The following is a 56,622-nucleotide window of genomic DNA, read 5'->3' as shown; positions in this document are numbered from 1 at the left end:
ATCGTGGGTGATGATACTACGCCTTACTGGCAGGGGGAAAGTAGCTCATTGCGGACTTGTTAAATGTCTTCATTACTTACTTTATATATAAATCCTATGTTTATTTTTATTGTTGTTTTAGATGATACTTAGAATCGTGTTTAAAAAAAGAGTTTGCTGCTGGTTAGGGTTTTTAGAGAGAATAGGGTGTTTTTAGGGATTTGAAAATACTAGAAGGATAAAATTTAAAATTTTCTATGAAAAGTAAAATAAATTAAATTTTATTCACACATTCTTTAAAGACTTTTCCACGCTCTGCGTAAGAGTTGAACTGATCTAAACTTGCACAAGCGGGACTTAAAAGAGCTACTTCATTGACTCTTAAGTGATTTGAAATTTCATTTACAGCTTTAGATAAAACTTCACATTTATAGGCTTTCAAATTCGCTTTTTTTGCATAATCAAGCATTTTTTCGGTACTAATACCTATAGCATAGAGTTCTATATCAAATCCTTTCATAAAATCAAATAAATTGCTAAGATCTACACCCTTATCATCTCCCCCTATGATAAGATGGATTTTTTTATCTTTATAGCGACTAAGCGCAGCCATTACTGCGCTTTCATTTGTGGCTTTAGTGTCATTTACCCAAAGCCTATTTTGACTGTCTTTAATCTCTTCGAGTTTATTTTTTTCCATTACAAAGCTATTTAAAGGCTCATAGCTTAAAGTATCAAGTAGAATTTTTTCTATAGCTAAAGCCATGATAGCATCGAGTAAAAAAGGACTTTTAAAGGAAATTTTTTCCGTATCAATGCCAAATTTAACAGCTAGATCTTTTTCATCTTCATAGCTTATTTTATGAGCTTTTGTTGGAGTATTTGCATAAATTTTAGGCAGTATTGTTACATCACATTCATTCATTCTTTTTAAAACGCTTAGCTTATCTTGAACATAATTATCAAAACTTCCATGCCAAGAAAGATGATCAGGACTTATGGGTAAAAGTGCATAAATTTCAGGTTTAGCTTTATGAGTGTAGTGTAGGGTAAAAGATGAAGTTTCAAGTATCCAAAGTTTTTCATAAGGATTAAGCTCTGCTAAAGGAGTTCCAACATTTCCACCCATAACAGCACCAATATGTGATAATAAATGTGTAGCCATTTGAGTAGTGGTTGTTTTTCCATTAGTTCCACTTATCCAAACGGATTTTGGCATGACATCGTAAAAAAAGTCATATTCACTTTGTAAATTTTTTGCTTCTTGAATGAGTTTGTGGTTTGGTGGAAAACCTGGACTAGGAATTTCAATGTCGCTTAAATTATCATTAAAATCATTAGGATTTAAAAGTAAATTTCCTAGTGTATCTTTTTTTGTTTCTGTAAAATGATCATCATAAATATCAAAAGGTCCAAATTTATCTACTAAATTTTCAGCAATAGCACGTGTGGTTTTTCCGTATCCAAAAAGTGAAATTTTCATTATCTTAGCTTTATTGATGCAAGTGCAAGTAAATTTGAAAGTAAGGCTATCATCCAAAAACGCACTATAATTTTATTTTCCACCCAGCCAACTTTTTCAAAATGATGATGAATAGGCGCCATTTTAAATACTCTTTTATTAAAAATTTTAAAACTTCCAACTTGTAAAATTACAGAAACAGTTTCAAGAACAAAAACAAAACCTATGAGTAAAAGTAAAATTTCATTTTTGCTAATAACGGCTAAAAATCCTATAAAGCCACCTAAAGCTAAACTTCCACTATCTCCCATAAAAACTTGTGCAGGATAACAGTTGTACCATAAAAATCCCATTAAAGCACCAATTAGCGCTGCACAAATAATCACTACTTCACCAAGTCCTTGAATTTTTGGCAAAAGTAGATATTCACTATAATTTAAATTTCCACTCAAATATAAGAATATCCCTAAAGTAGATAGAGAAAAAATGCTTGGAACTGTAGCTAAGCCATCAAGTCCATCGGTTAAATTTACAGCATTAGAGCTAGAAATTAAAACCAAAATCCAAAAAGCAATGGCAAAAATTTCCATATTAAAAAGAGGGTGTTTATAAAAAGGTATAAAAAGTTCCGTGCTAAGCTCTGAACTAAAATATAAAGGTAAGATGCAGATAAGTCCAGCGATGATTTGTGCTAAAAGCTTCATTCTTGGACTAAGTCCTGAATGATTATCTTTTTTTAGAACTTTGCCTAAATCATCTATGAGTCCTGTCAAACAAAAAAGTATCAAACAAAGTAAAGCACTTATAGCAAAAATATTATCAAATTTGATACAAAATAAACTTGCGATTACTGCAGAACTGATGAAAATAATCCCACCCATGGTTGGAGTATGACATTTGGTTTTATGAGTTTCTGGGGCGTATTTGTAAATAGGTTGACTAGCATTTTTAGCCTTTGCCCAAATAATAAATTTAGGCATTAAAAATAAAGACAAACATAAAGCTATAAAAAATGCAAATCCTGCACGCACACTAATATAAGTAAAAAAAGCATAATGACTTAAATCTGAAAGATAATACAAAACCTAGCCTTCTTTTTGGTTTTTAAAAGTTTAATTTTAGTAAAATCTAACCAAAAAAATTCTTATAAAAGAGAGAAAAATGAAGCAAAAATGCGTTTTAATTATTACAGATGGAATAGGGTATAATAAGAATAGTAAGTTTAATGCTTTTGAAGCAGCTAAAAAACCAAGTTATGAAAAGCTTTTTAAGGAAGTTCCAAATTCTTTACTAAAAACGAGTGGTTTGGCTGTAGGTTTGCCAGAAGGACAAATGGGAAATAGTGAAGTAGGGCATATGTGTATAGGAAGTGGGCGTATTATTTATCAAAATTTAGTGCGTATTAATAAAGCCATTGAAAACAAAGAACTTGAAAAAAATGAGAATTTGCAAAAACTTTTAGCAAAATGTAAAAGAGTGCATATTATAGGGCTTTATAGTGATGGTGGAGTGCATTCTATGGATACACATTTTAAAGCCATGCTTGAAATTTGTGCGAAAAATGGCAATGAAGTTTTTGCTCACGCAATCACTGATGGGCGTGATGTAAGTCCAAAAAGTGGCTTAAATTTCATAAAAGATTTAAAAGAATTTTGTGAAAATCTAGGTGTGCATTTTGCTACACTTTGTGGGCGTTTTTATGCTATGGATAGAGATAAGCGTTGGGATAGGGTGAAAGAATATTATGAGTGTTTATTGGGTAAGGCTTATAAGGTGCCAAATTTATTAGAATACCTACAAAAATCTTACGACGAAAATATTACTGATGAGTTTATCAAAGCAGTGCAAAATGAGAATTATAAGGGTATGAGAGAAGAAGATGGCATTATCTTTATCAATTTTAGAAATGATAGAATGAAACAACTCGTTGAAGTGTTAAATTCTAAGGATTTTAAAGAGTTTGAGTGTGAAAAAGTCTTTAAAAATTTACTTACTATGAGTGTTTATGATGATAAATTTAAACTCCCTGTGCTTTTTGAAAAAGAAAAAATTGAAAATACTTTAGCACAAGTGATTTCTAAAGCAGGGCTTAGTCAGCTTCATACCGCAGAAACCGAAAAATATGCCCATGTAACTTTCTTTTTTAATGGCGGAAAAGAAGAGCTTTTGGAAAATGAAACAAGGGTTTTAATCCCAAGCCCAAAGGTAAAAACTTATGATGAAAAACCCCAAATGAGTGCTTTTGAAGTGTGTAATGCAGTGAAAAAAGGTATAGAAAAGGGCGAAGATTTTATAGTGGTAAATTTTGCAAATGGAGATATGGTGGGACATACAGGCGATTTTAATGCTGCTATAAAGGCTGTTGAGGCGGTGGATACTTGTTTGGGCGAGATTGTAGAATGTGCAAAAAAGTATGATTATGCTTTTATCATTACAAGCGATCATGGAAATTGCGAAGCTATGCAAGATGAAAAAGGAAATTTGCTTACCAATCACACTACTTTTGATGTTTTTGTTTTTGTGCAAGCAAGGGGAGTTTCAAAGATTAAAGTCAATATGGGGCTGAGTAATATAGCTGCAAGCGTGCTTAAAATTTTAGACTTAGAAATTCCAAAAGAAATGAATGAGGCTTTGTTTTAGTTTGTTTGCCTTTTTTATGAGAAATTTGTTAAGATTGCAATTTTTAAAATTAAACTTATTAAGGATAGATAATGAAATTTAGCGGAAAAAATGTTTTAATTACTGGAGCAAGTAAGGGAATAGGTGCTTCTATCGCAAAAACTTTGGCAGGTTTTGGGCTTAAAGTTTGGATCAATTATCGTTCAAAACCTGAACTTGCAGATGCTTTAAAAGATGAAATTATTGCAAGTGGTGGTGTTGCTGCTGTGATTAAATTTGATGCAAGCAAAGAAGATGAGTTTGAAAACGGCGTAAAAACTATAGTTGAGAGTGATGGAGAGTTAAGTTATCTTGTAAATAACGCAGGCGTTACAAATGATAAACTTGCTTTAAGAATGAAATTAGAGGACTTTAGTGGCGTTGTGGATACGAATTTAAGCTCAGCTTTTTTAGGTTGTAGAGAAGCTTTAAAAACCATGAGTAAAAAACGCTTTGGTGCTGTTGTAAATATCGCTTCTATTGTCGGAGAAATGGGTAATGCTGGGCAAGTAAATTATTCTGCTAGTAAGGGTGGAATGATAGCTATGACTAAATCTTTTGCTAAAGAAGGAGCAAGTAGAAATTTACGCTTTAATTGCGTAACTCCAGGTTTCATAAAAAGCGATATGACTGAAGTTTTAAGCAATGAAATCAAACAAACCTATCAAGATAATATCCCTTTAAAACGCTTTGCAGAACCTGAAGAAGTAGCTAATTGTGTAGCATTTTTACTTAGTGATTATGCCTCTTATGTGACAGGCGATGTGCTTAAGATCAATGGCGGTTTATATATGTAAGGAAAAATGATGGATTTAAAAGAAATAGCGCAATTTTTAGATGATAATGCACCGGCATTTTTAGCCACTTTAGGAACTTGTGGAAATCCTAGAGTGCGTCCTATGCAAAGTCCATTGCTTGTGGGAGATAAAATTTATTTTTGCACAGCAAATACAAAAGGACTTTTTAAGCATATAAAAAATTATAATGGTATTGAATTTTGTTCTTGTGCAAAAGATGGGACTTTTTTAAGACTTAGAGCTAATGCGGTTTTTGAACCAAATTTAGAAGTTAAAAAAATGATGTTTGAAAAATATCCTTATCTTGTAAATCTTTATGAAACTCCGCAAAATCCAAAATTTGAAGTTTTTTATCTTGATCGTTTAAGCGCTAGAATGCAATTTATGAATCGAGAATTTAAGCTTTTTAAGGCTTAATGATTTGATAATTTTATTAACTATATATTAATTAAGATAAATATTATCTTAATTAATATTAACTTTTTGTTATTTTTTAAGGTGTAATCATTCCGTTTAATTTGCAAGGAATAGATTATGATATATTGCAAAAATTTTTTAATATTTATTTTATTATATTCATCTATTTTCTTTTTGATTGCTTAATTTTATACTTTTTTATATTTACTAAATTATAAATTTATTTTTAATCCATTTTATATTGAAAGGAGAGCTTGTTTTTGGATTTTTGGCATGTGGTTGTGTAAGATTGATTTACATTAAAAATTATTATTAATGGTGGAACTCTTATTACAGAAGCGGTGCGCGATGAAGAGGGATATCTTTTAAATAATCGTGGTGAGCGTTTTATGAAAAATTACCATGAAAAATGGAGCTTGCACTGCGAGATGTGGTTGCGCGTGTTATAGAAACAGAAATCGCGAATGTAGAGGTTATGGCGAGGGACTTGGAGCTTATGTTTTGTGCGATGTATGCCACTTAGGAAAAGAAAAAATTTTAAAAGATTTACCAACAATTCGTCACACTGCAATGCTTTTTGAAAATATTGATTTAGTGGATACCCCTGTACCTATCCGTCCAACGGCGCATTATTCTATGGGTGGAATTGAAGTGGCTAAATTTGAAGATATGAGTACTAAAATTGCTGGAATTTATGTAGGTGGAGAAGCTTCTTGCATTTCTATACATGGAGCTAATAGACTAGGGGAAATTCTTTAGCCGATGCAGTTGTAACTAGGGCATTTAGCAGGCATTGGTGTGACAAATTATGCCAAAGATGCAAGTTTTGAAAAAAAGGGGTAAAAACTCATGAACTTGCTCAAAAATGGCAGGCTAGATTTAAAAAAATTACAAACAATGGTGGAAATGGTCAAGAAATGTATTAATTGCGAGAAGAGCTAGGAAGTCAAAATCGGGATAATATGGGGATTTTTAGAGCTCAAGAAAAACTCGATCTTCTAGCAAAAAATTTAGAAGATATGCAAGCAAGATATGAAAAAATTCGTATTCCAAATCCTAATGAAGTGATGAATGCTGCTTTTACAGATTATATAGAGCTTGGCAATTTGATTTTACTTTCTCGCTGTGCTTGTTTAGCAGCTAGAAATAGACTTGAAAGTCGTGGTGCTCATACTAGAGAAGATTATCCAAAGCTAGATGATAAAAATTTCTTAAAACATAGCATTGTAAATTTAGAAAATGATGAATTAAAACTTAGTTATAAAGATGTCGTGGCAACTGAGTTTTCTCTTGATGGAAGGAGAGTGCAATGAAAATCATTATAGATCGTTTTAATGACAAGGAAAAATATGAACAAAGTTATGATATTGATGATAAGGATATACAGGGAAAAACTCTGCTCTCTTTTGCTTTTTATCAAAAAAAACAAAAGATATTACTTTAAATTTTACTGTTTCTTGTCAATCTGCAATTTGTGGGGCTTGTGCAGTGCGTGTGAATGGCATTCTTATCTTGCTTGTGATACTAAAATGCAAGATTTGTTAAAAGAATATGATAATCCTTCAAGTATACGCATTTCTCCGCTTGGAAATTTTAGAGTAATTTCTGATTTAATTGTGGATTGGGAGCCTTCTATAGAAAATTGAAGAAAAATTCGTCCTGCCATGGTGGCAAAAAATGAATTTTCAGCGGAAAAGGGTTGTAAACAAAGTCAAGAAGAATTTGATCGTATTAGCAAGCAATGGGATTGTATTTTATGTGGTAGCTGTGCTTCAGAGTGTAATAAATTAGAAGCAGATAGTAGCGATTATATGCAACCTTTTGTTTTTACTCATGCTTGGCGTGCAGCGGCAGACTCTCGAGGTAAGGATCCTATGTTGCATGTAAAACCCAGCGTAATGAATGGACTTTGGCTTTGTGTTTATTGTCGAGAGTGCGCTGATCGTTGTCCAAAGGGTATAAGTTCAGTAAGTGATATAGCAAATTTAAGAGTGATGGCGATTAAAAAAGGTTTAAATGAAGGCTTAAGGCCTGATCATGCTGAAGCTTTTTATAAAGATTTAGTTGAAGGTTCAGGACGCTTGAATGAAATTTATCTTGCTTTGCGTTCTGAGGGTGTTATAGGTTCTATGGGCAAAACAGATATAGCTTTTAAACTTATGCGCGCAGGAAAAATGAACCCTATGTATGTTTTTGGCGAGGATGAAATAGAAGGGCATAAAGATTTGGTTAAAATAATAAAGGCGGCACAAGAGGCTGTTGTTAAGGAGTAAAATATGCAAAAAGAATACGCTTTTTTCCAGGTTGTGTTTTATCTCAAGCTACAAAAGAATCTAAAATTTCACTTGAAGCTATTGCACCTATTTTGGGTTGGAAGTTGAATGAAGTTAAAGGATGGAGTTGTTGCGGGGCTTCTCAAGCGCAGTGTGTTGATCCTATTGCGACTTTGGTAGCTAATGCAAGAAATATTGCTTTAGTGGAAGAGATGAAAATGCCAATGCTTACAACTTGTAGTACTTGTATGCTAACTTTAACTAAAGCAAAAAATACTCTTGATAAGGGTGCAAAAGAACGCATCAATACTTTTTTAGCACAAGGTGGAATGAAATATCAAGGTTCAACGCCTATTACAAGTCTTTTGTGGGAGCATTATGAGGATTTGGATAATTTAAAAAGTAAGGTAAAAAAGCCGCTTTCAAATTTAAAAGTAGCTTTATTTTATGGTTATCATAGTTTAAGACCTGAAGATGCTTTCGGTAAAAAAGAAAGTTCAACCAATCCAAAAAGTTTTGAAAGTGTAGTAGAAGTTTTAGGGGCTAAAATAGTTCCTTTTGAAAAACGCCTTGATTGTTGTGGTTTTCATGCTTCTTATCCTGCAGAAAAATCTGTGAAAAAAATGTCTAGTCAAATTGTCAATAATGCAAGTAAAAATCAAGCTGATTGTGTTGTAACACCTTGTCCACTTTGTCAAATGCAGCTTGATATCTATCAAGAAAGATTTCAAGATTATACTAATTCTAAAGCAAGATTGCCTATTATTCATTTATCACAATTAGTAGGACTTGCATTAGGACTTTCTAAAGAAACGGTTGGTTTAGATTATAATATTATTGATGCAAGTAAAATTGCATAAAAACATGGGCAAAAAGCCCATGTTTAAAGATTTAATTCCATTCTTAAAGAATGCTCCCAAAAAGCCACTTCCAAGCGTGTTACAGTATGAAAAATTTCGCTGAGTTTTTGGAATTTTTGTGCACTAACACTTGAAGTATAAGAATTAACAAAATCTTCAAATTCTTTAGCTTCATTTTGAAAATTTTCACTTCCATAGGTCAAAATCCATTCTTTGTAAGGATGATCTTTTAAATTTTCATTTTTTAAACGATTTATAATTTCAGCACCTATTTTTGCATAGCCTATAGCGCAAGCACTAAGAGCAACTAACATATCTAAAAAATCTCCATTTTCACCTATGCTTAACATATAACGCGAATAGGCTATATTGACTAAACTTTCATCTTTTGTATCGAGTTCATCTGCATTAATGCCAAGAGATAAAATTGCACGGTGAAGTTCCATTTCTCCTTCAACTATATAATTTTGAAATTTCACAGCAAAACGAAGTTCTTTTGCGGTATTTGAGTTAAGTGCTAACCTTGCGTAGCATTTTGCGTAATTAAGCAAATAAATATAATCTTGCTTGAGATAAAAAAGAAAATTTTCTTGCTTTAGGCTTTTATCTTCTAATTTTTTAACAAAATCATGATGTAGATAAGCATCCCAAATTTTTTGATTTTCTTTGATTAAATTAGAGAAAAGCATCATTTTTCCTTTATGTTTTAATATTTTATTTTCAAGTATAATGAAAAACTATAAATATTTTAAGCTTTTTATAGTAAAATACGCTTTATTTTAATTTTTTGAAGGAGAACAAATGGCAACATTTGATGATGTAAAAGCAGTAGTAGTAGAGCAATTAAGTATTGATGCAGATGCAGTTAAAATGGAATCAAAAATTATTGAAGATTTAGGTGCTGATTCTTTAGATGTTGTAGAGCTTATTATGGCTTTAGAAGAAAAATTTGAAGTAGAAATTCCAGATAGTGATGCTGAAAAATTAATTAAAATTGAAGATGTTGTAAATTATATTGACAATCTAAAAAAATAATTTTTTTTCTTGCAAGGAGCTTATTCTTGAAAAGAGTTGTAGTTACAGGTATTGGTATGATCAATGCCCTTGGTTTAGATAAAGAAAGTTCATTTAAAGCAATTTGCAATGGAGAAAGCGGAGTAAATAAAATTACTCTTTTTGATGCTACGGACTTTCCTGTTCAAATTGCAGCTGAAGTTAAAAATTTTGATCCATTAGAGGTTGTTGATGGCAAAGAAGTAAAAAAAATTGACCGTTTCATACAACTTGGAATTAAAGCAGCAAGAGAAGCAATGCAGGATGCTGGATTTAGTGAAGAATTAGATAAAGAAGAATTTGGCATTGTTTCGGCTTCTGGTATTGGAGGTTTGCCTAACATAGAAAAAAATTCCATTATTTGTTCCGAGCGAGGTCCGCGTAAAATTTCCCCTTTTTTCATACCTTCAGCACTTGTAAATATGTTAGGAGGTTTGATTTCTATAGAGCATGGACTTAAAGGGCCAAATATTTCTTGTGTTACAGCTTGTGCAGCAGGAACTCATGCTATAGGAGAAGCTTATAAAAGTATAGCTTTGGGAAATGCTAAAAAGATGTTAGTCATAGGTGCAGAAGCTGCGATTTGTCCTGTGGGTATAGGTGGTTTTGCTTCAATGAAAGCTTTATCAACTAGAAATGAAGATCCACAGCATGCTTCAAGACCATTTGACAAAGAAAGAGATGGTTTTGTCATGGGAGAAGGTGCTGGAGCTTTAGTTTTTGAGGAATATGAAGAGGCTAAAAAACGCGGTGCTACGATTTATGCTGAATTAATTGGATTTGGAGAAAGTGCAGATGCGCATCATATTACTTCACCAACTTTAGATGGGCCTTTAAGAGCTATGAAAAAAGCTTTAAATATGGCAGGGAATCCAAAGGTAGATTATATCAATGCACATGGAACTTCAACCCCTGTAAATGACAAAAATGAAACAGCAGTAATTAAAGAGCTTTTTGGCAATAATATCCCGCTTATAAGTTCCACCAAAGGACAAACAGGTCATTGCTTGGGTGCTGCAGGTGCAATTGAAGCAGTTGTTAGTGTTATGGCTTTAAGAGATGGGGTAGTTCCACCTACAATCAATCAGCTTGTAAAAGATGATGAATGTGATCTTGATTATATTCCAAATATATCAAGAAAAGTAGATTTAAAAGTGGTGATGAGTAATTCTTTTGGTTTTGGTGGCACAAATGGCTGTGTTGTATTTAAAAAAGTAGATTAATATGGCTTCTTATTTAGATTTTGAAAAAAATATTCAGCAAATTGACGAGGACATTATCAATGCTCAGATTAAAGGAGATACTGAAGCTGTATCAATTTTAAAGAAAAATCTTGAAAAAGAAATTTCTAAAACTTATAAGAATTTAAGTGATTTTCAGCGTTTGCAATTAGCGCGTCATCCAGATCGCCCTTATGCTCTTGACTATATTGAACTTATTTTAAATGACGCTCACGAAATACATGGTGATCGTGCCTTTAGAGATGATCCTGCTATTGTTTGTTTTATGGGTTATTTAGGAGAGAAAAAAATAATTGTAATTGGTGAGCAAAAAGGACGTGGAACAAAAGATAAAATCGCTAGAAATTTTGGGATGCCACATCCTGAAGGATATCGCAAAGCCTTAAGAGTAGCAAGACTTGCAGAGAAATTTCAAATTCCTATTTTATTTTTGATAGATACTCCAGGTGCTTATCCTGGAATAGGTGCTGAAGAAAGAGGACAAAGTGAAGCTATCGCTAGAAATTTATATGAATTAAGTGATTTGAAAATACCGACCATTGCTATAGTTATCGGAGAAGGCGGTAGTGGCGGGGCGTTAGCTATAGGGGTTGCAGATAAACTTGCAATGATGAAAAATTCTGTTTTTTCAGTAATTTCTCCTGAAGGTTGTGCTGCAATACTTTGGAATGATCCTGCAAAAAGTGAAGCTGCAACCAAGGCTATGAAGGTAACGGCTGATGATTTAAAATCTCAAGGTTTAATTGATGATGTTATAGATGAGCCTACAAATGGTGCACATCGCAATAAAGAGGCTGCAGCAGTAGCTATTGCTGATTATGTAAAAAAATCTCTAAATGAACTTGAAAATATTGATGTACGAGAACTTTCTGCAAATCGTATGCAGAACATTTTAAAGCTTGGAGCCTATCAAGAGGCTTAGGCTTTTACTTCGCTTTTTTAAATAATTTTATTATTTATAATTGTTATCAAAATTAAGTTAATTAAAAGTATTCTTTTTTTATACTTCAAAAATGATTTTAAATATCAAAATAATTATTTTTAAAGGAATTAATTTGACTCAAATCAAAAATATAAAATTTAAAAAAAGTTTACTGTGTTTTTTAATTTTATCTGGAGCTTTGTTAAAAGCAGAAGAAAAATATCAACTTAATGATGTTGTGGTTAGTGCTAGTGGTTTTGAACAAGATTTGGTTGATGCACCTGCTAGTATTTCTATCATTACAAAAGAAGAGCTTGAAAAAAAGCCAATTAAGGATATAGGAGAGGCTATAGGAGATATTCCAGGTGTAGATGTGACTATGAATAAAACAGGCACTTATGATTTTAGCATACGAGGTTTTGGTAGTTCTTATACTCTAGTTTTAATTGATGGAAAACGTCAAAGTGTTGCAAATGGGTTTTATGATAATGGTTTTAGTGGCAGTGAGTCAGGATATCTGCCACCTTTGTCTATGATAGAGCGTATTGAGGTTATACGTGGTCCAGCTTCTACACTTTATGGCAGTGATGCTGTAGGCGGTGTGATAAATATTATCACTAAGAAAAATCCTGATAAAATCGAAGCAAATATAGAATTTAATACTCTTTTACAACAGCACTCTAATCACTATGGTAATGCTGGGGGATTTAATGCTTATGTAGCAACTCCTTTGATTGAAGATACATTATCAATTTCTGCAAGGTTGAAGTATTATGATAAGGCAGCTTCTGATTTAAAATGGCCTACACCGGTTTGGAATAATAACAATCAAAGACCTGATAATTATCAAATTGCTAGTCATAGTCCAGGTGCTTTTACTAGTTTAGGTTTTGGTTCTAGGCTTAATTGGATAGTAGATGATAAAAATAATATATATTTTGATATAGAGCGATATATTAATGAAATTTCAGTGAATTCTACAAGTAGTAGGGCTATTAAAAGTGAAAGACAACTTTTTAAGGATAATATTGTTTTAAATCATGATGGTAACTATGATTTTGGTTCAACTAACTCATATTTACAATATGGTAGCACTAAGGATAAGGAGTTGCATAGCCAAATTTGGGTAGGAGAAGGTAAGGTTGTTTTACCTTGGAATTTAGGTCAATACGGTAATTTAGTAAATACCTTTGGTGCAAGGATTGATTATGAGATGTTAAAAAATGATCAAGCAAGCGCAGGTAGTCAAATAAGAGGTAAAAATCTTGATCAAACCACGGTTGCGCTTTATGGGGAAAATGAGTATTTTATAACAGATGATTTGATTTTTACTACAGGTTTACGTTATATTTATAGCGATTTGTTTGATTCTGAATTTACGCCTAGGGTTTATTTGGTTTATCACTTAAATGATAATATAGCCTTGAAAGGAGGTGTTTCAAAAGGCTATAAAACTCCTGCTGCTAAGGAGTTGACAAATGGATATTATAATTATGCCAATGGTAATGCTTATTTTGGAAACCCTGACTTAAAACCAGAGGAAAGTATAAATTATGAATTGGGCGTTGATTTTAGGATATTTGATTTTGCACATTATTCTATCACAGGATTTATTACTGATTTTACAAATCAAATCAGTAGTGAAGATTTAACAGGTATGCAAAATGGTATTAGTTGTAGCAATGGCACTGTTTGTACGCGTCCTATTAATCTTGGAAAAACACAGACTAAAGGTATAGAATTTGCATTTAATACCAAAACTTACAATGGTTTTAGTCTAAATTCAAGTTATACTTTTATGGATAATCGCTACAAAGATGGTCAAAAAAATTGGTTTGGTGGTGATAGAATAGAAAATTTACCAAGACATATAGCAATGTTAAAATTAAACTATGAGCGAGGTAAATTTAGTTCCTATATAAAAACACGAGCAAGACTTGATACTATAGCTAAAGCAAAAGGTGGCGGTAATGGTAGTCTGCCATGGCAAAAATATAAACCTTTTTATATAGTAGATTTAGGGATAAATTATCAAATCAATAAGCAATCTAGCTTAAGTTTTGCAGTGCAAAATCTTTTTGATAAAAATTTCTTCGATCCGCAAGTTACTAAATGGGATGGGGCTAATCCTGCTGGATATGCAAATCGTTATCAAGACTATACAGAAGGAAGGAGTTTTTGGTTGAGTTATAAATATGATTTTTAATTTTTTAAGGCTTTAATTACCTTTATATTTTCAAAAAAGCAAAAATAAAGTACAATGTGAAAAATAAATAAAAGGTTTTATTATGGCGTTTAAAAATTTAAAAGAACTTTCTTTTGAAAAATCAAATTATATTAAGCCTAAGAGATTTGCTTATGAAAGTAATGGTAAGTTTTGTACTTGGGATTTTATAGAATCTAAAGATAGTGTTTCAGTGCTTTTGTATCATAAAGAATTAGAAAGTTTTATTTTTGTACGCCAATTTCGTATACCACTTTGGTATCATCAAATGCATGATAAAGATTATGTAAAAGATGATGATATGGGCTATACTATAGAGCTTTGTTCTGGGCTTGTGGATAAAAAATTATCTTTAGAGGAAATAGCAAAAGAAGAATGTATAGAAGAACTAGGATATGCTCCTAAAAATTTAGAAAAAATAGGAGATTTTTATACAGGGTTTGGTTCAGGTGTAAGCAAGCAAAGCTTTTATTTCGCAGAAGTTGATGAAAAAGATAAAATTTCTTCTGGAGGTGGAGTTGATGATGAAGAGATTGAAGCTGTTTATGTTAAGGTGCAGGATTTTGAAAAAAAATGTAAAAATATGATAAGAACGCCTTTGCTTGATTTTGCTTATATGTGGTTTTTAAAGGAAAAGTGGGGAAAATTAAAGATTATTTAGGTTAAACCTTAAAAAGGTTCAACCTAGGATTTTAATGAACTGACTCATCAAGCATTTCTTTAAATACATTGAAAAGATCAAGCGATGCATTTTCAGCAACTTTGCATTTATTAATTATGCTGTGTTGAGTAATATCTTTGCTAATATCTTCTGTATTTGCTATTGTTATAGCATTATTCATATTTTCATGAACTTTTTCATGTGGCTCGTTAATTTTTAAGAAGCTTTTATTTTGCCCAAATCTTTCTTTTCCTGTGCTAGCAAGCCATTTTCCTAAGCGACAAGATGTATGGTCAGCTAATTGCTTTCCTGATTTGGAAAAAATTTCTTTATAACCATTTAATTTAAAAGCTATATGATCTAGTTTTGCTAAAGATACGAAAGCTTCTGAAGCGATACCAACTGCATTTGAATTAGTAGAATGCGCTTCATTTACCAAGTGGGTAAATTTTTCGGAAAAACTCATAATATGAGCATTAGAATCTATAGAAATTTTTTCAACTTGCTCACTTTGAGTATACATTTCATTTGCATTTTGCTTTAGAAGGTTGATATTCATTTCAACTTCTGTGGTTGCTTTTTGTGTTTTTTCAGCTAGTTTTCTTACTTCATCAGCAACAACAGCAAAACCACGTCCATGTTCACCTGCGCGTGCAGCTTCTATGGCAGCGTTAAGAGCTAAAAGATTGGTTTGATCGGAAACGTCTTTAATTAGATTAATTACATTAGTAATTTCATCTACACTTCTATGCAATGTTCCTGCAACATCTCTTGTTTTATTGGCTGATTCTGTAATATCCCCTAAGGAAGCATTGATAGAATTAGCAATATGGTTAAGTTCATCCATTTCAGCAAGAGAAGTTTTAGAATAGCTAGAGATAACTTCTGCCTTATTTACATTTTCTAACATATCGCCTTGAACAATAGTAATATTTTTTAAAACCCCAGTTAATAAAACATTTAAAAGATCTGTTTTAAGTTTAGACTCTAAAGCCGCTTGTTCTAATGATGTAATTTTATTTTTTAATTCTAAATTTTCCGATTGAAATTTTTCAATTTTATGTGTAAGATTTTTATTTTCTTCTTCAAGTTTTTGAAGATCAGAATGGTTTATTTTACTTCCAAACATTGTTTTGCCTTATTTTTTATAATTGGCTAGATATCGGCTAAGTTCATCTTTTACATGAAGCTTTTCTTTTTTTAAAGTTGAAATTTCCATGCTGCTAAGAGAAGTTCTACCTTCTTCTGCATCTTTAATCATATCATCAAGTTCATTATGACGATCAAATAGTTTATCAAAATGAGCATCTTTACCTTTTAGCTCTGACATTAATTCTCTATATTCATGTAGCATAAACTCTCCTTGTATTAGTGAAATTTAAAATTCATTTAACAAGGTATTTTACACTATTAAAAGATATTTTTAGCTTAAAAAATAATAAAATTAATAATAATTTTTAAATGTGTGTTATATAAGTGATTTATTAAAGTTTATTTTTAAATTGGAAATATTAAAATTGAGGAATAAATCCTCAAAATTATTTAGAATTTTGTTTTTTTAGAGTTCTTAGAGTAGAAGCTGCAATTCTCATTTTTCTCGTGGTGCCATCTTCTAAAGTTACACGAACTGTTCTGAGATTAGGTAAAAAGCGTCTTTTTGTTTTATTATTAGCATGGCTGACATTATTACCCACCATTGGACCCTTGCCTGTGATTTGACATACTCTTGCCATTTTCTTGTCCTTATGAAAATTTTTAAATGGAGATTTTATCAAAATTAAGCTTAAAATATTCCATAATTTATAGTTTTTTTAATATATAAGTCGATAAAATATTATTTATCACATTTATATATAGTTTAAGGTTTTGATCATGTATGTAGCTCCAAGTTTATTGTCTGCAAATTTTTTGAAATTAGAAGAAGAAGTTAAAGCTATTGAAGTTGCAGGTGCGGATCTTTTACATATTGATGTAATGGATGGACACTTTGTTCCAAATTTGACTTTCGGACCTTGCGTGATCGAAAAAATTTCAACTATTAGTAAATTGCCATTAGATGTGCATTTAATGGTTAAAGATGTAAGTAAATTTGTAGATCTTTTTATCTCTTTAAAACCGAAATTTATCTCTTTTCATATGGAAAGCGAAGTTCATCCTATAAGGCTTTGTGAATATATAAGAAGTCAAGGAATCCATCCTGCTATTGTTTTAAATCCACATACTCCTATTGATTCTATTAAACACATGCTAGAATTTGTAGATATGGTGCTTTTAATGAGTGTTAATCCTGGATTTGGTGGGCAAAAATTTTTACCTTTAGTGCATGAAAAAATCAAAGAATTGCGCCAAATGATTGATAAAAAAAATGCTAAAGTTTTTATAGAGGTTGATGGTGGTGTTAATGGTTTAAATGCTAGTGATTTAGAAGAATCTGGAGCTGATATTTTGGTGGCTGGAAGTTATATTTTTTCTTCTAATGATTATAAAACTGCAATTTCATCTTTAAAGCTTGAATTTTGAGTTTACAGCAAATTGATCAGATTATTTCTATATTAAATAAGCAAAGCAAGCCTTATGATTGGGTGATGCAAGAGTTTGCCAAAGTTGAAGAATTAAAAAATTTTGATTTAGATTTAGAAACTTTTGAGCTTTTGGGGTTAGGTTTAACTTTAAATAAAGATAATATTTTTACTCTTAAAACACGCACAACAAAAATTAAAGATGAAATTTTTTGCATAGTGGATATAGAAAGTACTGGTGGGGTGAGCAAGGGGGAAATTTTAGAAATTGGAGCGGTAAAAATTCAAAATTATAAAGAAATTGGACGCTTTCAAAGTTTTGTTAAGGTAAAAGAAATTCCAGAAAATATAACTGAGCTTACGGGTATTACTTATGAGATGGTGGAAAATGCTCCAAGTTTAACAAAGGTTTTAAGTGATTTTAGACTTTTTTTAAAAGACAGTATTTTTGTAGCACATAATGTGCGTTTTGATTATAGTTTTATTTCTAAGGCTTTAAATGAGTGTGGTTTTGGCATTTTGCTTAATCGTCGTATTTGCACTATAGAATTTGCACAATGTTGTATAGAAAGTCCAAAATATAAACTAGAGGTTTTGAAAGAATTTCTGGGCGTGGAAAATACGCATCATAGGGCCTTAGATGATGCTTTGGCAGCTGCTGAAATTTTTAAATATTGCCTTGGAAAACTTCCTTATCATATAAAAACTACAGAAGAACTTATAAGTTTTACAAAGACTGCACGCATAAAGTAAAAATAAATATTTAAAGTGTATAATTAAAACATAAATGACGGGAGCTTGTGTAACAGGCTGAGAGTAAGCTAAAAGCTTAGACCGAACCGGATCTGGATAATGCCAGCGTCGGGAAGATTTATAAATTTTAATACTTTAAAAATTTATACTCACCCTTCATTTATCCAAATTTTTTAAAGGATAAATTTATGAAAACTCAAATGAATTATGCCAAAGAAGGTATTTTTACTAAAGAAATGCAGATTGTCGCGCAAAAAGAAAATTTAAGTAAAGATTTTTTGCTTGAAAATATTGCTTGCGGTAAAATTATTATCCCTGCAAATATTAATCATAAAAGTCTTGATCCAAATGGTATAGGTTTTGGACTGCGTACTAAGGTTAATGTAAATTTAGGAGTTTCAAATGATTGCGTTGATTATAGCGAGGAAATGAAAAAAGTAGAGCTTGCTCATAAATTTGGCATAGAAGCAATTATGGACTTAAGCAATTATGGCAAAACAAGTCGTTTTAGAGACGAGCTTGTTAATGTTTCAAAAGCTATGATAGGAACAGTTCCTGTATATGATGCGGTAGGATTTTTAGAAAAAGATTTAAAACAAATTGGTGCTAAAGACTTTTTAGATGTTGTATATCATCATGCTAAAAGTGGGGTTGATTTTATGACAATTCATGCAGGTATTAATTCTCGCGCAGCGCATATTTTTAAACAAAGTAAAAGACTTACAAATATAGTTTCAAGAGGAGGCTCTGTGCTTTATGCTTGGATGATGATGAAAGATGCCGAAAATCCTTTTTTTGAGTATTATGATGATTTGCTTGACATTTGTTTAAAATACGATGTAACTTTATCTTTGGGCGATGCTTTGCGTCCTGGCTCTACTCACGATGCAAGTGATGGGGCGCAAATTTCAGAGCTTATAGAATTATCGCTTCTTACCCAAAGGGCTTGGGATGTTGGGGTTCAAGTAATGATAGAAGGTCCAGGGCATATGGCTATTAATGAAATAGAGGCAAATATGCAATTAGAAAAGCGTTTATGCAAAGGAGCTCCTTTTTATGTCTTAGGGCCTTTAGTAATAGATATTGGCGCAGGGTATGATCATATTAGTGGTGCTATTGGAGGAGCTGTGGCTGCAGCTAGCGGTGCTGATATGCTGTGCTATGTAACACCTGCTGAACACTTAAGACTTCCAAATTTAGAAGATGTTAGAGAGGGTATAGTTGCGACTAAAATTGCAGCTCATGCAGGAGATATAGCCAAACTTCCAAAAGAAAGAGCAAGGGATGATGAGATGAGTAAGGCTAGACAAGAGATAGATTGGGAGAAAATGTTTAAACTTGCTATTGATGGAGAAAAGGCCAAAAAAATGTTTAATGAGCGTCGCCCTGATGATTTAAACTCATGTTCCATGTGTGGAAAAATGTGTGCAATGAATACTATGAATCAAATTTTAAAAGGCGAGGATGTGAGTTTAGCTTGAATAAACTTTGAGAGTAAGATCTATAGAGATACCTTGCTCTCCTGCTTTAAGATTAAGTGGATAATCAAGCTTGATTAAGTTATTATAGTTTTTTAGAGCATCAATAAAATCATAAAGTCTTCTAGGATTGTTCATTGTCGCTTTAATGGCTAAGCGGTTTTTTAGATATTTTTCTTGTTTTTCGGGCTTAGTTTCTTGAATTTTTACGTTTTGAAAATATTTTTGTAAAAAAATATCAAAATTTCCTATATTAAAATTTTGCTCAAATTGCTCTAAGCTTTTGTTGTTTTCGCTTCTTAGAGTTGATATTTTATCTTCACTAAAGTCAAATTTTGATTTAGCGGCTTTTAAGATAGCAAGTTGTGAGTTTTCTCTAAGATTTGCTTGTTTGTAATTTTTTAATGTCGGTAAAAGTAAAAATAAGATCAAGGCTGTGCAAACGCTTATAAAACTTAACGCGCAAATGATAAGCTTTAATAAATCAATTTCTTCTAGGCTTTTATCTTTCATCTGCAACTCCTGGAATTTGTTTACTAATACTAACAAAACGATACCACCCATTATCTAAGCGATAATAGGTTGTATAGCTTTGATCAAAGATGCTTTTTAAAGGGGTTTCTAAAAGTAGAGTAAACATTTCTCTTGTAGGAGTGACTCCAATAAGTTTTAAGGAATATTCGTCTTGTTCAACACTTTCAAGAGTAATATTATCAGTTTTTACAATAATATCAAATAGATTTCTTAAGCTTTCTTTAATAATTTGATTTTGAGTGTTAAAATTTTTCGCTATTTGGCTTTGATCAAATAAAATTTCATAAAGTATTTCATTTTGCTTAGTTTGATTTTGAAGCACTATAACTTGTTGTTTTTCATCATTGATAGAGCTATTGATTAATGCAATTTTTATTGTATATGTAAAATATACTAGCAAGATAAATAATATACTAAAACCAAAAAGTCCTAGCCAAATTTTATCAAAGAGTGTGAAAATAGGTTTTTTTCTTGGCTGTATGAAGCTATAAGTCATTTAAGCTCCTTTCGCATCAACTCTATCATAAGATCTAAGGTGTTGATTTGTTTCGTTTTTATCTCTAAAAAAGTTTCACTTTCTAAAAAATCAATAGCACTTATGTTAATATCTGATTCGCTATATAATAAAATACCATTGATAAATACCCCAGCATATTTATCATCATTGTAAAATTTTTCAATGCTCGTAATAATATAACGGCAAAGTTCCATATCATTGCTAAATTGATTTAATTCATCAAGATTAAAATTATCATTATTATCCAAAGTTTCAAGATTATTTTCTTGATCAAGTAGATCAAATTTATTATTTAAGGCTTCATTGAAGTTATCTAAGGTAACTTCAGTATCATCGTTGTTGTTTTCAATTTCTTGATTATCTTCTGATGGAAGTTCAAGCTCTAAACCTAATTCTTGCTCAAATATTTTAAAATCACCGTATAAAATAGTATTGCCTTTAGCAACAATAATTGCCAAAAGATGTCCTTGTTTAAATCCATAAAGTAAAATTTGATCATCAGGCTGTTTTTCTTTTTGTATATTGTAGTAAAGAAGGGCAAAAGGGGAATATAAAAAATCTAAACCTCTATATTCTTCAAAAAGCTCGCTATAATATTCCACATGTTCGGTAGCCGTATAAACAAGGGCATTATTAAACAAAATATGCTGTAAGCTGATTTTTCCTATATTAAAGTGCTCACAATCTTGAATATTTGTACTAGGTATTAATCCTTGTTCTTTGGCGTCTAAAAATAAAGCAGTGTGGTAAAATAAGAAATGCTTGCTTAAATTTTTTATGTATTCTAATAAATTTTCACTTTTATCAAAAGTTTTTTCATTGCTACTGATTAGTTTATTTCCTCTGTAAATAGAAGCTTTTACAATATTTTTTTTATCTTCTAAAATAATACTAATAAAAAGTTGTGGAAATATTTTTTTAAGTAAAAATAACATTTCATTCCTTAAATTGATCAGCTAAGCTAATTTTATCAAATTGTTCCATTAGAAATTCTTTAGCTTTTTCTTTATCTAAAGATAAAATATCCAAAGGTTCACTTAGACTATAAGTAATCTTACTAAAAGGTTTTGGCAAGATCATCTTATCCCAACTTTTAAATTCCCAAAAACGATTTGCTTCATAGTTTAAAATTCTTATCTTTAGTTCTTTTTTTTGAGCCAAAATGATAGAACCATCTGAAATACTATGATAAGGCCCACGTGGACCATCGGGCGTGATAACTATATCGTCATTTTGTTCTAAAACTTTAAATGCAGCTCTAAGTGCACTGCTAGCACCCCTTGAAGTGCTTCCTCTTACAGTATCAAGACCGAAAAGCTTGATGATTTTTGCAATTTGTTCTCCATCTTTATGGTGGGAGATCATGACATAGGCTTTTTTATTTTTTTGTCTATAATGTCTAAACGCAAAAGGCATGAGTGCTAATTTTCCATGCCAAAAAAGTATCACACTAGCTTTACGGTCAACTTTTTCACCTTTATAGTGCTTTTTACAGCTTAAAAAAATAAGCCATTGCAAGATGAAAATTATATATGTTAAGCAATGGATTTTAAACGATTTCCCCATATAAAACCATACGCTTTGCATTAGTGATTTTTACTTCTTTAAATTGCCCTAAAAGTTCTTCGCTACCTTCAACTTGAACTAAAAAATTATTATCTGTTCTTCCAGCAATGCTATTGCCTGCTCTTAATTCTTCAAATAAAACTTTAAAAGTTTTATTTTCTTGTTTTTTTACAATTTCATCTAAAATTTCACTATGACGATTTTGTAAGGTGCTAAGTCTTCTTGAAGCTGTTTCTTCATCGATTTGATTAGGCATGGTTGCGGCTTTTGTTAAAGGGCGTTTGGAGTATTTAAAAGAAAAAATTTGTTCAAAACGTACTTTTTCCAAAACATCCATAGTTTCTTCAAAATCTTTTTCACTTTCCCCTGGAAAAGCTACAATAATGTCTGTAGAAATGCTAACATTTGGACAAAGTTCTCTAAGTTTTAAAGCTCTATTTAAATACCATTCTTTAGTATAGCTACGCTTCATAGCTTTTAAAATTTCACTTGAGCCGCTTTGTAAAGGCATATGCATGGATTTGCAAACTTTTGGATTATTGGCAAAAACTTCTAAAAATTTATCATCCATATGCAAAGGATGTGGACTTGTAAAGCGAATGCGTTCCAAATCTTCTATGGTGCTAAGTTCTTCTAAAAGATCTGAAAAGTCCATTTTTTTATGTTCGTTTCTAAATCTTTTGCCGTAGTTATTGACATTTTGTCCTAGCAAAAAAATCTCTTTAGCACCTTTTTCAACAGCTTTTTGAGCTTCTTTGTAGATAATGTTAAAAGGTATGGAAATTTCATCTCCTCTAGTATGTGGCACTATACAATAAGTGCAGTGTTTGTCACAACCTATGGAGATATTAATATAGGATTTATAAATACTATTTCTAAAATCTGCAAAAGCAAATTCACTTTCATCATAGTCTATATCCACGCCCATAAATTTTGGAGTTTTTATAGCTTGAGTGATTTTGGAAATATTTCTTGCTCCTAGAACAAAATCCACATAAGGAGCACGTTTGAAAATTTCATTTCCCAAATGCGATGCAGTACATCCACAAACTCCTATTTTAGCACCTTCTTTTTTAACTTTTTCAAAACTACCTACTTCTGAGAAAAGTTTATGCACAGGTTTTTCACGCACTGAACAGGTATTGATAAGAATAAGATCTGCTTCTTTGATATCTTCTGTTAGTTCGTAATTTTCTTTTTGTGTTAATTCTGCGATCATATGCTCAGAATCTCTGACATTCATCGCACAACCTAAAGTTTGGATAAAAAGTTTTTTAGCACTCAAAGAATATGTACCTCATACATAAAATCATTATCATCAAGTCCGTATTTTACGGTTCTATGATAAATGCTTACTCCTTTTTTTTCAAAATGATTTACAAGGGCAATGAGTTGTTTGTGTGTATTATCTTTATCAAAATAAAAAAACTTTTGTCCTTCTTTTTCTATAGCCTCTTCGATTTTTTCTAGGCTAATATTTTTAGGTTTTTCATTAATCAAAGTTCTTGCCAATTTTAATTCCATAGCTAAATCCTTAAGAATTTTCATTTTAATCTATAATTTTAGCAAATTTTACTTTTAATTAAACTTATTAAGGATATAATTTTTATCTACATTTTTAAATTTCCCACAAAAAAGGTTTTATAAAATATGGAAAAGATAGCAGATATTATCGAATCTATTGCTAATGAAAAAAATTTAAACTTAGAGAATGTAAGAGAAAAGGTAGCTACCGCTTTAATCAATACTGCAAAAAGAATTTATGGACAAGAATATGAGTTTTTTGTGGATCCTAAAAATTTAAATCTTTATCAAAAAATTACCATAGTAGCAGATAATGACGAGAGATTGCAAAATAAAAGTGAGAGTTTTATCGCGTTAAGTAAGGCAAAATCAGAAGCTCCAGATGTTGAAATAGGAGATGAATTAACCTATGAATGTTCTTTGGAAAATTTAGGAAGAACTGCGGTAAATACCTTGCATAAAGAACTTGAATATCATATACAAAAATTATTAGAACAAACTATTTTTGAAAAATATAAAAACAAAGTAGGGCAAATGGTTTTTGGTACAGTTGTTAGAGTGGATAATGAAGAAAATACTTTTATTGAAATAGATGAATTAAGAGCTTTTTTACCGAGAAAAAATCGCATTAAAGGGGAAAAATTTAAAATAGGTGATGTGGTAAAAGCTGTGATACGCCGTGTTTATACAGATAAAGGTATTAAAATCGAGCTTAGTCGTACAAGTCCTAAATTTTTAGAATGTTTACTTGAAGCTGAGGTTCCAGAAATCAAAGATGGTTATGTCAATATTATAGGATGTGCTAGAATTCCAGGTGAAAGAGCAAAAATCATTCTTCAGGCCAATGGAGCAAATATCGATCCTGTAGGTGCTACAGTAGGTGTTAAAGGTGTAAGAATTAATGCAGTAAGCAAAGAGCTTCATAATGAAAATATTGATTGTATAGAATTTACAAATGAGAGTGAAATTTTAATTTCTCGTGCCTTGGCTCCTGCTATTGTAAATTCTGTAAAAATTGAAGATAAAAAAGCTATGGTAAGTTTAAATAGCGAACAAAAAAGCAAAGCCATAGGAAAAAATGGTATTAATATTCGCCTTGCTTCTATGTTAAGTGGTTATGAAATAGAGCTCAATGAATTAAGCTCATCGCAGCTAAATAATGCCATCAGCAATGAAGAAGCAATGAAAAATCTTCAAGATTTGTTTAAAATTTAAAATATTTGTGAATTTTCACAAATGTTTTTTATAAAACCACTTCCAATAAAATGCCGCAAAGATAAAAATCATACCCAATAAACCTGTAATCAGTTTTAAACTCAAGCCTATTTCAAATAAAAAGCCCATAAGCATTGAAATAATAGCGCTAAAACTAAGATAAATCATATCTGTATAAGCGATCACTCTACCATGATATTCTTTGTCAGCATTTTTTTGTATCATGGTGTAGGTATAAGCCCAAAGCGCTGAGGTAAAAAAACCTGCACCAATTAAACCTAAAAAAGAAATATAAAAATTAAATTGAGTTAAAGCCCAAAGTATAATACCCAAGCCTTGACCAAGATACATGTAAAATAAATTTTTATTATTAATAAATTTGCTTAAAACCATAGGCCCTATAGCTAAAGAACAAGCACGTACCGCATTTAAAAACCCTATTACTAAAGCAGCAGATAAAACTTCTTTGTATTGATGTTGTGCTAAAAGCGCAACCAAGGTTTCATAAGCAGTTAAACCTATAAAAGCGTGAAGCAAGATAAGATGAAAAATTATTTTGTTATTTAAAATATAGAAAAATCCTTCTTTTATCATAGTAAAAAAGCGACTTTGTGTTTTGTGATGAAAATCAGGAATGCTTAATCTTACTAAAAAAGAAATGCCTATGAGTATAAGCATACAGTCAAATAAAAAAGCGGTTTTAACTCCTAGAAAATAAATAAAAATTCCCGCACTTGCCATACCTGCTGTATAAGAAATCGCCCAAATGACACTGTGCATTTCATTAGCGAGTTTAAGTTCTTGAGGGGTTAAAATTTTGGCCAATAAACTCATTTCAGCTTGAAAATAAATCGAAGCAACACAAAGTCTTATGAAAATTAAAATAAACAAAAGCCAAAGCATACTAAGACTTGTGACAAAAATAAGACAAAAAATAGAAATTAATTCTATGCTAATCATACTGAGTAAAAGTTTTTTAGGTTTATTTTTCTCTACTATAACCCCATTAATAGGAGCAAGCAAAACTCCAGGTAAAAAAGCAAGCATAGCACTTGTAGCTGTTGCCCAAGTAGGAGCATTAAGCTCGACTAAAAGGGTAAAAACTCCCGTTTGAGAAAACCATGCTCCAAAATATACTATAAACTGAACCGAAGCCAATATTCTGATATTTTTATTATTTTTTAATAGTTCAATGTAATTCATAAGCGAAACTATAGCATAATTTATATTTTAAATGCTATAATTATTTTAATTATGTAAAAAAACAAGGAAAAATTTTGAAAAGACTGGATAAAAAAGAAGCTTTAGATTTATTACATCATGCGAGTTTAACTGAACTTGGAGAAATGGCTTATAAAAGAAAATTAGAACTTCATCCTGAAAAAATCACTACTTTTGTTGTAGATAGAAATATTAATTATACCAATGTTTGTTGTATTGATTGTTCTTTTTGTGCTTTTTATCGCCATCATAAAGAAGATGATGCTTATATTTTAAGCTTTGAGGAGATAGGCAAGAAGATAGAGGAGCTTGAAGCTATTGGGGGTACGCAAATTCTTTTTCAAGGCGGGGTGCACCCAAAATTAAAAATAGAATGGTATGAAGAATTAGTTTCTTGGATAAAAGAACATTATCCAAATATCACTGTACATGGTTTTTCAGCGGTTGAGATCGCTTATATCGCAAAGGCATCTAAAATTTCAATTACTGAAGTACTTCAAAGACTACAAGCTAAAGGTTTATTTTCTATACCAGGAGCAGGTGCTGAGGTGCTAAGCGATAGGGTGCGTGATATTATCGCACCAAATAAATGTGATACAGCTACTTGGTTAGAAGTACATCGCCAAGCTCATAAAATCGGTATGAAAAGTACAGCTACTATGATGTTTGGAACGGTTGAAAATGATGAAGAAATCATCGATCATTTCGAGCATTTGAGAAAATTGCAAGATGAAACAGGGGGATTTAGAGCTTTTATTTTATGGAGCTTTCAAAGTGATAATACTGCTTTAATCCAAAAACATCCAGAGATTATGAAACAAAGTTCTAACAAGTATTTAAGACTTTTAGCTCTAGCAAGACTTTATTTAGATAATTTTAAAAATTTGCAAAGTTCTTGGGTAACTCAAGGCTCGCTTATAGGTCAACTTGCTTTAAAATTTGGGGCCAATGATTTAGGCTCAACCATGATGGAAGAAAATGTAGTAAGTGCTGCAGGAGCAAGTTATAGAATGAATCAAGATGAGATGATAAGGCTGATTAGAAGTTTAGGCGAAAATCCAGCTAAACGCAATACCGCTTATGAAATTTTAGAAAGGTTTTAATGCAGTATTTAGACAGTAGGGGTGTTAAAATCCCTTTTATTTTTGAAAAAAATTCTGATTTTCCTATTGTTGTTTTAAAGCTTGTTTTTAGAAATTGCGCTAGAAGTTATGATGAAATAGCAGGCTTAGCTAAGATGTTTTCACGTATTTTAAATGAAGGTGTGGATGATAAATTTTTTAAAGATTTAGAATTTAGAGCGATAAATTTAGAGGCAAGTAGTGGTTTTGAAAGTTTGGAAATCAATCTTTCTTGTTTAAAAGAAAATTTTGATTTTGCTTTAAAGAGTTTGGAAAAATTGCTTTTAAAACCAAGAATAGAAGAAAAAATTTTGCAAAAATTAAAAATCAATGCCTTAGGTGAGCTCGCGAGTAAAAATAGTGATTTTGATTATTTAGCAAAAAATTTACTTAATGCTCAAATTTTTAAATGCAAAGAATTTCAAAGCTCAAACGATGGAGATGAAAAAAGTATAAAAATCTTATCTTTAAAAGATTTACAAAATTTTTATAAAAATTTTATCCATCTTAGTGATTTGGTTGTGATTTTAGGAGGAGATTTAGAAGAAAAACAAGCCAAGGAAGATCTTTTAAAACTATTATCAAAACTTCAAATAGGCAAAAAAAATACTCCAAAAAAATATGAATTAAGCAAAAACATTAAAGATGAAATTTTGATACGCCCAGAAAGCGAACAAGCTTATATTTATTTTGCTACGCCTTTTTTTGCTGATTTTAAAGATAAGGATTTATATCTTGCAAAAATTGCTTTATTTGTTCTAGGACAAGGGGGGTTTGGTTCAAGGATTATGGAAGAAATTCGTGTTAAAAGAGGTCTTGCATACTCAGCTTATGCTATGCTTGATATGAATATGTCTTTTTCTAGAGTTTTTGGATATTTACAAACTAAAAATGAAAGCGCTAAAGAAGCTAAAAAAATCGTAAAAGAGCTTTTTGAAGATTTTATAAAAAATGGCATGACTCAAAATGAACTTGATCAAGCTAAAAATTTTCTCATAGGATCAACTCCTTTGCGTTATGAAGGCTTAAGCAAGCGTTTATCTATGGCCTTTAATGAATTTTATCAAGGTTTAAATTTGGGATATTATAAAGAAGAGTTAAAACTTATGGAAAAGGTTAAACTTGAAACTATCAATGCTTATATTAACAAACATCAAGAGCTTTTAAATATAAGTTTTGCAAGCATACAAAATGAAAATTAAAGAAAGTGATTTTGAATTTTTTAAAAAATTAAAAATTAAAAGTGCTATTGATTTAGCGCTTCTTTTACCTAAAAAAATTGAAAATTTAAATCCAAGTAAAAATCCTAAAGAAAATGAAATTTGCACCCAAAAAATCACTATAAAAAGCGTTAGTTCAAGAAAAAATCAACTTTTTGGTTTAGGTTTTTGTGAAGAATGGCAAGAAAATATTTCTTTTGTGTTTTTTCATCCTAGAGCTTGGCATTTTGGGATTTGTAAGGTAGGAAAAGGGCTTATTTTTAATGCTAAACTCTCGCGTTTTAATCACACTTGGCAATTTAACAATCCTAAAATTTTAACTTCTTTTGAGGGTTTTAGTCCAAAGTATCAAATTTTAGGTTTAAAAGATGCAAAAATTGCTGCTTTTATACATAAATATCTTAATTATGAAAATTTACAAGAAAGTGGCATAGGGGATAAATATATACATTTTCTTTTAAATTTGCATGCTTATAATGAAAAAAGTTTTTTTATGTTTGAAAATTTGCAAAATTTTAGCAAAGATTTAAAATATATAGAAATATATAATTTTTTAAAGCGTTTAAAAGCTAAAAAAACGCATTTTAAAGCTCATCAAATCAATGTTTTTAACATAGCCAATTGGCTTAAAGATTTGCCTTTTTCTCTTACTAAAGATCAGCTTAATGCCTTAAAAGATATAGAAAAAGATTTGCATTCAAAAGAAGCTAAAAGGCGTGTGATTATGGGTGATGTAGGGTGTGGTAAAACTTTGGTTTTGCTTGGTGCGGCTTTGATGGTTTATCCTAAACAAGCTATTTTGATGGCACCTACTAGTATTTTAGCGCATCAGCTTTATGAAGAGGCTAAGAAATTTTTGCCTGATTTTATGAATATTTTGTTTATTAAAGGGGGTAAAAAAGAAAAAGATTTAGAACAAAATATTCAAAAAGCAAATCTTATTATAGGTACTCATGCTTTAATTCATTTAGAAAGCCATAATGCCGTACTTGTAATGATAGATGAACAACATCGTTTTGGCTCGGCTCAGCGTGAGAAAATTCATTCTTTAGGTAAACAAGAATTTGCCCCTCATTTTATACAGTTTTCGGCTACGCCTATTCCAAGAACCTTAAGCATGATACAATCTGAACTTTTAAATTTTAGTTTCATTAAACAAATGCCTTTTAAAAAAGATATCACAACTTATTGTATACAAAATGAAGGCTTTTCTAAGCTTAGCGAGAAGATCAAAGAAGAAATCGCTAAAAATCATCAAATTATCATTATTTATCCCTTAGTGAGTGCTAGTGATAATATTCCTTATCTTTCTTTAGAGCAGGCTAAAGAATATTGGCAGAGTCACTATGAAAAAGTTTTTGTAACTCATGGGAAAGATAAACAAAAAGATGAAATTTTAGAGCGTTTTAGAGATGAGGGAAATATTTTACTAAGCACTACAGTGGTGGAAGTGGGCATTTCTTTGCCAAGATTGAGTATGATAGTGATTGTAGGAGCGGAACGTTTAGGACTTGCTACCTTGCATCAACTTCGTGGTCGTGTAGGTCGTGTAGGGCTTAAAAGCACTTGTTATCTTTATACTAAACTTAAAGAAATTCCAAGTCGTTTAAAAGAATTTGCTAGCACTTTAGATGGGTTTAAAATAGCAGAGCTTGATCTTAAAAACCGTTTGAGTGGAGATTTGCTCGATGGTTTTATGCAACATGGAAATGAGTTTAAATTTTTTGATTTTTCTAAGGATGAGGAGATTTTAGAAAAGGTAAAAAAAGATTTGGCAAAAAAAATGCCAAATTAATGTCCGCCATACTTATAAAGCATATTTTGAAAATGTGAAGCTATCATTTGTGCACGCTGTAAAATAACTGTTTTCATTTCTTCATTATAAACTATATTTAAACTTTCTTCAAAAAGTCCTAGCCAAACTTCAAAAAATTCTTGAGGAAAAGGAGGTAGATCTAGATGCTTTTTTAAGGGTTGCCCATTATAATCACCTTCGCCTAAAAGCATGCCTGCCCAAAAATTTCCTATTTTTGCTTTATGTTCTTTCCACTCTTCATCACTTGTTCCAATAGCATTGTTAAAAATAGGACCTAAATCCTTATCTTTTCTAACTTTTTCATAAAATATTTCCATGAGTTTTGCTATGCTTTCTTGATTAATTGTTTCAAATTTCATATAAGCCTTTCTTGAATGTTAATTTTATAGCGTTAATATAGCAAAAATAAGATAAATTAAATTTAACATAAGTTAAGAATGGAAAATATTATATAATGAAAGATTATTTAGAACTTTTATCTAGTGTAGGAAAATTAAAAAAATTTCAAAAAAATAGTATTTTATTTTATGAAGGCGAAGAGGCTAAAAAATTTTTTATTTTACTCAAGGGAAAAATACGCATTTATAAAAGTACATCAAGTGATAAAGAAATTACTTTGCATTATTTTAATCCTCCAAATTTTATAGCAGAAATGCCTGCTTTTAAAAAATTAAATTATCCTGCCAATGCCATCTTTGAAGAAGATGGAGAAATTTTGGAAATTGATTTTATTAATTTTCAAAATTTATGCAGTGAAAATAAAGAATTCAATTTTTTACTTATCAGCTCACTTTTTGATAAAATCAAAATTTTAGAAAAGAAATTATCTCAAAATGCATTAGATTTAAGAACGAGATTGTTAAAGTATCTTTTGGAAAATGAAAAAAAATTAGATACAATTTCGCAAAAACAAATCGCAATTGATTTAAATGTTAGAGCGCAATCTTTATCTCGAGTGTTAAAAGAGCTTAAAATTTCAGAACTTATTGATACAAAAAAAGGTAAAATTGAAATTTTAAATAAAGATATGATTATAAAAGAACTTTGGTAAAATTTAAGGTAGAGAATGGATTTTGATTTTATATTAGCTCAAGCTCCCGCTTTTTTAACAGCTGCTTGGCTTACGATAAAACTAAGCTTTTTTGGAATTATTTTTTCTTTAATAATAGGCTTGTTTTGCATTTTAATGAGTTATTTTAAAATAAAAATTTTAGAAAATATTTGCAAGCTTTATATAGAGTTTTCAAGAAATACGCCTTTATTAATTCAACTTTTTTTCTTATATTATGCTTTGCCTAAATTTAATATACATTTAGAGCAAATTCTACCGCTCAATTTAATTTGTTTAAGCGTAGAAGAAACTTTAAGACCTTCTTTTGCTTGTGCTATAGTAGGACTTAGTTTTTTAGGGGGTTCTTATATGGCTGAGAGTTTAAGGGCGGGATTTGAAGCCATAAGAAAACAGCAGTTTGAAGCAGGACTTTCTTTGGGTTTTTCAAAATTTGGAAATTTGCGTTATGTGATTTTGCCGCAAGCTTTGGCTATTTCTATGCCAAGTATTAGTGCTAATATTATATTTTTAATCAAAGAAACTTCAGTTGTTAGCATTATTGCCTTGCCAGATTTGGTGAATTTAATGAAGAGTTTAAATTCCTTAACCTATAAGACAGATGAGCTATTGTTTTTGTTGTTTATGGGATATTTGTGCATTATTTTGCCTTTGTCTTTTATTTTGCTAAAGTTTGAAAAAAGGTTGCTTTATGCTTGAACTTTTAAATACCGATACGCTTTTAAGACTCTGGCAAGGGCTTTTTGTCACTTTTGAAATTTCATTTATCAGCATTATTATTACTTCGATAGGCGGGTTGTTTTTGGGAATTTTAATGAGTTTTAAAAATACCTATATCTATGCTTTTTGTCGTTTAGGTTTAGAATTTGTACGTGTTATGCCACTTTTAGTATGGTTTTTTGTGGTGTATTTTGGTTTTCCTAGATGGTTTGGGTGGGATTTGAGTTCTGTAAGTGTAGCTATTATTGTTTTTAGCATTTGGGGTTGTTTTGAGATGATGGATTTGGTGCGTGTTTCCTTACAGAGTATTCCAAAACATCAGCATGAAAGTGCATTATCTTTAGGTTTAAATACGATGCAAAGTTTTGTTTATATTATTATTCCACAAGCTACGCGTCGTTTAACTCCTATGAGTATGAATTTACTTACTCGCATGATCAAAAGTACAACCTTTGCTTATTTAATCGGTGCTGTAGAGCTTGTAAAAGTAGGGCAACAAATTATAGAATTTCATAATAGAAATGATTTTGCACCTTTTATTATTTATGGTTTGATTTTTTTTATCTTTTTTATACTTTGTTATCCTATCACTTTATATTCAAGAAAATTAGAGAAAAAATGGAGCTAAAATGAGCATACTAAAAATAGAAAATTTACAAAAGTATTATGGTTCGCATCATGCTTTAAAAGATATTAATTTAGAAGTTAAGGATAAGGAAGTTGTGGTGATTTTGGGTCCTAGTGGGTGCGGAAAATCTACGCTTTTGCGTTGTATTAATGGGCTTGAAGAGATTGCAAGTGGTAATATTTATATTGATAATGAAAAAATAGATAAAGATTTCAAAGAATGGCCAAGAATGCGTCAAAAAGTTGGTATGGTTTTTCAGTCTTATGAGCTTTTTGAGCATTTAAGTGTTGAAGAAAATATACTTTTAGGGCCTATGAAAGTGCAAAAAAGAAAGAAAGATGAGGTTTTACAAGAGGCTAAAATTTGGCTTGAAAAGGTGGGGCTTTTGCATAAAATTCATGCTTATCCAAGAGAACTTAGTGGAGGACAAAAACAAAGAATTGCTATAGTAAGAAGTTTATGCATGAATCCTGAGTTAATGCTTTTTGATGAGGTTACAGCAGCGCTGGATCCTGAGATTGTCAGAGAAGTTTTAGAAGTGATGTTAAATCTTGCAAAAGAGGGTATGACTATGCTTATTGTTACTCATGAAATGGGTTTTGCTAAAGCTGTAGCAGATAAAATTATTTTTATGGATGAAGGAAAAATCATCGAAGAAAATGATCCTAAAAGTTTTTTTGAAAATCCAAAAAGCGAAAGAGCAAAGAAATTTTTAAATTTATTTGATTATCATAAATAGATAAAAATAATATTGGTTTATGATAATAAAATTTACAAGACTAAAATTTTATAGAAAAACTAAAAAAGTCTTGACAAAATTTTTTTTTTGAGTTATAATCTTACTTTTATTTTTGCTGGTTTAGCTCAGTTGGTAGAGCAGCTGCCTTGTAAGCAGCAGGTCGGGGGTTCAAGTCCCTTAACCAGCTCCATTTATTTTAGCAGTGTTTGACCAGAATATTGAAAAAGCAATATTTTTATGGTGAGTTACTCAAGTGGCCAACGAGGGCAGACTGTAAATCTGCTGGCTTTCGCCTTCCGTGGTTCGAATCCACGACTCACCACCATGCTTTGCGGGAGTAGCTCAGTTGGCTAGAGCATCAGCCTTCCAAGCTGAGGGTCGCGGGTTCGAGTCCCGTTTCCCGCTCCAATAATTTAAAAGAACTGGGAGCTGTATTTTAAAACCTTTAACTTACAGTATATATCCCATTTAAGAGTTTTTGTTGTCTGTTATTGTGTATAATTTTTCTGAGCGCTCGTATGGCTCAGAGGTAGAGCACTCCCTTGGTAAGGGAGAGGTCGCGGGTTCAATTCCCGCTATGAGCTCCATGAATTGAAAAAATTATATAGATATAAGACTTGCTTTGCTCAATTTATTTTTTATACGGAGGAAAAAAATGGCTAAAGAAAAATTTTCACGTAATAAGCCACACGTAAACATTGGTACTATTGGTCACGTTGACCATGGTAAAACTACTTTAACAGCTGCTATTTCTGCTGTTCTTTCTAGAAGAGGTTTAGCAGAGCTTAAAGATTATGATAATATCGATAATGCTCCAGAAGAAAAAGAGCGTGGTATTACTATTGCTACTTCTCATATTGAATATGAAACAGACAATCGTCACTATGCACACGTTGACTGTCCAGGTCACGCAGATTATGTGAAAAACATGATTACAGGTGCTGCACAAATGGATGGAGCGATCTTGGTTGTTTCTGCTGCAGATGGTCCTATGCCACAAACTAGAGAGCACATTCTTCTTTCTCGTCAAGTAGGCGTTCCATATATTGTTGTTTTTATGAATAAAGCAGATATGGTTGATGATGCTGAACTTCTAGAGTTAGTTGAAATGGAAATTAGAGAATTATTAAGCTCTTATGATTTCCCAGGCGATGATACACCTATTATTTCTGGTTCTGCTTTAAAAGCTCTTGAAGAAGCTAAAGCTGGACAAGATGGTGAATGGTCAGCCAAAATTATGGATCTTATGGCTGCAGTTGATAGCTATATTCCAACTCCAACTCGTGATACTGAAAAAGACTTCTTGATGCCAATTGAAGACGTTTTCTCAATTTCAGGTCGTGGTACTGTTGTTACAGGTAGAATTGAAAAAGGTGTTGTAAAAGTAGGTGATACTATCGAAATCGTTGGTATTAAAGATACTCAAACAACAACTGTAACAGGTGTTGAAATGTTCAGAAAAGAAATGGATCAAGGCGAAGCAGGAGATAATGTAGGTGTTCTTCTTCGTGGTACTAAAAAAGAAGAAGTTATCCGTGGTATGGTTCTTGCTAAACCAAAATCAATTACTCCACACACTGACTTCGAAGCTGAAGTTTATATCTTAAATAAAGATGAAGGTGGTAGACATACTCCATTCTTTAACAACTATAGACCACAGTTTTATGTAAGAACAACTGATGTTACAGGTTCGATTAAATTAGCTGATGGTGTTGAAATGGTTATGCCAGGTGAAAATGTGAGAATTACTGTAAGCTTGATCGCTCCAGTAGCACTTGAAGAAGGAACTCGTTTTGCTATTCGTGAAGGTGGTAAAACTGTTGGTTCAGGTGTTGTTTCTAAAATTATTAAATAATTTAACAAAGCCAAGTTAAAAGCTTGGCTTTAATTTTTTAAGGAAAATTGAAATGAGAATTAAAGTTGGTTTAAAGTGTGAAGAATGTGGTGATATTAATTATAGCACCTATAAAAATAGTAAAAATACTACTGAAAAATTAGAATTAAAAAAATATTGCCCAAGATTAAAAAAACATACACTTCACAAAGAAGTTAAGTTAAAAAGTTAAGCTTGCGCCCTTAGGGCAATAGCTCCAACGGTAGAGCGCCGGATTCCAAATCCGATGGTTGGGGGTTCGAATCCCTCTTGCCCTGCCATAATTAAGGTTTAAATAAATGGAAAAATTAATAACTTATTTTAAATTATCAAAAGCCGAATTAAGGAAAGTAATTTTTCCTTTAAAAGAACAGGTAAGAAATGCCTATATTACAGTTTTTGTGGTTGTTGCGGTGATTTCTTTGTTTTTGGCGTTAGTGGATTGGTTTATGTCCTCTATTGTTTCTGCAATCGTGTAAGGAGAGTAAATGAGTACTCATAAATGGTATGCAATTCAAACTTATGCTGGCAGTGAAATGGCAGTTAAAAGAGCCATTGAAAATTTAGTAAAAGATAACGGAATTGAAGAACAACTTAAAGAAATTGTTGTTCCAACTGAAGATGTTATTGAATTTAAGAATGGAAAGGAGAAGATTAGCGAAAGAAGTTTGTATTCAGGATATGTTTTTGCACTTCTTGATTTAAATACAGAGCTTTGGCATCGCATTCAATCTCTTCCAAAGGTTGGTCGTTTTATTGGAGAATCCAAAAAGCCAACCCCTTTAACAGAAAAAGATATTAATTTGATTTTGGAAAAAGTTCACAATCGTGCAGCGCCTAAACCAAAGATTTCTTTTGAAGAAGGGGAAAATGTGAGAATCACAGAAGGGCCATTTGCAAACTTTACTGCAATTGTAGAAGAGTATGATATGGTTCGTGGTTTATTAAAATTAAATGTTTCTATTTTTGGACGCTCAACTCCAGTGGAGATCTTATATTCTCAAGTTGAGAAAATAATTTAATTTATATCAAGTAAGGAGATTTGTTATGGCTAAAAAAGTCGTAGGCGAAATTAAATTGCAAATTGCTGCCACAAAAGCAAACCCATCACCACCTGTTGGTCCTGCTTTGGGTCAGCAAGGTGTTAATATTATGGAGTTTTGTAAGGCTTTTAATGAAAGAACAAAAGATATGGTAGGTTTTAATATCCCTGTTGTTATCACTGTTTATGCAGATAAAAGTTTTACTTTTATTACAAAACAACCGCCAGCTACGGATTTGATCAAAAAAGCAGCTGGAATTTCTAAAGGTACGGATAATCCGCTTAAAAATAAGGTGGGCAAGTTAACTCGTGCTCAAGTTTTAGAAATAGTAGATAAGAAAATTGCAGATTTAAATACTAAAGATAGAGATCAAGCTGCTAAAATTATTGCAGGTTCAGCTCGTTCTATGGGTGTTGAAATCGTAGATTAATCCTTTCACCGCCAAGGTAAAAGGCGGTAGCACTTTAAAATGCGGAGAAAATAAATGGCTAAGATAGCAAAAAGATTAAAAGAATTATCACAAAAAATTGATTCAAATAAAGAGTATGCTTTAAGTGATGCAATTGATACAATAAAGACTTTAAAGTCTGCTAAATTTGATGAGACTGTAGAAATTGCTTTAAAACTCAATGTTGATCCAAGACATGCAGATCAAATGGTAAGAGGGTCTGTTGTTTTACCTGCTGGAACGGGTAAAAAAGTTCGCGTTGCTGTAATTGCAAAAGACGCAAAAGCTGATGAGGCGAAAAATGCTGGTGCAGATATTGTAGGTAGCGATGATTTAGTAGAAGAAATTCAAAAAGGTAATATGAATTTTGATGTTTTGATTGCTACTCCAAATTTAATGGGACTTGTTGGTAAAGTTGGTAGAATTTTAGGGCCAAAAGGTTTAATGCCAAATCCTAAAACTGGAACAGTGACTATGGATGTTGCTCAAGCAGTTAATAATGCAAAAAGTGGTCAGGTAAATTTCCGTGTTGATAAGCAAGGAAATATCCATGCAGGTCTTGGTAAAGTAAGTTTTTCCAAAGAACAATTATGGGATAATGTTAGCACTTTTGTAAAAGCAATTAACAAACATAAACCTGCCGCAGCTAAAGGTAGATATATTAAAAATGCGGCTTTATCTTTGACAATGAGCCCTTCTGTAAAGCTTGAAACACAAGAATTGCTTGATATGAAATAAGAGTTGCTTTTTTGCAACTCTTTTGTTTTAAAATAAACATTTGAAAAAATTTTTGATTTTTTGAAATGTTTATTTTAGATTGAAGATAGTCGAGGCGTAAGCTTAATTGGATTTCCACTCTACTTGAAATCTCAATCGGAAAGGAGAAAATGTGACTAGAAGCGAAAAAGTTGAGATTATTGCTAAACTTGAAGAAGGTTTTAAAGCTAGTGAAGCTATTGTAGTTTGTAATTACAGAGGTCTTAGTACAAAAAAACTAGAAGAGCTTAGAAATAATGCAAGAGAAAACAATGTAAAAGTTCAAATTGTTAAAAATACTTTGGCTAACATTGCTCTTAACAATTCCGGTAAAACAGGTCTAGTTCTTAAAGATACAAATATTTATCTTTGGGGCGAAGATCAGCTAGGTGTTTCAAAAGTAGCTGCTAAATTTGAAGAAAATAACGATAAATTTGAAATCAAAACAGCTCATATTGAAGGCGAAGTTGCAGATGTTGCTAAGGTTAAAGCTCTTGCTAAAATGCCTTCACGCAATGAGTTGCTTGCTATGCTTTTGCAAGTTTGGAATGCGCCAATTACCAATTTCACAATAGGTTTAAATGCGCTTAAAAATAAAAAAGAATCTGAATAAATTAAATAAAAGGATAAAAAATGGCAATCTCTAAAGAAGATGTATTAGAATATATTTCAAATTTAAGTGTTCTTGAGTTATCAGAACTTGTAAAAGAGTTTGAAGAAAAATTTGGTGTGTCTGCTGCTCCTGTAATGATAGCTGGTGGTGCTGCAGCTGGTGGTGCTGCAGCTGCTACTGAAGAAAAAACTGAATTTGATATCGTTTTAATTGATGGCGGTGCTAAAAAGATTGAAGTTATTAAAATCGTTCGTGCTCTTACAGGCCTTGGTCTTAAAGAAGCAAAAGATGCAGTTGAGCAAACTCCTTCAACTCTAAAAGAGGGTGTGGCTAAAGCTGAAGCTGAGGAAGCTAAAAAACAACTTGAAGAAGCTGGTGCTAAAGTAGAACTTAAGTAATTTTAAGCTTTAAAGTTAGAAGAAGATTTGCCAAGGCAAGTCTTCTTTTTTATTTTTACCTAATTTTTAGGTCTTCTTTTTTAAATTTACAAAATTTACCATGAGGTATGTGCGATATGTTAGATAATAAATTAGGAAATCGTTTAAGAGTAGACTTCTCAAACATTTCAAAACAAATAGAAATCCCAAATCTTCTACAACTACAAAAAAAGAGTTTTGATTATTTTTTAAATCTTGATAATGGTGAAAGTGGTATAGAAAAAGTTTTTAAATCAATTTTTCCTATTCATGATCCGCAAAATAGATTGAGTCTTGAATATGTTAGTAGTGAAATAGGCAAGCCAAAATATACCATTCGCGAATGCATGGAAAGAGGTTTGACTTATTCTGTAAATTTAAAAATGAAAATCCGTCTTACTCTGCATGAAAAAGATGAAAAAACAGGGGAAAAAGTTGGCGTAAAAGATATTAAAGAACAAGAAATTTATATCCGCGAAATTCCTTTAATGACAGATCGTGTATCTTTTATCATTAATGGGGTTGAGAGGGTGGTTGTAAATCAATTACATAGAAGCCCTGGTGTTATTTTTAAAGAAGAAGAAAGTTCAACGGTTGCAAATAAGCTTGTTTATACAGCACAAATTATTCCTGATCGTGGTTCGTGGCTTTATTTTGAATACGATGCCAAAGATGTTTTGTATGTAAGAATCAATAAGCGTAGAAAAGTTCCTGTAACTATGCTTTTTAGAGCTTTAGGGTATAAAAAACAAGATATTATTAAGTTGTTTTATCCTATTCAGACTATACATGTGAAAAAAGATAAATTTTTAACAGAATTTAATCCAAATGATTTTATGGATAGAATAGAATATGATATTAAAGATGAAAAAGGAAAAATCGTTCATCAAGCTGGAAAAAGACTTACAAAGAAAAAAGCAGAACAGCTTATTAAAGACGGTTTAAAATGGATAGAATATCCTGTAGAAATTTTACTTAATCGTTATTTAGCAAATCCTATTATTGATAAAGAAAGTGGAGAGGTTTTATTTGATTCTTTAACTTTGTTAGATGAGAGTAAGCTTGCTAAGATTAAAGAGCAAAAAAGTTTTGATATAGCAAATGACTTGGCTAATGGCGTTGATGCAGCGATTATTAACTCCTTTGCTCAAGATGGAGAAACTCTAAAACTTCTTAAACAAAGTGAAAATATCGATGATGAAAATGATTTAGCTGCGATTAGAATTTACAAAGTTATGCGCCCAGGTGAACCTGTGGTAAAAGATGCAGCGAAGGCTTTTGTAAATGATTTATTCTTCAATCCTGAAAGATACGATCTTACCAAGGTAGGTCGTATGAAAATGAACCATAAATTAGGTCTTGAAGTACCTGAGTATGTTACTGTTTTGACTAATGAAGATATTATTAAAACTGCAAAATATTTAATTAAAGTAAAAAATGGTAAAGGACATATTGATGATAGAGATCATTTAGGAAATCGTCGTATCCGTTCTATAGGTGAACTTTTAGCCAATGAACTTCATTTAGGTCTTGCAAAAATGCAAAAGGCGATCAGAGATAAATTTACTTCTTTAAATGCGGATCTTGATAAAGTAATGCCTTATGATTTAATCAATCCTAAAATGATTACTACAACTATCATTGAATTTTTTACAGGAGGTCAGCTTTCGCAATTTATGGATCAAACCAACCCTTTAAGCGAGGTTACTCATAAGCGTCGTTTATCAGCGCTTGGTGAAGGTGGACTTGTAAAAGAAAGAGCAGGTTTTGAAGTGCGTGATGTTCACGCGACACATTATGGTAGAATTTGTCCAGTTGAAACACCTGAAGGTCAAAATATTGGTTTGATTAACACTCTTTCTACTTATGCAAAAGTAAACGAACTTGGCTTTGTTGAAGCACCATATAGAAAAGTTGTAAATGGTAAAGTGACTAATGAAGTTGTTTATCTTACAGCAACACAAGAAGAAGGCTTATTTATCGCACCAGCTTCAACTAAGGTTGATGCTAAAGGCAATATAGTAGAAGAATTTGTTGAGGCTAGACAAGATGGTGAAACTATACTTGCAAGACGCGAAGAAGTGCAATTAATCGATCTTTGCTCAGGTATGGTTGTTGGGGTTGCGGCTTCTTTGATTCCGTTTTTAGAGCACGATGATGCAAACAGAGCACTAATGGGTTCAAACATGCAACGTCAAGCTGTGCCACTTCTTACTGCTTCAGCTCCGATAGTAGGAACAGGTATGGAACAAATTATTGCGCGTGATGCTTGGGAAGCTGTTAAAGCAAAGCGTGGCGGTGTGGTTGAGAAAGTGGATAATAAAAGCATTTTCATTTTAGGTGAAGATGATAAAGGTCCATTTATTGACCATTACACTATGGAGAAAAATTTAAGAACCAATCAAAATACAAATTATATTCAACACCCTATTGTTAAAAAAGGTGATATAGTAAAAGCAGGACAAATTATCGCAGATGGTCCTTCTATGGATCAAGGCGAACTTGCTATAGGTAAAAATGCTTTAATCGCTTTTATGCCTTGGAATGGTTATAACTATGAGGATGCTATAGTTGTAAGTGAGAGAATTATTCGTGAAGATACTTTTACAAGCGTGCACATTTATGAAAAAGAAATTGAAGCAAGAGAACTAAAAGACGGTATAGAAGAAATTACCAAAGATATTCCAAATGTAAAAGAAGAAGATGTTGCGCATCTTGATGAGAGCGGTATTGCAAAAATTGGTACCCATATCAAACCAGGTATGATTTTGGTGGGTAAGGTTTCTCCAAAAGGTGAGGTTAAACCAACTCCTGAAGAAAGACTTTTAAGAGCGATTTTTGGAGAAAAAGCAGGACATGTTGTGAATAAATCCCTTTATGCAACCGCTTCTTTAGAGGGTGTTGTTGTGGATGTTAAAATTTTCACTAAAAAAGGCTATGAAAAAGATGATCGCGCAATAAAATCTTATGATAAAGAAAAAATGGCTTTAGAAAAAGAGCATCATGATAGACTTTTGATGATGGATAGAGAAGAAATGCTTCGTGTTTGTGCTCTTCTTTCCAAAGCCTCTTTAAATAGCGATCAAAAAATTGGAGATAAAAATTATAAAAAAGGACAAACTGCAGATATTAGCGAACTTGAAAAAATCAATCGTTTTACTTTAACAACTTTGATTAAAGCTTATTCTAAAGAGATTCAAAAAGAATACGATGATTTAAAAAATCATTTCCAAAATGAGAAGAAAAAATTAAAAGCAGAACACGATGAAAAGCTTGAAATTTTAGAAAAAGATGATATTTTACCAAGTGGGGTAATTAAGCTTGTTAAAGTTTATATTGCTACAAAAAGAAAGCTTAAAGTCGGTGATAAAATGGCAGGACGTCATGGAAATAAAGGTATAGTTTCAACTATAGTTCCTGAAGTAGATATGCCTTATTTGCCAAATGGTAAGAGCGTGGATATTGCGCTTAATCCACTTGGCGTTCCAAGTCGTATGAATATAGGTCAAATTTTAGAAAGTCATTTAGGTTTAGTTGGACTTAGACTTGGGGATCAAATTCAAGAAATTTTTGATAGAAAGCAAAAAGATTTTCTTAAAGAATTAAGAGCGAAAATGCTTGAAATTTGTTCTATTCCAAGACTTGCAAACGAAAAAGAATTTATTAAAAGCTTAAGCGATGAAGAGCTTTTAAACTATGCTAGAGACTGGAGTAAAGGAGTTAAATTTTCTACTCCTGTTTTTGAAGGTGTAAATATAGAAGAATTTAGCAAGCTTTTTAAAATGGCCAAGATAGATATGGACGGCAAAACAGAACTTTATGATGGACGCACAGGTGAAAAAATTGCAGAGCGTGTTCATGTAGGATGTATGTATATGCTAAAACTCCATCACTTGGTTGATGAAAAAGTTCATGCAAGAAGTACAGGACCTTATAGCTTGGTTACCCAACAACCTGTGGGTGGTAAAGCACTCTTTGGGGGACAAAGATTTGGAGAAATGGAAGTTTGGGCACTTGAAGCTTATGGAGCGGCTCACACTTTAAGAGAAATGTTAACCATAAAATCAGATGATGTAGAAGGTAGATTTAGTGCTTATAAAGCATTGACAAAAGGTGAAAATGTTCCAGCAACAGGAATTCCTGAAACATTTTTTGTATTAACCAATGAGCTTAAATCTCTTGCTTTAGATGTTGAGATTTTTGATAAGGATGAAGATAATGAGTAAATTTAAAGTAATAGAAATTAAAGAAGATGCAAGACCTAGAGATTTTGAAGCATTTCAACTAAGACTTGCAAGTCCTGAAAAAATCAAATCATGGTCTTATGGAGAAGTAAAAAAACCAGAAACTATTAATTATAGAACCTTAAAGCCTGAAAGAGATGGGCTTTTTTGTGCAAAGATTTTTGGACCTATAAGAGATTATGAGTGTCTTTGTGGTAAATACAAAAAAATGCGTTTTAAAGGCGTTAAGTGTGAAAAATGTGGTGTTGAAGTAGCAAATTCAAAAGTGCGTCGTTCTAGAATGGGGCATATCGAGCTTGTAACTCCTGTGGCTCATATTTGGTATGTTAATTCTCTTCCAAGCCGTATAGGAACGCTTTTGGGTGTTAAGATGAAAGATCTTGAGCGTGTGCTTTATTATGAAGCTTATATCGTTGAAAATCCAGGCGATGCTTTCTATGATAATGAAAGCACCAAAAAAGTAGAATATTGTGATGTTTTAAACGAAGAGCAATATCAAAATTTAATGCAACGCTATGAAAATAGTGGCTTTAAAGCAAGAATGGGTGGAGAAGTTGTTCGTGATTTACTTGCAAATTTAGATCTTGTGGCACTTTTAAATCAGCTTAAAGAAGAAATGGCGGCTACAAATTCAGAGGCTAAGAAAAAAACCATCATTAAACGCTTAAAAGTAGTAGAAAATTTCTTAAATTCAAATTTAAACGCCAATACCGATAGTGATGAAGCCGTACCAAATCGTCCTGAATGGATGATGATTACAAATCTTCCAGTTTTACCGCCAGATTTGCGTCCTTTAGTGGCTTTAGATGGTGGAAAATTTGCAGTTTCTGATGTGAATGACTTATATCGTCGTGTTATCAATAGAAATACACGTCTTAAAAAACTTATGGAACTTGATGCACCTGAAATCATTATCAGAAATGAAAAAAGAATGCTTCAAGAGGCTGTTGATGCACTTTTTGACAACGGTCGTCGTGCTAATGCTGTAAAAGGAGCAAATAAACGCCCATTAAAATCTTTAAGTGAAATCATCAAAGGGAAACAAGGACGTTTTAGACAAAATCTACTAGGTAAAAGGGTGGATTTCTCAGGTCGTAGCGTTATTGTTGTAGGTCCAAAACTTAGAATGGATCAATGTGGTTTACCTAAAAAAATGGCTTTAGAGCTCTTTAAGCCACATCTTTTAGCTAAGCTTGAAGAAAAAGGTTATGCAACCACAGTAAAACAAGCTAAAAAAATGATAGAAAATAAAACCAATGAAGTTTGGGAATGTTTAGAAGAGGTAGTAAAAGGGCATCCTGTTATGCTAAACCGTGCGCCTACTTTACATAAACTTTCTATTCAAGCTTTTCATCCTGTTTTAGTGGAAGGTAAGGCTATACAACTTCATCCTTTGGTTTGTGCAGCATTTAACGCAGACTTTGATGGGGATCAAATGGCGGTGCATGTGCCACTTTCTCAAGAGGCCATTGCGGAATGTAAGGTGCTTATGCTTTCATCAATGAATATTCTTTTGCCAGCAAGCGGTAAGTCTGTAACCGTTCCATCGCAAGATATGGTTTTAGGAATTTATTATCTTTCATTGGAAAAAGCCGGTGCTAAAGGTTCGCATAAAATTTGTACAGGTATTGATGAAGTGATGATGGCGCTTGAAAGCAAGTGTTTGGATATTCATGCGAGTATACAAACTATGGTAGATGGTAGAAAGATTACCACTACAGCAGGAAGATTGATTATTAAATCCATTTTACCTGATTTTGTGCCTGAAAATAGCTGGAATAAAGTCTTAAAGAAAAAAGACATTGCTGCGCTTGTGGATTATGTTTATAAACAAGGTGGTTTAGAGATTACAGCAAGTTTCTTGGATAGACTTAAAAATTTAGGTTTTGAATATGCAACTAAAGCAGGTATTTCAATTTCGATTGCAGATATTATTGTTCCTAATGATAAACAAAAAGCTATCGATGAAGCAAAAAAACAAGTAAGAGAAATTCAAAATTCTTATAATCTCGGTTTGATTACTTCAGGGGAAAGATACAATAAAATCATTGATATTTGGAAAAGTACAAACAATGTTCTTTCAAAAGAAATGATGAAGCTTGTAGAAAAAGATAAAGAAGGTTTTAACTCTATTTATATGATGGCAGATTCTGGTGCTAGGGGTAGTGCAGCTCAAATTTCTCAGCTTGCTGCGATGAGAGGACTTATGACCAAACCTGATGGTTCTATTATCGAAACGCCTATTATTTCAAATTTCCGTGAAGGGCTAAATGTTCTTGAATACTTTATTTCAACTCACGGTGCTAGAAAAGGTCTTGCAGATACCGCTCTTAAAACAGCAAATGCGGGTTATTTGACAAGAAAACTCATCGATGTTGCACAAAATGTAAAAATTACCATTGAAGATTGTGGAACACATGAGGGTGTTGAAATCAATGAAATTACCGCAGATAGTTCTATTATAGAAACTTTAGAAGAAAGAATTTTAGGTAGGGTTTTAGCTGAGGATGTGATTGATCCTATTACAAATTCTGTGCTTTTTGCAGAAGGTACTTTAATGGATGAGGAAAAAGCAAAAATTCTTGGCGAAAGCGGTATAAAAAGTGTCAATATCCGCACTCCTATTACCTGCAAAGCTAAAAAAGGAATTTGTGCAAAATGTTATGGTATCAATCTTGGTGAAGGTAAATTAGTAAAACCAGGCGAAGCAGTGGGAATTATTTCCGCTCAATCTATCGGTGAACCAGGAACGCAGCTAACTCTAAGAACTTTCCATAGCGGGGGAACTGCAAGTACGGATTTACAAGATAGACAAGTAAGCGCACAAAAAGAAGGTTTTATAAGATTTTATAATCTTAAAACTTATAAAAACAAAGAAGGTAAAAATATCGTAGCAAATCGTAGAAATGCGGCGGTTTTACTTGTGGAGCCAAAAATCAAAACTCCATTTAAAGGTGTGATTAATATAGAAAATATTCATGAAGATGTGATTGTTTCTATTAAAGATAAAAAACAAGAAGTAAAATACATATTAAGAAAATACGATCTTGCTAAACCAAATGAATTAGCAGGTGTAAGTGGCAGTATAGATGGAAAACTTTATTTGCCATATCAAAGCGGCATGCAAGTAGAAGAAAATGAAAGTATCGTAGAAGTGATTAAAGAGGGTTGGAATGTACCAAATCGTATTCCTTTTGCGAGTGAAATTTTAGTAGAAGATGGCGAGCCTGTAGTTCAAAATATCAAAGCAGGCGAAAAAGGAACACTCAAATTTTACATCCTTAAAGGCGATGGTTTAGATAGAGTAAAAAATGTTAAAAAAGGTGATATTGTTAAAGAAAAAGGATTCTTTGTAGTGATTGCTGATGAAAATGATAGAGAAGCAAAAAGACACTATATCCCAAGAGAATCTAAGATAGAATTTAACGATAGTGAAAAAATCGATGACGCAAATACTATCATTGCAAGTGCTCCTAAAAAAGAAAGAAAAGTGATTGCAGAATGGGATGCTTATAATAATACTATCATTGCAGAAATTGATGGTGTTGTAAGCTTTGAGGATATTGAAGCAGGTTATAGTGCTGATGAGCAAATTGATGAAGCTACAGGTAAGCGTTCTTTAGTAATTAATGAGTATTTACCTAGCGGAGTTAGACCAACTTTGGTAATTGCAGGAAAAGGTGATAAAGCTGTGCGTTATCACCTTGAACCAAAAACCGTTATTTTTGTTCATGATGGCGATAAAATTGCTCAAGCAGATATTTTAGCAAAAACTCCAAAAGCAGCAGCTAAATCAAAGGATATTACAGGAGGTCTTCCAAGAGTTTCTGAACTTTTTGAAGCAAGAAAACCAAAAAATGCGGCTGTGATTGCAGAAATTGATGGTGTTGTTCGTTTTGATAAGCCTTTGCGTTCTAAAGAAAGAATTATTATCCAAGCAGAAGATGGAACAAGTGCTGAGTATTTAATCGACAAATCAAAACATATTCAAGTAAGAGATGGAGAGTTTATTCATGCAGGTGAAAAACTTACAGATGGAGTTGTTTCGAGTCATGATGTGCTTAAAATTTTAGGTGAAAAAGCCTTACATTATTATTTGATTTCTGAAATTCAGCAAGTTTATCGCGGACAAGGTGTTGTGATTTCTGATAAACATATAGAAGTTATCGTTTCTCAAATGCTAAGACAAGTAAAAGTTGTAGATAGTGGACATACGAAATTTATTGAAGGTGATTTGGTTTCAAGACGTAAATTCCGTGAAGAAAATGAAAGAATCATTAGAATGGGTGGAGAACCAGCTATTGCCGAACCTGTGCTTTTAGGTGTAACAAGAGCAGCGATTGGAAGTGATAGTGTGATTTCTGCGGCTTCATTCCAAGAAACTACCAAAGTTTTAACTGAAGCAAGTATAGCAGGTAAATTTGACTACTTAGAAGATTTAAAAGAAAATGTTATTCTAGGTAGAATGATTCCTGTTGGAACAGGGCTTTATGGCGAACAAAATTTAAAACTTAAAGAACAAGAATAAAACTCTATTTTATAGCCCTTCGGGGCTATATTTCCTCATTTTCAATCTTTTTAACTAAAATATAAGCAAAAATTAGATATCATCCAAAGTTTATTACATTTTTAAAGAAAGGAATTATTGTGCCTACCATAAATCAATTGGTTAGAAAAGAGCGCAAAAAAGTTTTAGAAAAATCTAAATCTCCAGCGCTTAAAAATTGTCCACAAAGAAGGGGAGTTTGCACTAGGGTTTATACTACAACACCTAAAAAACCAAACTCAGCGTTAAGAAAAGTTGCCAAAGTAAGACTTACTAGTGGCTTTGAAGTGATCAGCTATATTGGCGGTGAAGGTCATAACTTACAAGAACACAGCATTGTTTTAGTGCGTGGTGGTAGGGTAAAAGACTTACCAGGGGTTAAATATCACATCGTTCGTGGTGCTCTTGATACAGCAGGTGTTGCAAAAAGAACAGTTTCTCGTTCTAAATATGGTGCTAAACGCCCTAAAGCAGGCGCTGCAAAATAATCATTCATACAGACAAATCCGTTAGATTTGATTTTGTTTGAGTAAAATTTAAAATTTGAAGGAAAAATAATGAGAAGAAGAAAAGCTCCGGTAAGAGAAGTTTTACCTGATCCGATTTATGGTAATAAAGTAATCACAAAATTTATTAATTCTTTAATGTATGATGGCAAAAAAAGCACAGCTACAACAATTATGTATGGTGCTTTAGAAGCTATCGATAAAAAAGGTGGCGAGAAAAAAGGTATTGATATTTTTAATGATGCGATTGAAAATATTAAGCCTTTATTAGAAGTAAAATCTCGTCGTGTTGGTGGTGCGACCTATCAAGTTCCAGTTGAAGTTCGTCCTGCTAGACAACAAGCTTTGGCGATTCGTTGGATTATTTCTTTTGCAAGAAAAAGAAGCGAAAGAACTATGATTGATAAACTTGCAGCTGAGCTTTTGGATGCTGCTAATAGCAAAGGTGCTTCATTTAAGAAGAAAGAAGATACTTATAAAATGGCTGAAGCAAATAAAGCATTTGCTCACTATCGTTGGTAAGGAAGGAGTGTGTATGTCAAGAAATACTCCTTTAAAAAAAGTTAGAAATATCGGTATTGCTGCTCACATTGATGCGGGTAAAACGACTACATCTGAAAGAATTCTTTTCTTTACTGGTATGAGTCATAAAATCGGTGAAGTTCATGATGGTGCTGCAACTATGGACTGGATGGAGCAAGAGAAAGAGCGTGGGATTACTATCACTTCTGCGGCTACAACTTGTTTTTGGAAAGATCATCAAATCAATCTTATTGACACTCCAGGCCACGTGGATTTTACAATCGAAGTTGAAAGATCTATGCGTGTTCTTGATGGTGCTGTTGCGGTATTTTGTTCAGTGGGTGGGGTGCAGCCTCAAAGTGAAACAGTTTGGAGACAAGCAAATAAATACGGTGTTCCAAGAATAGTATTTGTAAACAAAATGGATAGAATCGGTGCAAATTTTTATAATGTAGAAGATCAAATTCGCAACCGTTTAAAAGCTAATCCAGTTCCACTTCAAATTCCAATCGGTGCTGAGGATAATTTTAAAGGCGTAATCGATCTTGTAACTATGAAAGCTTTAGTTTGGGAAGATGATACTAAGCCAACGGATTATGTAGAAAAAGAAATTCCAGCTGAACTTAAAGAAAAGGCAGAAGAATATCGCACAAAAATGATAGAAGCAGTTTCTGAAACTTCAGATGAGTTGATGGAAAAATATTTAGGTGGAGAAGAATTAAGTCTTGAAGAGATTAAAACAGGGATTAAAGCAGGATGTTTAAGTCTTTCTATCGTTCCTATGCTTTGCGGTACAGCGTTTAAAAATAAAGGGGTTCAACCTTTACTTGATGCTGTTGTGGCTTATTTGCCAGCTCCTGATGAAGTGGCAAATATCAAGGGTGAATATGAAGATGGTACAGAAGTTTCTGTAAAATCAACTGATGATGGCGAGTTTGCAGGGCTTGCATTTAAAATCATGACAGATCCATTTGTAGGACAACTTACTTTCGTGCGTGTTTATCGTGGTTGTTTGGAAAGTGGCTCTTATGCTTATAACTCAACTAAAGATAAAAAAGAAAGAATTGGTCGTTTGTTAAAAATGCACTCTAATAAAAGAGAAGAGATTAAAGTGCTTTACGCAGGCGAAATTGGTGCTGTTGTAGGACTTAAAGATACTTTAACAGGGGATACTCTTGCAAGTGAAAAAGATAAGGTAATCCTTGAAAGAATGGATTTTCCAGATCCCGTTATTTCTGTTGCAGTTGAGCCAAAAACCAAAGCTGATCAAGAAAAAATGTCTATTGCTTTAAATAAATTAGCACAAGAAGATCCAAGTTTTAGAGTTTCAACTGATGAAGAAAGTGGCCAAACTATCATTTCAGGTATGGGTGAGTTACACCTTGAAATTATCGTTGATAGAATGCTTCGTGAATTTAAAGTTGAAGCTGAAGTAGGTCAACCACAAGTTGCTTATCGCGAAACTATTAGAAAAACTGTTGAACAAGAATACAAATATGCCAAACAATCAGGTGGTCGTGGCCAGTATGGACATGTATTCTTACGCCTTGAACCGCTTGAGCCAGGTAGTGGATATGAATTTGTTAATGATATCAAAGGCGGGGTGATTCCAAAAGAATACATTCCTGCAGTTGATAAAGGTGTTCAAGAAGCATTACAAAATGGTGTTTTAGCAGGTTATCCTGTAGAAGATGTTAAAGTAACTGTTTATGATGGAAGTTATCACGAAGTGGATTCATCTGAGATGGCGTTTAAGCTTGCTGCTTCTATGGGCTTTAAAGAAGGTGCTAGAAAAGCAGGTGCTGTGATCTTAGAGCCTATGATGAAAGTTGAAGTAGAAACTCCCGAAGATTATATGGGTGATGTTATTGGCGACCTTAACAAACGCCGTGGTCAAGTAAATAGCATGGATGAGCGTGGTGGAAATAAAATCATCACAGCATTTTGTCCTTTGGCTGAAATGTTTGGTTATTCTACTGATCTTAGAAGTCAAACTCAAGGTCGTGCGACTTATTCTATGGAATTTGATCACTATGATGAAGTTCCTAAAAATGTTGCAGATGAAATCATCAAAAAAAGAAACGGTTAAATTTTTAGCGGGATTTTTCCCGCTTTCTGTCCTCGTAGCTCAGCAGGATAGAGCGCAAAATTCCTAATTTTGAGGCCGTGAGTTCGAATCTCGCCGTGGACACCATTTTATGGGGTGTTATTATGATAAAAATTGCTTTTTTTATAACTTTTGTAATTTCTTTTTTGGCAGCACAAAGCCCAGTAAATTTTAAAGAAGATAATATAACAAAAGAACGAAATATATTTAAAGAACAATCTCCAAAACGCATTAAAATTCCAACGCATTAAAATATATGTCAGATCTGATTACGCTAGCACAATTATCACAAGGGTATCGTTACAATAGTGATTCTTTAATTTTAGCTGATTTTATTTTAAAACAAGGAATTAAAGGTGCTGTTTTTGATGTAGGTGCGGGCTGTGGTATCATAGGTATTTTACTTAAAAAAAATATTGCAAATTTAAGTTTATCTTTGATTGATATTCAAAAAGAAAATATAGAATTGATTGAAAAAAATTTAAAATCCAACAAAATACAAGGCGATATTTTTCATGATGATTTTAATCAATTTCAAATCATAAAAAAATTTGACTTCATAGTTTGCAATCCTCCATTTTATAGACAAGGAGCTTACAAGAGTGAAGATCAGCATAAAGCTATAAGTAAATTTCAGGAATTTTTACCCTTGCATAGCTTTTTAGCTAAAACAAATTCTATGCTTAAGCCAAATGGTGCTTTGTATTTTTGCTATGAAGCTTTAGCTTTAGATGAAATTTGTTTTATTTTAAAAGATATGAAAATGAAAATAACAAAGCTTTGCTTTGTACATACACATCAAAACAAAAAAGCAAGACTTGTTTTGATACAGGTAAAAAAAGGTTCAAAATCGCCTTGTGAGATTTTACCTCCTTTTTTTGTATATGAAAATGAAATTTTAAGCAAACAAATGCAAGAAATTCACTTAAGATTTAGGTTAAAAAGTTATGATATTTGATAAAAATTTTTCTTATGCTTTTGATGAAAATGCTTGTGAGAAATGCGGTGGAAAGTGTTGCACTGGAGAAAGTGGCAATATTTTTGCGAGCAAGGAAGAATTAGAAGCATTAAGAAAGCATTTAAATTTAGAAAGCAAAGAATTTGCTGAAAAATACTTGAGAAAAGTGGGCTTTAAAATGAGTTTTAAGGAAGTCGAATGTGAAGATGGCTTTGCTTGCATTTTTTTTGATACTCAAAAAAGAAATTGTAGTATCTACGATTTTCGTCCAAAACAATGCAGAACTTTTCCATTTTGGGAATATTTTAAAACACATCAAAAGGAATTAGAAAAAGAATGTATAGGTATTTGTTATTTGTCTTAGCAGCCTTTTTTTTGGCAGCTTGTGGAAGTTCAAAAATCAATGTTGTTTATCCTGATTATACAAAATATAAAAGCAATGATTTTGATTTAAGGGTTATGAAGGCTTATAATTATGAGTATTATAAACAATACAAAGAAGCCAGAGATGAATTTTTAAGTCTTTATCAAGATTATAATAATACTAATTTTTTAGAAAATGCATTTTTACTTTCTTTAGCAAACAATCTTGACAGGCAAGCAGAGTTAAATAATCTAGCAAAGCCTTATTTAAATCAAAATGACAATCTTAAGCGGCTTAGTGTTCTTTATGCTTTAAATTCAAATGATATTAACAATGCTCAAAAACTTATGAAAGAGCTTTTAACAAAAAAGGATAGCGATCCTAGAAATTTAGAGCTTTATGGTGATATTTTGGTTAAAAAAAATGATTTAAAAAATGCTACAAAATACTATAGATCTGCTTATAATCAAGTGCAAAATGAAGAAATTTTATTTAAACTCATAGGAATTTATGCGATTTTGAATGATACTTTAAATATTAAAAATGTTTTAGAATTTTCAAGAAAAACCAATGGTTGCACTCTCAAAACTTGCGTCTTGCTTGCTAAAATTTATTTTGATGAAAAAAATATCGAAGCTTTAAAAAGTATATATAAAGAGCTTTATCAACTTACCAAAAATAAAAGTTTTGTATTGGCTTTGGTTGAGCTTTTAAATTCTCAAGGCAAAACAGAAGAAGCTTTAAAAATTTCTTTGCAGTATGATTTAGATGATGACATTAAACTCGCTTTGTATCAGAATTTAAAACGCTTTGATGATGCTAAAAAAATGAGTTTAGCTCTTTATCATAAAACAAAAAATAAAGAATATCTTCTACGAGCGGCAGTTTTTGAATTTGAAGCTGCAAATGAAGCTAAAAAAATCACTCCAAAAGTAATTGATTCTGTAAAAGAAAAATTCGAACAGGCTATCGATAAAGATAGCAATGCTTTGTATTTAAACTACTATGGATATTTGCTTATAGATTATGATTTAGATGTTAAAAAAGGTATAGAGCTTGTGAAACTTGCCTTAGAAAAAGATCCACAGAATTTGTATTATTTAGATTCTTTAGCTTGGGGGTATTATAAACTAGGTGATTGTAAGCAAGCATGGGAAATTTTAAAACAAACATTAGATGATAAAGAATTTGCAAATTCTGATGAGAGCAAAGCTCATATAAAAGCGATAAAGGCGTGTATAAAACCATGATATTGGATAAAATTTTTGAAAAAACAAAAGAAGATTTAAAAGAACGCAAACTAAAACTTCCTTATGATATGTTAGGGCGTTCTTTAGCTTCAAATCCTTTCTTTCCAAAAGATGTGATTAAGGCTTTAAAAAGAGTAGAAAAAGAAGTTAAAATCATAGCAGAAGTAAAAAAAGCAAGCCCTAGCAAGGGAGTCATTAGAGAAGACTTTGATCCTTTGAGTATCGCTTTAAATTATGAGAAGAACAAAGCTGCAGCGATTTCTGTTTTAACTGAGCCGCATTTTTTTAAAGGTTCTTTAGAATACTTAAGTCTTATACGCCGTTATACGCAAATTCCTTTACTTAGAAAAGATTTTATCTTTGATGAGTATCAAATTTTAGAAGCTTTGGTTTATGGGGCGGATTTTGTATTATTAATCGCTAAAATGCTAAGCATGAAAGAGCTTAAAAAACTGCTTGAGTTTGCAAGACATTTAGGTCTTGAGGCTTTGGTTGAAATTCATGATAAAGAGGATTTGAGTAAGGCTATTTTTGCTGGAGCGGATATCATTGGTATCAATCATCGTAATTTAGAGGATTTTACTATGGATATGAGTTTGTGCGAAAAACTTATCCCACAAATCCCAAATTCAAAAATCATCATCGCAGAAAGTGGTTTAGAAAATAAAGAATTTTTAGAGCATTTGCAAAATTTAGGCGTTGATGCTTTTTTAATCGGCGAATATTTTATGCGCGAAAAAGATGAAGGAAAGGCTTTAAAAGCTTTGCTTTAAGGAGGGAAAATGCAGTATTTGTATGCACCATGGCGGAGTGAGTATTTTGAAAAAGAAAAAAGCATTTGTCCATTTTGTGATTGTGCTAATAAGATCAAAAGCGATGAAGAATTAGGCGTGATTTTTAGAGCAAAGCATTGTTTTGGAGTGATGAACCGCTATCCTTATTCTGCAGGGCATTTTATGGTGATTCCTTATATACATGAAGAGCATATAGAAAATTTAAGTGATGAAATTTGGCAAGAAATGAGTTATTTTGTGCGTTTGGGGGTACAAATTTTAAAAGAGCAAATTCATGCAAATGGAGTGAATATCGGTATGAATTTAAGCAAGGATGCAGGAGCTGGCATAGCTTTTCATTGTCATTATCATCTAGTGCCACGCTGGTCAGGAGATACAAATTTTATCACAACCATAGGAGAAACTAGGGTTTGTGGCACTAATATAGAGCAAGTTTATCAAAAACTTGTTTTGGCTTTTAAAAATGCTCAGTGAAGTTGAATTTGTAGAGTTTCAAAAAGAAAATTTCTCTCTTTTAATCGATGCAAGAAGCCCTAGAGAATTTTTTCATTCTCACTTGATAGGAGCTTTAAATTTTTATGCACTCAATGATGAAGAATATCAAGAAATAGGAACAATTTATAAGAAAAATCAAGCTTTAGCTAAGGCTATGGGTGCGAGTTATATTTGTCAAAATACCGCTAAGCATATATTAGAAATCACTCAAAATTTTCGCATAGGAGAAAAGGTGGGGATTTATTGTTCTCGTGGGGGTTTGCGTTCAAAGTCTATCGCAGTGATTTTAAGTGAGCTTGGCTTTAGGGTGGTGCGTTTAAAAGGTGGGTTTAAAGCTTATAGAACTTTTGTAACGCATTATTTCGAAAATGAAATAAATTTTGATTTTTTTGCTCTTTGTGGTAATACAGGTTGTGGAAAAACAGAGCTTTTAGAACAACTCCCACAAGCTATAAATTTAGAAAAAATGGCAAATCATTTAGGCTCGTCTTTTGGTGATATTTTAGGAAAACAACCTACGCAAAAAGCTTTTGAAGCAGAACTTTTTCACAATATTCAAAATTTAGAAAATTTTGCTTTCATAGAAAGCGAAAGTCGCAAAATAGGGGATATTATCTTACCTTTGAAATTTTATGAAAAAATGCAAAAGGCTTTTAAAATTTATTGTTTTTGTTCTTTGGAAAATCGCGTTAGAAGAATACAAAAAATTTATCAAGAAAAAATAACTCCTTTGAAATTTCAACAATGTGTGCAAAAAATCAGTCCTTATATCAGCTTAAATTTACGCCAAGATTTGCTTCAAAGTTATGAGAGAAAAGAATGGCAAAAGCTTATTGTTATGCTTTTGGAGTATTATGATAAAACTTATAAAAAACCAGATAAGATTGATCTTGAGTTAAATACTGATGATATTTTAAAAGCTAAAGAAGAGCTTTTAGATCATTTTAAAGCACAATTACTTTTTTAATATCAGATAATTTTATTAAATAATCAAATTTTTTCTTCATCATCTTGTAATAATCCTTTTTATCTTTGTTGTTTTTTAATTTGGCTCAAATTTTTATTTTAATGCTAGTAAATTTGAATTATAGAGAAGTAAAATATTTTTTTAAAATCCCTATTTATAATAATTTAATATAAAAAATAAATTTTGATAAAAAAAATATATAAAATATTTCTTAAATTTATATTTTTTTAAATCATTTTAAATATAATTATCTCGCAATTATATTTTGCAAGAAAGGGTAAGTAAATGAATGCGATAAATTCAAGTTTTATTGTGTTGTGTACTTTGCTAGTTTTGCTTATGACTCCAGCTTTAGCAATGTTTTATTCGGGTATGGTAAGAAGTAAAAATACTCTCAATACCATAATGAATTGCTTTATTGTTTTTGGCGTCATTACTTTACAATGGGTAGTGTTTGGATTTAGCTTTTCTTTTGGCAAAGATGAAGGACTTGGGCTTGTAGGAAATTTCGAGAATTTCCTCTTAGAGGGTATTAGCGGATACAACGCTTCAGGCGTTCCAAATATTCTTTTTGTGATTTTTCAAATGATGTTTGCACTTATTGCATCTGCTATTATAACAGGCTCTTTGGTGGGAAGAATCAAACTGGGTGTTTTGGTGATATTTTTACTTTTTTGGAGTACTTTAGTTTATGATGTGTTAGCGCATATGATTTGGAGCAGTGAGGGATTTTTGCTTAAAAGAGGAAGTCTTGATTTTGCTGGGGGTGGTGTTGTGCATATCAGCTCTGGGGTTGCCGGACTTGTAGGAGCTTTGATGGTAGGCGCTAGAAAAAGTGATGATGAAGATAAAAACGCGCATTCTATTCCTTATGCTTTCTTGGGTGCGATTTTGCTTTTTATAGGATGGTTAGGTTTTAATGCTGGAAGTGCTGGCGAAATGAATGATATTGCTATCAATGCTTTTATAGTAAGTATTATATCAGCAGCTTGTGGCTTTTTATCTTGGGTAGTACTTGAGTGGCTCATCCATAAAAAACCGACTATTTTAGGTGGACTTAGTGGGCTTGTAGCAGGGCTTGTGGTTATGTAGATATTTATGCTTCTCTTGTTATAGGGGCTTTGTCTTCTGTATTTTGTTATTTTGGTTTGAGTTTTATCAAATACAAACTCAAATGGGATGATTCTTTAGATGCTTTTTCTTTGCACGGAATTGGAGGTATTTGTGGAGGAATCGCCACAGGACTTTTTGCAAGCGCTAAAGTAAATCCTAATGTGGTTGCCCAAAATGCACTTGGCGAGGGATTTTTTATCAGTGGAAGTTTAGAGCTTTTAAAAGAGCAAATTTTTGCTATTGTGATTTGCGTGGTTTTGTCAGCTCTTGTAAGCTTTATTATTTTTAAGATCATTTCTTTTTTTACAGACTTAAGAGTAAAAGAAGAAGTAGAACAAGAAGGTTTAGATGTGAGCTTGCACGGAGAAAAAGCTTATACTTTGGCTTAGTTGGCTAAATTTTTACCAAAAAGTCCTTGTT

General features: G+C 32.0%; 53 protein-coding genes, 6 tRNA genes, 6 pseudogenes and 1 riboswitch. Of the genes and pseudogenes, 50 read left to right on the top strand and 15 right to left on the bottom strand.

The window, feature by feature from the left end:
* Positions 1 to 253: 253 nt before the first annotated feature.
* Both murD and mraY read right to left on the bottom strand, forming a co-directional pair.
* The gene (gene murD / locus BGS40_RS03915) at positions 254 to 1,462 is read right to left on the bottom strand and encodes a UDP-N-acetylmuramoyl-L-alanine--D-glutamate ligase (RefSeq protein ID WP_096738387.1); all 1,209 of its coding nucleotides are present in this window, start codon (positions 1,460 to 1,462) and stop codon (positions 254 to 256) included.
* Positions 1,462 to 2,523, bottom strand: coding sequence for a phospho-N-acetylmuramoyl-pentapeptide-transferase (gene mraY / locus BGS40_RS03910; RefSeq protein ID WP_052801850.1), 1,062 nt, complete (start codon positions 2,521 to 2,523; stop codon positions 1,462 to 1,464). Before mraY ends, murD begins: the two co-directional genes overlap by 1 nt.
* A 79-nt stretch (positions 2,524 to 2,602) precedes the next feature.
* Between mraY and gpmI the strand changes: the two genes are divergently transcribed.
* The 7 genes and pseudogenes from gpmI (at position 2,603) to sdhE (ending at position 8,446) form a co-directional block, all read left to right on the top strand.
* Positions 2,603 to 4,081, top strand: coding sequence for a 2,3-bisphosphoglycerate-independent phosphoglycerate mutase (gene gpmI, locus BGS40_RS03905; RefSeq protein ID WP_052781912.1), 1,479 nt, complete (start codon positions 2,603 to 2,605; stop codon positions 4,079 to 4,081).
* A complete protein-coding gene (locus BGS40_RS09885) occupies positions 4,065 to 4,163 on the top strand; it encodes a hypothetical protein (RefSeq protein WP_029588158.1) in 99 nt (32 codons plus the stop codon). Before gpmI ends, BGS40_RS09885 begins: the two co-directional genes overlap by 17 nt.
* Positions 4,153 to 4,896: a 3-oxoacyl-ACP reductase FabG gene (gene fabG / locus BGS40_RS03895; protein ID WP_002858551.1), complete on the top strand. Its 744-nt coding sequence runs from the start codon at positions 4,153 to 4,155 to the stop codon at positions 4,894 to 4,896. The genes BGS40_RS09885 and fabG overlap by 11 nt, the downstream gene beginning before the upstream one ends.
* Before the next feature lie 6 nt (positions 4,897 to 4,902).
* Positions 4,903 to 5,313, top strand: a complete 411-nt coding sequence (locus BGS40_RS03890; RefSeq protein WP_087691824.1) for a pyridoxamine 5'-phosphate oxidase family protein — start codon at positions 4,903 to 4,905, stop codon at positions 5,311 to 5,313.
* Between the two features lie 308 nt (positions 5,314 to 5,621).
* Positions 5,622 to 6,626: pseudogene (locus tag BGS40_RS03885) on the top strand (FAD-binding protein); the annotation flags it as partial.
* Positions 6,623 to 7,586: pseudogene (gene sdhB, locus BGS40_RS09990) on the top strand (8-methylmenaquinol:fumarate reductase iron-sulfur subunit). The pseudogenes BGS40_RS03885 and sdhB, both read left to right, overlap by 4 nt.
* A 3-nt stretch (positions 7,587 to 7,589) precedes the next feature.
* Positions 7,590 to 8,446: pseudogene (sdhE, locus tag BGS40_RS03875) on the top strand (8-methylmenaquinol:fumarate reductase membrane anchor subunit).
* 23 nt (positions 8,447 to 8,469) lie between these two features.
* On the opposite strand, the gene tenA reads toward sdhE, so the two are convergent.
* A complete protein-coding gene (tenA, locus tag BGS40_RS03870) occupies positions 8,470 to 9,138 on the bottom strand; it encodes a thiaminase II (RefSeq protein WP_079747914.1) in 669 nt (222 codons plus the stop codon).
* Between the two features lie 109 nt (positions 9,139 to 9,247).
* Between tenA and acpP the strand changes: the two genes are divergently transcribed.
* From acpP to BGS40_RS03845, 5 genes are all read left to right on the top strand, one after another.
* Positions 9,248 to 9,481 carry an acyl carrier protein gene (gene acpP / locus BGS40_RS03865; protein WP_002854831.1) on the top strand — a complete coding sequence of 78 codons (234 nt, stop codon included), beginning with the start codon at positions 9,248 to 9,250 and terminating at the stop codon, positions 9,479 to 9,481.
* Positions 9,482 to 9,507: 26 nt separating this feature from the next.
* Entirely contained in the window at positions 9,508 to 10,722 is a 1,215-nt protein-coding gene (locus BGS40_RS03860) for a beta-ketoacyl-ACP synthase II (RefSeq protein WP_096738386.1), read from the top strand.
* A gap of 1 nt (position 10,723) precedes the next feature.
* A complete protein-coding gene (gene accA, locus BGS40_RS03855; protein WP_004305998.1) occupies positions 10,724 to 11,662 on the top strand; it encodes an acetyl-CoA carboxylase carboxyl transferase subunit alpha in 939 nt (312 codons plus the stop codon).
* A gap of 133 nt (positions 11,663 to 11,795) precedes the next feature.
* Complete coding sequence (locus tag BGS40_RS03850; protein ID WP_096738385.1) at positions 11,796 to 13,868, top strand: TonB-dependent receptor domain-containing protein; 2,073 nt, start codon at positions 11,796 to 11,798, stop codon at positions 13,866 to 13,868.
* Positions 13,869 to 13,950: 82 nt separating this feature from the next.
* Positions 13,951 to 14,547, top strand: a complete 597-nt coding sequence (locus BGS40_RS03845) for an NUDIX domain-containing protein (protein WP_057031594.1) — start codon at positions 13,951 to 13,953, stop codon at positions 14,545 to 14,547.
* 31 nt (positions 14,548 to 14,578) lie between these two features.
* Here BGS40_RS03845 and BGS40_RS09985 read toward each other — a convergent pair whose 3' ends face one another.
* The 4 genes and pseudogenes from BGS40_RS09985 to rpmB form a co-directional block, all read right to left on the bottom strand.
* The gene (locus BGS40_RS09985; RefSeq protein ID WP_371930701.1) at positions 14,579 to 15,013 is read right to left on the bottom strand and encodes a CZB domain-containing protein; all 435 of its coding nucleotides are present in this window, start codon (positions 15,011 to 15,013) and stop codon (positions 14,579 to 14,581) included.
* Between the two features lie 3 nt (positions 15,014 to 15,016).
* Positions 15,017 to 15,265, bottom strand: a pseudogene (locus tag BGS40_RS09980) (methyl-accepting chemotaxis protein); the annotation flags it as partial.
* A 420-nt stretch (positions 15,266 to 15,685) separates the two neighbouring features.
* Positions 15,686 to 15,901 (bottom strand): YdcH family protein, encoded by a 216-nt coding sequence (locus BGS40_RS03835; protein ID WP_052797824.1) that lies wholly within the window; start codon positions 15,899 to 15,901, stop codon positions 15,686 to 15,688.
* A gap of 184 nt (positions 15,902 to 16,085) precedes the next feature.
* Positions 16,086 to 16,280 (bottom strand): 50S ribosomal protein L28, encoded by a 195-nt coding sequence (rpmB, locus tag BGS40_RS03830; protein ID WP_002854974.1) that lies wholly within the window; start codon positions 16,278 to 16,280, stop codon positions 16,086 to 16,088.
* 139 nt (positions 16,281 to 16,419) lie between these two features.
* Here rpmB and rpe point away from each other — a divergent pair, with 139 nt between their 5' ends.
* From rpe to thiC, 3 genes are all read left to right on the top strand, one after another.
* Positions 16,420 to 17,067 carry a ribulose-phosphate 3-epimerase gene (rpe, locus tag BGS40_RS03825; RefSeq protein ID WP_057035374.1) on the top strand — a complete coding sequence of 216 codons (648 nt, stop codon included), beginning with the start codon at positions 16,420 to 16,422 and terminating at the stop codon, positions 17,065 to 17,067.
* Complete coding sequence (locus BGS40_RS03820) at positions 17,064 to 17,819, top strand: 3'-5' exonuclease (RefSeq protein WP_002880676.1); 756 nt, start codon at positions 17,064 to 17,066, stop codon at positions 17,817 to 17,819. Before rpe ends, BGS40_RS03820 begins: the two co-directional genes overlap by 4 nt.
* A gap of 27 nt (positions 17,820 to 17,846) precedes the next feature.
* Positions 17,847 to 17,951, top strand: a riboswitch (TPP riboswitch).
* 56 nt (positions 17,952 to 18,007) lie between these two features.
* Complete coding sequence (thiC, locus tag BGS40_RS03815) at positions 18,008 to 19,300, top strand: phosphomethylpyrimidine synthase ThiC (RefSeq protein ID WP_032589549.1); 1,293 nt, start codon at positions 18,008 to 18,010, stop codon at positions 19,298 to 19,300.
* Here thiC and BGS40_RS03810 read toward each other — a convergent pair.
* The 6 genes from BGS40_RS03810 to BGS40_RS03785 are packed head-to-tail and all read right to left on the bottom strand — an operon-like array spanning position 19,292 to position 23,438.
* Entirely contained in the window at positions 19,292 to 19,810 is a 519-nt protein-coding gene (locus BGS40_RS03810) for a hypothetical protein (RefSeq protein ID WP_002868197.1), read from the bottom strand. The genes thiC and BGS40_RS03810 overlap by 9 nt on opposite strands.
* Positions 19,800 to 20,327 (bottom strand): hypothetical protein, encoded by a 528-nt coding sequence (locus BGS40_RS03805; RefSeq protein ID WP_096738384.1) that lies wholly within the window; start codon positions 20,325 to 20,327, stop codon positions 19,800 to 19,802. The genes BGS40_RS03810 and BGS40_RS03805 overlap by 11 nt, the downstream gene beginning before the upstream one ends.
* Positions 20,324 to 21,283: a hypothetical protein gene (locus BGS40_RS03800; RefSeq protein ID WP_002880681.1), complete on the bottom strand. Its 960-nt coding sequence runs from the start codon at positions 21,281 to 21,283 to the stop codon at positions 20,324 to 20,326. Before BGS40_RS03800 ends, BGS40_RS03805 begins: the two co-directional genes overlap by 4 nt.
* A 1-nt stretch (position 21,284) precedes the next feature.
* Positions 21,285 to 21,914: a lysophospholipid acyltransferase family protein gene (locus BGS40_RS03795; protein WP_002891782.1), complete on the bottom strand. Its 630-nt coding sequence runs from the start codon at positions 21,912 to 21,914 to the stop codon at positions 21,285 to 21,287.
* Positions 21,898 to 23,199 (bottom strand): tRNA (N6-isopentenyl adenosine(37)-C2)-methylthiotransferase MiaB, encoded by a 1,302-nt coding sequence (gene miaB / locus BGS40_RS03790; protein WP_087704599.1) that lies wholly within the window; start codon positions 23,197 to 23,199, stop codon positions 21,898 to 21,900. The genes BGS40_RS03795 and miaB overlap by 17 nt, the downstream gene beginning before the upstream one ends.
* Positions 23,196 to 23,438, bottom strand: coding sequence for an HP0268 family nuclease (locus BGS40_RS03785; protein WP_002851103.1), 243 nt, complete (start codon positions 23,436 to 23,438; stop codon positions 23,196 to 23,198). The genes miaB and BGS40_RS03785 overlap by 4 nt, the downstream gene beginning before the upstream one ends.
* Positions 23,439 to 23,564: 126 nt before the next feature.
* Here BGS40_RS03785 and nusA point away from each other — a divergent pair, with 126 nt between their 5' ends.
* Positions 23,565 to 24,653 carry a transcription termination factor NusA gene (nusA, locus tag BGS40_RS03780; RefSeq protein ID WP_052805800.1) on the top strand — a complete coding sequence of 363 codons (1,089 nt, stop codon included), beginning with the start codon at positions 23,565 to 23,567 and terminating at the stop codon, positions 24,651 to 24,653.
* Positions 24,654 to 24,668: 15 nt separating this feature from the next.
* On the opposite strand, the gene BGS40_RS03775 is transcribed toward nusA, so the two are convergent.
* Positions 24,669 to 25,856 carry an MFS transporter gene (locus BGS40_RS03775; protein ID WP_096738383.1) on the bottom strand — a complete coding sequence of 396 codons (1,188 nt, stop codon included), beginning with the start codon at positions 25,854 to 25,856 and terminating at the stop codon, positions 24,669 to 24,671.
* Positions 25,857 to 25,930: 74 nt separating this feature from the next.
* Here BGS40_RS03775 and BGS40_RS03770 point away from each other — a divergent pair, with 74 nt between their 5' ends.
* The 3 genes from BGS40_RS03770 to recG are packed head-to-tail and all read left to right on the top strand — an operon-like array spanning position 25,931 to position 30,010.
* Entirely contained in the window at positions 25,931 to 26,977 is a 1,047-nt protein-coding gene (locus BGS40_RS03770; RefSeq protein ID WP_002857333.1) for a dehypoxanthine futalosine cyclase, read from the top strand.
* Positions 26,977 to 28,197 carry a M16 family metallopeptidase gene (locus BGS40_RS03765; RefSeq protein WP_052781921.1) on the top strand — a complete coding sequence of 407 codons (1,221 nt, stop codon included), beginning with the start codon at positions 26,977 to 26,979 and terminating at the stop codon, positions 28,195 to 28,197. Before BGS40_RS03770 ends, BGS40_RS03765 begins: the two co-directional genes overlap by 1 nt.
* Entirely contained in the window at positions 28,187 to 30,010 is a 1,824-nt protein-coding gene (gene recG / locus BGS40_RS03760) for an ATP-dependent DNA helicase RecG (protein WP_096738382.1), read from the top strand. Before BGS40_RS03765 ends, recG begins: the two co-directional genes overlap by 11 nt.
* Here recG and ctb read toward each other — a convergent pair.
* Complete coding sequence (gene ctb, locus BGS40_RS03755) at positions 30,007 to 30,390, bottom strand: truncated hemoglobin Ctb (protein ID WP_002867609.1); 384 nt, start codon at positions 30,388 to 30,390, stop codon at positions 30,007 to 30,009. The two genes, recG and ctb, sit on opposite strands and share 4 nt — an antisense overlap.
* Positions 30,391 to 30,485: 95 nt before the next feature.
* Here ctb and nssR point away from each other — a divergent pair, with 95 nt between their 5' ends.
* From nssR to BGS40_RS03600, 31 genes and pseudogenes are all read left to right on the top strand, one after another.
* Entirely contained in the window at positions 30,486 to 31,082 is a 597-nt protein-coding gene (gene nssR / locus BGS40_RS03750) for a nitrosative stress-sensitive transcriptional regulator NssR (protein ID WP_002859899.1), read from the top strand.
* A gap of 15 nt (positions 31,083 to 31,097) precedes the next feature.
* Positions 31,098 to 31,799 (top strand): amino acid ABC transporter permease, encoded by a 702-nt coding sequence (locus BGS40_RS03745; protein ID WP_052797814.1) that lies wholly within the window; start codon positions 31,098 to 31,100, stop codon positions 31,797 to 31,799.
* A complete protein-coding gene (locus BGS40_RS03740) occupies positions 31,792 to 32,448 on the top strand; it encodes an amino acid ABC transporter permease (protein WP_087691831.1) in 657 nt (218 codons plus the stop codon). Before BGS40_RS03745 ends, BGS40_RS03740 begins: the two co-directional genes overlap by 8 nt.
* A 1-nt stretch (position 32,449) precedes the next feature.
* Positions 32,450 to 33,210 (top strand): annotated as a pseudogene (locus tag BGS40_RS03735) (amino acid ABC transporter ATP-binding protein).
* 91 nt (positions 33,211 to 33,301) lie between these two features.
* Positions 33,302 to 33,377 (top strand) — tRNA-Thr (locus BGS40_RS03730).
* A 49-nt stretch (positions 33,378 to 33,426) separates the two neighbouring features.
* Positions 33,427 to 33,512: transfer RNA gene (locus BGS40_RS03725), tRNA-Tyr, on the top strand.
* Positions 33,513 to 33,518: 6 nt separating this feature from the next.
* A tRNA-Gly gene (locus BGS40_RS03720) sits at positions 33,519 to 33,595 on the top strand.
* Between the two features lie 104 nt (positions 33,596 to 33,699).
* Positions 33,700 to 33,774 (top strand) — tRNA-Thr (locus tag BGS40_RS03715).
* Positions 33,775 to 33,842: 68 nt separating this feature from the next.
* Positions 33,843 to 35,042, top strand: a complete 1,200-nt coding sequence (tuf, locus tag BGS40_RS03710; RefSeq protein ID WP_002855271.1) for an elongation factor Tu — start codon at positions 33,843 to 33,845, stop codon at positions 35,040 to 35,042.
* Positions 35,043 to 35,094: 52 nt separating this feature from the next.
* Positions 35,095 to 35,253, top strand: a complete 159-nt coding sequence (rpmG, locus tag BGS40_RS03705) for a 50S ribosomal protein L33 (RefSeq protein ID WP_002793551.1) — start codon at positions 35,095 to 35,097, stop codon at positions 35,251 to 35,253.
* A gap of 12 nt (positions 35,254 to 35,265) precedes the next feature.
* Positions 35,266 to 35,341, top strand: a tRNA-Trp gene (locus tag BGS40_RS03700).
* 18 nt (positions 35,342 to 35,359) lie between these two features.
* Positions 35,360 to 35,539 (top strand): preprotein translocase subunit SecE, encoded by a 180-nt coding sequence (gene secE / locus BGS40_RS03695; RefSeq protein ID WP_002859033.1) that lies wholly within the window; start codon positions 35,360 to 35,362, stop codon positions 35,537 to 35,539.
* 9 nt (positions 35,540 to 35,548) lie between these two features.
* Positions 35,549 to 36,082 (top strand): transcription termination/antitermination protein NusG, encoded by a 534-nt coding sequence (gene nusG, locus BGS40_RS03690; RefSeq protein WP_002851098.1) that lies wholly within the window; start codon positions 35,549 to 35,551, stop codon positions 36,080 to 36,082.
* 25 nt (positions 36,083 to 36,107) lie between these two features.
* Positions 36,108 to 36,533, top strand: a complete 426-nt coding sequence (rplK, locus tag BGS40_RS03685; RefSeq protein WP_052794110.1) for a 50S ribosomal protein L11 — start codon at positions 36,108 to 36,110, stop codon at positions 36,531 to 36,533.
* A 54-nt stretch (positions 36,534 to 36,587) separates the two neighbouring features.
* Positions 36,588 to 37,289 (top strand): 50S ribosomal protein L1, encoded by a 702-nt coding sequence (rplA, locus tag BGS40_RS03680; protein WP_002854928.1) that lies wholly within the window; start codon positions 36,588 to 36,590, stop codon positions 37,287 to 37,289.
* 151 nt (positions 37,290 to 37,440) lie between these two features.
* Complete coding sequence (rplJ, locus tag BGS40_RS03675; RefSeq protein WP_002857585.1) at positions 37,441 to 37,920, top strand: 50S ribosomal protein L10; 480 nt, start codon at positions 37,441 to 37,443, stop codon at positions 37,918 to 37,920.
* 20 nt (positions 37,921 to 37,940) lie between these two features.
* Positions 37,941 to 38,318, top strand: coding sequence for a 50S ribosomal protein L7/L12 (gene rplL / locus BGS40_RS03670; protein ID WP_096738381.1), 378 nt, complete (start codon positions 37,941 to 37,943; stop codon positions 38,316 to 38,318).
* Positions 38,319 to 38,425: 107 nt separating this feature from the next.
* Positions 38,426 to 42,562, top strand: coding sequence for a DNA-directed RNA polymerase subunit beta (gene rpoB / locus BGS40_RS03665; protein ID WP_002859036.1), 4,137 nt, complete (start codon positions 38,426 to 38,428; stop codon positions 42,560 to 42,562).
* Positions 42,555 to 47,108 (top strand): DNA-directed RNA polymerase subunit beta', encoded by a 4,554-nt coding sequence (rpoC, locus tag BGS40_RS03660; protein WP_002884848.1) that lies wholly within the window; start codon positions 42,555 to 42,557, stop codon positions 47,106 to 47,108. The genes rpoB and rpoC overlap by 8 nt, the downstream gene beginning before the upstream one ends.
* Before the next feature lie 119 nt (positions 47,109 to 47,227).
* Positions 47,228 to 47,614, top strand: a complete 387-nt coding sequence (rpsL, locus tag BGS40_RS03655) for a 30S ribosomal protein S12 (protein ID WP_002782934.1) — start codon at positions 47,228 to 47,230, stop codon at positions 47,612 to 47,614.
* Positions 47,615 to 47,683: 69 nt separating this feature from the next.
* Positions 47,684 to 48,154 carry a 30S ribosomal protein S7 gene (rpsG, locus tag BGS40_RS03650; RefSeq protein ID WP_002779471.1) on the top strand — a complete coding sequence of 157 codons (471 nt, stop codon included), beginning with the start codon at positions 47,684 to 47,686 and terminating at the stop codon, positions 48,152 to 48,154.
* Positions 48,155 to 48,167: 13 nt separating this feature from the next.
* Complete coding sequence (fusA, locus tag BGS40_RS03645) at positions 48,168 to 50,243, top strand: elongation factor G (RefSeq protein ID WP_002788669.1); 2,076 nt, start codon at positions 48,168 to 48,170, stop codon at positions 50,241 to 50,243.
* 28 nt (positions 50,244 to 50,271) lie between these two features.
* Positions 50,272 to 50,348 (top strand) — tRNA-Arg (locus BGS40_RS03640).
* Between the two features lie 17 nt (positions 50,349 to 50,365).
* Complete coding sequence (locus tag BGS40_RS03635; protein WP_096738380.1) at positions 50,366 to 50,512, top strand: hypothetical protein; 147 nt, start codon at positions 50,366 to 50,368, stop codon at positions 50,510 to 50,512.
* Positions 50,513 to 50,517: 5 nt separating this feature from the next.
* Positions 50,518 to 51,219 (top strand): tRNA1(Val) (adenine(37)-N6)-methyltransferase, encoded by a 702-nt coding sequence (locus tag BGS40_RS03630; protein WP_087691848.1) that lies wholly within the window; start codon positions 50,518 to 50,520, stop codon positions 51,217 to 51,219.
* Positions 51,209 to 51,583, top strand: a complete 375-nt coding sequence (locus tag BGS40_RS03625) for a YkgJ family cysteine cluster protein (protein ID WP_002855009.1) — start codon at positions 51,209 to 51,211, stop codon at positions 51,581 to 51,583. The genes BGS40_RS03630 and BGS40_RS03625 overlap by 11 nt, the downstream gene beginning before the upstream one ends.
* Positions 51,556 to 52,833: a tetratricopeptide repeat protein gene (locus BGS40_RS03620; RefSeq protein WP_060816301.1), complete on the top strand. Its 1,278-nt coding sequence runs from the start codon at positions 51,556 to 51,558 to the stop codon at positions 52,831 to 52,833. The genes BGS40_RS03625 and BGS40_RS03620 overlap by 28 nt, the downstream gene beginning before the upstream one ends.
* Positions 52,830 to 53,606, top strand: a complete 777-nt coding sequence (gene trpC / locus BGS40_RS03615) for an indole-3-glycerol phosphate synthase TrpC (RefSeq protein WP_002854779.1) — start codon at positions 52,830 to 52,832, stop codon at positions 53,604 to 53,606. The genes BGS40_RS03620 and trpC overlap by 4 nt, the downstream gene beginning before the upstream one ends.
* 9 nt (positions 53,607 to 53,615) lie before the next feature.
* Positions 53,616 to 54,101, top strand: a complete 486-nt coding sequence (locus BGS40_RS03610; RefSeq protein WP_052781931.1) for an HIT family protein — start codon at positions 53,616 to 53,618, stop codon at positions 54,099 to 54,101.
* Positions 54,091 to 55,089: a tRNA 2-selenouridine(34) synthase MnmH gene (mnmH, locus tag BGS40_RS03605; RefSeq protein WP_052794119.1), complete on the top strand. Its 999-nt coding sequence runs from the start codon at positions 54,091 to 54,093 to the stop codon at positions 55,087 to 55,089. Before BGS40_RS03610 ends, mnmH begins: the two co-directional genes overlap by 11 nt.
* 285 nt (positions 55,090 to 55,374) lie before the next feature.
* A pseudogene (locus BGS40_RS03600) lies at positions 55,375 to 56,591 on the top strand (ammonium transporter).
* Positions 56,592 to 56,622 lie beyond the last annotated feature (31 nt).

Origin of the sequence: Campylobacter sp. 107 (genome assembly GCF_002383835.1) — a bacterium.
Lineage (GTDB): Bacteria > Campylobacterota > Campylobacteria > Campylobacterales > Campylobacteraceae > Campylobacter_D > Campylobacter_D jejuni.
Note: the sequence above shows the minus strand (reverse complement) of the source record. Positions and strands in the feature narration are given on the sequence as shown.

Excerpts from the sequence above, each read along its gene's own strand:
- murD (WP_096738387.1), bottom strand. The coding sequence starts at position 1,462 with ATGAAAATTTCACTTTTTGGATACGGAAAAACCACACGTGCTATTGCT.
- gpmI (WP_052781912.1), top strand. The coding sequence starts at position 2,603 with ATGAAGCAAAAATGCGTTTTAATTATTACAGATGGAATAGGGTATAAT.
- BGS40_RS09885 (WP_029588158.1), top strand. The coding sequence starts at position 4,065 with ATGAGGCTTTGTTTTAGTTTGTTTGCCTTTTTTATGAGAAATTTGTTA.
- fabG (WP_002858551.1), top strand. The coding sequence starts at position 4,153 with ATGAAATTTAGCGGAAAAAATGTTTTAATTACTGGAGCAAGTAAGGGA.
- BGS40_RS03890 (WP_087691824.1), top strand. The coding sequence starts at position 4,903 with ATGATGGATTTAAAAGAAATAGCGCAATTTTTAGATGATAATGCACCG.
- tenA (WP_079747914.1), bottom strand. The coding sequence starts at position 9,138 with ATGATGCTTTTCTCTAATTTAATCAAAGAAAATCAAAAAATTTGGGAT.
- acpP (WP_002854831.1), top strand. The coding sequence starts at position 9,248 with ATGGCAACATTTGATGATGTAAAAGCAGTAGTAGTAGAGCAATTAAGT.
- accA (WP_004305998.1), top strand. The coding sequence starts at position 10,724 with ATGGCTTCTTATTTAGATTTTGAAAAAAATATTCAGCAAATTGACGAG.
- BGS40_RS03845 (WP_057031594.1), top strand. The coding sequence starts at position 13,951 with ATGGCGTTTAAAAATTTAAAAGAACTTTCTTTTGAAAAATCAAATTAT.
- BGS40_RS09985 (WP_371930701.1), bottom strand. The coding sequence starts at position 15,013 with ATGAGTTTTTCCGAAAAATTTACCCACTTGGTAAATGAAGCGCATTCT.
- BGS40_RS03835 (WP_052797824.1), bottom strand. The coding sequence starts at position 15,901 with ATGCTACATGAATATAGAGAATTAATGTCAGAGCTAAAAGGTAAAGAT.
- rpmB (WP_002854974.1), bottom strand. The coding sequence starts at position 16,280 with ATGGCAAGAGTATGTCAAATCACAGGCAAGGGTCCAATGGTGGGTAAT.
- rpe (WP_057035374.1), top strand. The coding sequence starts at position 16,420 with ATGTATGTAGCTCCAAGTTTATTGTCTGCAAATTTTTTGAAATTAGAA.
- thiC (WP_032589549.1), top strand. The coding sequence starts at position 18,008 with ATGAAAACTCAAATGAATTATGCCAAAGAAGGTATTTTTACTAAAGAA.
- BGS40_RS03810 (WP_002868197.1), bottom strand. The coding sequence starts at position 19,810 with ATGAAAGATAAAAGCCTAGAAGAAATTGATTTATTAAAGCTTATCATT.
- BGS40_RS03805 (WP_096738384.1), bottom strand. The coding sequence starts at position 20,327 with ATGACTTATAGCTTCATACAGCCAAGAAAAAAACCTATTTTCACACTC.
- BGS40_RS03800 (WP_002880681.1), bottom strand. The coding sequence starts at position 21,283 with ATGTTATTTTTACTTAAAAAAATATTTCCACAACTTTTTATTAGTATT.
- BGS40_RS03795 (WP_002891782.1), bottom strand. The coding sequence starts at position 21,914 with ATGGGGAAATCGTTTAAAATCCATTGCTTAACATATATAATTTTCATC.
- BGS40_RS03785 (WP_002851103.1), bottom strand. The coding sequence starts at position 23,438 with ATGGAATTAAAATTGGCAAGAACTTTGATTAATGAAAAACCTAAAAAT.
- nusA (WP_052805800.1), top strand. The coding sequence starts at position 23,565 with ATGGAAAAGATAGCAGATATTATCGAATCTATTGCTAATGAAAAAAAT.
- BGS40_RS03775 (WP_096738383.1), bottom strand. The coding sequence starts at position 25,856 with ATGAATTACATTGAACTATTAAAAAATAATAAAAATATCAGAATATTG.
- BGS40_RS03765 (WP_052781921.1), top strand. The coding sequence starts at position 26,977 with ATGCAGTATTTAGACAGTAGGGGTGTTAAAATCCCTTTTATTTTTGAA.
- recG (WP_096738382.1), top strand. The coding sequence starts at position 28,187 with ATGAAAATTAAAGAAAGTGATTTTGAATTTTTTAAAAAATTAAAAATT.
- ctb (WP_002867609.1), bottom strand. The coding sequence starts at position 30,390 with ATGAAATTTGAAACAATTAATCAAGAAAGCATAGCAAAACTCATGGAA.
- nssR (WP_002859899.1), top strand. The coding sequence starts at position 30,486 with ATGAAAGATTATTTAGAACTTTTATCTAGTGTAGGAAAATTAAAAAAA.
- BGS40_RS03745 (WP_052797814.1), top strand. The coding sequence starts at position 31,098 with ATGGATTTTGATTTTATATTAGCTCAAGCTCCCGCTTTTTTAACAGCT.
- BGS40_RS03740 (WP_087691831.1), top strand. The coding sequence starts at position 31,792 with ATGCTTGAACTTTTAAATACCGATACGCTTTTAAGACTCTGGCAAGGG.
- tuf (WP_002855271.1), top strand. The coding sequence starts at position 33,843 with ATGGCTAAAGAAAAATTTTCACGTAATAAGCCACACGTAAACATTGGT.
- rpmG (WP_002793551.1), top strand. The coding sequence starts at position 35,095 with ATGAGAATTAAAGTTGGTTTAAAGTGTGAAGAATGTGGTGATATTAAT.
- secE (WP_002859033.1), top strand. The coding sequence starts at position 35,360 with ATGGAAAAATTAATAACTTATTTTAAATTATCAAAAGCCGAATTAAGG.
- nusG (WP_002851098.1), top strand. The coding sequence starts at position 35,549 with ATGAGTACTCATAAATGGTATGCAATTCAAACTTATGCTGGCAGTGAA.
- rplK (WP_052794110.1), top strand. The coding sequence starts at position 36,108 with ATGGCTAAAAAAGTCGTAGGCGAAATTAAATTGCAAATTGCTGCCACA.
- rplA (WP_002854928.1), top strand. The coding sequence starts at position 36,588 with ATGGCTAAGATAGCAAAAAGATTAAAAGAATTATCACAAAAAATTGAT.
- rplL (WP_096738381.1), top strand. The coding sequence starts at position 37,941 with ATGGCAATCTCTAAAGAAGATGTATTAGAATATATTTCAAATTTAAGT.
- rpoB (WP_002859036.1), top strand. The coding sequence starts at position 38,426 with ATGTGCGATATGTTAGATAATAAATTAGGAAATCGTTTAAGAGTAGAC.
- rpoC (WP_002884848.1), top strand. The coding sequence starts at position 42,555 with ATGAGTAAATTTAAAGTAATAGAAATTAAAGAAGATGCAAGACCTAGA.
- rpsG (WP_002779471.1), top strand. The coding sequence starts at position 47,684 with ATGAGAAGAAGAAAAGCTCCGGTAAGAGAAGTTTTACCTGATCCGATT.
- fusA (WP_002788669.1), top strand. The coding sequence starts at position 48,168 with ATGTCAAGAAATACTCCTTTAAAAAAAGTTAGAAATATCGGTATTGCT.
- BGS40_RS03635 (WP_096738380.1), top strand. The coding sequence starts at position 50,366 with ATGATAAAAATTGCTTTTTTTATAACTTTTGTAATTTCTTTTTTGGCA.
- BGS40_RS03630 (WP_087691848.1), top strand. The coding sequence starts at position 50,518 with ATGTCAGATCTGATTACGCTAGCACAATTATCACAAGGGTATCGTTAC.
- BGS40_RS03625 (WP_002855009.1), top strand. The coding sequence starts at position 51,209 with ATGATATTTGATAAAAATTTTTCTTATGCTTTTGATGAAAATGCTTGT.
- BGS40_RS03620 (WP_060816301.1), top strand. The coding sequence starts at position 51,556 with ATGTATAGGTATTTGTTATTTGTCTTAGCAGCCTTTTTTTTGGCAGCT.
- trpC (WP_002854779.1), top strand. The coding sequence starts at position 52,830 with ATGATATTGGATAAAATTTTTGAAAAAACAAAAGAAGATTTAAAAGAA.
- BGS40_RS03610 (WP_052781931.1), top strand. The coding sequence starts at position 53,616 with ATGCAGTATTTGTATGCACCATGGCGGAGTGAGTATTTTGAAAAAGAA.
- mnmH (WP_052794119.1), top strand. The coding sequence starts at position 54,091 with ATGCTCAGTGAAGTTGAATTTGTAGAGTTTCAAAAAGAAAATTTCTCT.